The 57,671-nt window shown below is 66.4% G+C and carries 45 protein-coding genes and 1 tRNA gene (2 of these 46 running past the window's edge); 23 read left to right on the forward strand and 23 right to left on the reverse strand.

Annotation, left to right across the window (positions count from 1 at the left end; all coding sequences use genetic code 11):
• Both FA702_RS16560 and sthA read left to right on the forward strand, forming a co-directional pair.
• Positions 1 to 1,464, forward strand: partial view of a phosphoenolpyruvate carboxylase gene (locus tag FA702_RS16560; RefSeq protein WP_136956989.1) — the 3' portion only. The gene continues 1,320 nt to the left of window position 1, outside the view; the window shows 1,464 of its 2,784 coding nt (coding positions 1,321–2,784); its start codon lies beyond the left edge, outside the window; it ends in the stop codon at positions 1,462 to 1,464.
• 196 nt (positions 1,465 to 1,660) lie between these two features.
• Positions 1,661 to 3,061: a Si-specific NAD(P)(+) transhydrogenase gene (gene sthA / locus FA702_RS16565; protein WP_136956990.1), complete on the forward strand. Its 1,401-nt coding sequence runs from the start codon at positions 1,661 to 1,663 to the stop codon at positions 3,059 to 3,061.
• 2 nt (positions 3,062 to 3,063) lie between these two features.
• On the opposite strand, the gene FA702_RS16570 is transcribed toward sthA, so the two are convergent.
• From FA702_RS16570 to pdeM, 8 genes are all read right to left on the reverse strand, one after another.
• Entirely contained in the window at positions 3,064 to 4,182 is a 1,119-nt protein-coding gene (locus FA702_RS16570) for a TrkA family potassium uptake protein (RefSeq protein WP_136956991.1), read from the reverse strand.
• A gap of 79 nt (positions 4,183 to 4,261) precedes the next feature.
• The gene (locus tag FA702_RS16575) at positions 4,262 to 5,518 is read right to left on the reverse strand and encodes a HupE/UreJ family protein (protein ID WP_136956992.1); all 1,257 of its coding nucleotides are present in this window, start codon (positions 5,516 to 5,518) and stop codon (positions 4,262 to 4,264) included.
• Positions 5,511 to 6,872: a tetratricopeptide repeat protein gene (locus tag FA702_RS16580; protein WP_136956993.1), complete on the reverse strand. Its 1,362-nt coding sequence runs from the start codon at positions 6,870 to 6,872 to the stop codon at positions 5,511 to 5,513. Before FA702_RS16580 ends, FA702_RS16575 begins: the two co-directional genes overlap by 8 nt.
• Positions 6,873 to 6,900: 28 nt before the next feature.
• Positions 6,901 to 7,650: a DUF4331 domain-containing protein gene (locus FA702_RS16585; protein ID WP_255504624.1), complete on the reverse strand. Its 750-nt coding sequence runs from the start codon at positions 7,648 to 7,650 to the stop codon at positions 6,901 to 6,903.
• A complete protein-coding gene (locus FA702_RS16590) occupies positions 7,650 to 8,327 on the reverse strand; it encodes a DUF4331 domain-containing protein (RefSeq protein ID WP_136956994.1) in 678 nt (225 codons plus the stop codon). The genes FA702_RS16585 and FA702_RS16590 overlap by 1 nt, the downstream gene beginning before the upstream one ends.
• A gap of 291 nt (positions 8,328 to 8,618) precedes the next feature.
• Positions 8,619 to 9,140, reverse strand: a complete 522-nt coding sequence (infC, locus tag FA702_RS16595; protein WP_124808498.1) for a translation initiation factor IF-3 — start codon at positions 9,138 to 9,140, stop codon at positions 8,619 to 8,621.
• 156 nt (positions 9,141 to 9,296) lie between these two features.
• Positions 9,297 to 9,728, reverse strand: a complete 432-nt coding sequence (locus tag FA702_RS16600) for a hypothetical protein (protein ID WP_136956995.1) — start codon at positions 9,726 to 9,728, stop codon at positions 9,297 to 9,299.
• Positions 9,729 to 9,736: 8 nt separating this feature from the next.
• Positions 9,737 to 10,447, reverse strand: a complete 711-nt coding sequence (gene pdeM, locus FA702_RS16605; RefSeq protein ID WP_136956996.1) for a ligase-associated DNA damage response endonuclease PdeM — start codon at positions 10,445 to 10,447, stop codon at positions 9,737 to 9,739.
• Between the two features lie 44 nt (positions 10,448 to 10,491).
• On the opposite strand from pdeM, the gene hemF reads away from it, so the two are divergent.
• From hemF to FA702_RS16635, 6 genes are all read left to right on the forward strand, one after another.
• Complete coding sequence (hemF, locus tag FA702_RS16610; RefSeq protein ID WP_136956997.1) at positions 10,492 to 11,370, forward strand: oxygen-dependent coproporphyrinogen oxidase; 879 nt, start codon at positions 10,492 to 10,494, stop codon at positions 11,368 to 11,370.
• A 91-nt stretch (positions 11,371 to 11,461) separates the two neighbouring features.
• A complete protein-coding gene (locus FA702_RS16615; RefSeq protein ID WP_136957486.1) occupies positions 11,462 to 12,004 on the forward strand; it encodes an N-acetyltransferase in 543 nt (180 codons plus the stop codon).
• A gap of 76 nt (positions 12,005 to 12,080) precedes the next feature.
• On the forward strand, positions 12,081 to 14,174 hold the full coding sequence (locus FA702_RS16620) for a bifunctional (p)ppGpp synthetase/guanosine-3',5'-bis(diphosphate) 3'-pyrophosphohydrolase (protein WP_136956998.1): 2,094 nt from the start codon (positions 12,081 to 12,083) through the stop codon (positions 14,172 to 14,174).
• Between the two features lie 348 nt (positions 14,175 to 14,522).
• Positions 14,523 to 23,099, forward strand: coding sequence for an SdrD B-like domain-containing protein (locus FA702_RS16625; RefSeq protein ID WP_168196095.1), 8,577 nt, complete (start codon positions 14,523 to 14,525; stop codon positions 23,097 to 23,099).
• Positions 23,100 to 23,104: 5 nt separating this feature from the next.
• On the forward strand, positions 23,105 to 27,403 hold the full coding sequence (locus FA702_RS16630; RefSeq protein ID WP_136957000.1) for a hypothetical protein: 4,299 nt from the start codon (positions 23,105 to 23,107) through the stop codon (positions 27,401 to 27,403).
• A gap of 17 nt (positions 27,404 to 27,420) precedes the next feature.
• Entirely contained in the window at positions 27,421 to 27,993 is a 573-nt protein-coding gene (locus tag FA702_RS16635; protein WP_136957001.1) for a hypothetical protein, read from the forward strand.
• Here FA702_RS16635 and FA702_RS16640 read toward each other — a convergent pair whose 3' ends face one another.
• Together FA702_RS16640 and FA702_RS16645 are read right to left on the reverse strand one after the other, a co-directional pair.
• The gene (locus FA702_RS16640; protein ID WP_136957002.1) at positions 27,994 to 28,614 is read right to left on the reverse strand and encodes a DNA-3-methyladenine glycosylase I; all 621 of its coding nucleotides are present in this window, start codon (positions 28,612 to 28,614) and stop codon (positions 27,994 to 27,996) included.
• Between the two features lie 85 nt (positions 28,615 to 28,699).
• A tRNA-Arg gene (locus FA702_RS16645) sits at positions 28,700 to 28,776 on the reverse strand.
• Positions 28,777 to 28,835: 59 nt separating this feature from the next.
• Between FA702_RS16645 and FA702_RS16650 the strand changes: the two genes are divergently transcribed.
• A complete protein-coding gene (locus FA702_RS16650) occupies positions 28,836 to 29,648 on the forward strand; it encodes a queuosine precursor transporter (RefSeq protein ID WP_136957003.1) in 813 nt (270 codons plus the stop codon).
• A 143-nt stretch (positions 29,649 to 29,791) separates the two neighbouring features.
• Here FA702_RS16650 and FA702_RS16655 read toward each other — a convergent pair whose 3' ends face one another.
• Positions 29,792 to 30,031, reverse strand: a complete 240-nt coding sequence (locus FA702_RS16655) for a PspC domain-containing protein (RefSeq protein ID WP_136957004.1) — start codon at positions 30,029 to 30,031, stop codon at positions 29,792 to 29,794.
• Complete coding sequence (locus FA702_RS22825) at positions 30,028 to 30,171, reverse strand: hypothetical protein (protein ID WP_168196096.1); 144 nt, start codon at positions 30,169 to 30,171, stop codon at positions 30,028 to 30,030. Before FA702_RS22825 ends, FA702_RS16655 begins: the two co-directional genes overlap by 4 nt.
• A gap of 381 nt (positions 30,172 to 30,552) precedes the next feature.
• Between FA702_RS22825 and rimP the strand changes: the two genes are divergently transcribed.
• From rimP to infB, 4 genes are read left to right on the forward strand one after another with little or no spacing between them, the layout of a single operon-like run.
• Entirely contained in the window at positions 30,553 to 31,131 is a 579-nt protein-coding gene (gene rimP, locus FA702_RS16660; protein ID WP_136957005.1) for a ribosome maturation protein RimP, read from the forward strand.
• A 2-nt stretch (positions 31,132 to 31,133) separates the two neighbouring features.
• A complete protein-coding gene (gene nusA / locus FA702_RS16665) occupies positions 31,134 to 32,771 on the forward strand; it encodes a transcription termination factor NusA (RefSeq protein WP_136957006.1) in 1,638 nt (545 codons plus the stop codon).
• Complete coding sequence (locus FA702_RS16670) at positions 32,752 to 33,486, forward strand: DUF448 domain-containing protein (protein ID WP_125956448.1); 735 nt, start codon at positions 32,752 to 32,754, stop codon at positions 33,484 to 33,486. The genes nusA and FA702_RS16670 overlap by 20 nt, the downstream gene beginning before the upstream one ends.
• Before the next feature lie 5 nt (positions 33,487 to 33,491).
• Positions 33,492 to 36,041, forward strand: a complete 2,550-nt coding sequence (infB, locus tag FA702_RS16675) for a translation initiation factor IF-2 (RefSeq protein WP_210417656.1) — start codon at positions 33,492 to 33,494, stop codon at positions 36,039 to 36,041.
• A gap of 267 nt (positions 36,042 to 36,308) precedes the next feature.
• On the opposite strand, the gene pnp is transcribed toward infB, so the two are convergent.
• From pnp to FA702_RS16695, 4 genes are all read right to left on the reverse strand, one after another.
• Positions 36,309 to 38,606 (reverse strand): polyribonucleotide nucleotidyltransferase, encoded by a 2,298-nt coding sequence (gene pnp, locus FA702_RS16680; protein ID WP_136957008.1) that lies wholly within the window; start codon positions 38,604 to 38,606, stop codon positions 36,309 to 36,311.
• 161 nt (positions 38,607 to 38,767) lie between these two features.
• A complete protein-coding gene (rpsO, locus tag FA702_RS16685) occupies positions 38,768 to 39,037 on the reverse strand; it encodes a 30S ribosomal protein S15 (protein WP_124809182.1) in 270 nt (89 codons plus the stop codon).
• 21 nt (positions 39,038 to 39,058) lie between these two features.
• Positions 39,059 to 39,952 (reverse strand): tRNA pseudouridine(55) synthase TruB, encoded by an 894-nt coding sequence (gene truB, locus FA702_RS16690; RefSeq protein WP_136957009.1) that lies wholly within the window; start codon positions 39,950 to 39,952, stop codon positions 39,059 to 39,061.
• Positions 39,953 to 40,014: 62 nt separating this feature from the next.
• The gene (locus FA702_RS16695) at positions 40,015 to 40,404 is read right to left on the reverse strand and encodes a DUF6491 family protein (RefSeq protein WP_136957010.1); all 390 of its coding nucleotides are present in this window, start codon (positions 40,402 to 40,404) and stop codon (positions 40,015 to 40,017) included.
• A gap of 286 nt (positions 40,405 to 40,690) precedes the next feature.
• Between FA702_RS16695 and FA702_RS16700 the strand changes: the two genes are divergently transcribed.
• Together FA702_RS16700 and FA702_RS16705 are read left to right on the forward strand one after the other, a co-directional pair.
• A complete protein-coding gene (locus FA702_RS16700) occupies positions 40,691 to 42,781 on the forward strand; it encodes a catalase (RefSeq protein ID WP_136957011.1) in 2,091 nt (696 codons plus the stop codon).
• Positions 42,778 to 44,514 carry an FAD/NAD(P)-binding protein gene (locus FA702_RS16705; RefSeq protein WP_136957012.1) on the forward strand — a complete coding sequence of 579 codons (1,737 nt, stop codon included), beginning with the start codon at positions 42,778 to 42,780 and terminating at the stop codon, positions 44,512 to 44,514. Before FA702_RS16700 ends, FA702_RS16705 begins: the two co-directional genes overlap by 4 nt.
• Here FA702_RS16705 and FA702_RS16710 read toward each other — a convergent pair.
• Genes FA702_RS16710 through rbfA form a run of 3 tightly spaced genes read right to left on the reverse strand, consistent with a single transcriptional unit; the run spans position 44,511 to position 46,216 of the window.
• Entirely contained in the window at positions 44,511 to 45,212 is a 702-nt protein-coding gene (locus FA702_RS16710; protein WP_136957013.1) for a site-2 protease family protein, read from the reverse strand. The two genes, FA702_RS16705 and FA702_RS16710, sit on opposite strands and share 4 nt — an antisense overlap.
• A complete protein-coding gene (locus FA702_RS16715) occupies positions 45,209 to 45,787 on the reverse strand; it encodes a thymidine kinase (protein ID WP_136957014.1) in 579 nt (192 codons plus the stop codon). Before FA702_RS16715 ends, FA702_RS16710 begins: the two co-directional genes overlap by 4 nt.
• 12 nt (positions 45,788 to 45,799) lie before the next feature.
• Positions 45,800 to 46,216, reverse strand: coding sequence for a 30S ribosome-binding factor RbfA (gene rbfA, locus FA702_RS16720; protein ID WP_255504625.1), 417 nt, complete (start codon positions 46,214 to 46,216; stop codon positions 45,800 to 45,802).
• 319 nt (positions 46,217 to 46,535) lie between these two features.
• Here rbfA and FA702_RS16725 point away from each other — a divergent pair, with 319 nt between their 5' ends.
• Positions 46,536 to 46,895, forward strand: a complete 360-nt coding sequence (locus tag FA702_RS16725; RefSeq protein ID WP_136957016.1) for an RcnB family protein — start codon at positions 46,536 to 46,538, stop codon at positions 46,893 to 46,895.
• 301 nt (positions 46,896 to 47,196) lie between these two features.
• Positions 47,197 to 49,425: a catalase/peroxidase HPI gene (katG, locus tag FA702_RS16730; RefSeq protein ID WP_136957017.1), complete on the forward strand. Its 2,229-nt coding sequence runs from the start codon at positions 47,197 to 47,199 to the stop codon at positions 49,423 to 49,425.
• 59 nt (positions 49,426 to 49,484) lie between these two features.
• Here the strand turns inward: katG and FA702_RS16735 are convergent, their stop codons facing one another.
• From FA702_RS16735 to murI, 4 genes are all read right to left on the reverse strand, one after another.
• A complete protein-coding gene (locus FA702_RS16735; RefSeq protein WP_255504626.1) occupies positions 49,485 to 50,180 on the reverse strand; it encodes a nitroreductase in 696 nt (231 codons plus the stop codon).
• Positions 50,181 to 50,246: 66 nt separating this feature from the next.
• Complete coding sequence (gene hemA / locus FA702_RS16740; RefSeq protein ID WP_125956362.1) at positions 50,247 to 51,467, reverse strand: 5-aminolevulinate synthase; 1,221 nt, start codon at positions 51,465 to 51,467, stop codon at positions 50,247 to 50,249.
• The gene (locus tag FA702_RS16745; RefSeq protein ID WP_136957019.1) at positions 51,464 to 52,486 is read right to left on the reverse strand and encodes an MBL fold metallo-hydrolase; all 1,023 of its coding nucleotides are present in this window, start codon (positions 52,484 to 52,486) and stop codon (positions 51,464 to 51,466) included. Before FA702_RS16745 ends, hemA begins: the two co-directional genes overlap by 4 nt.
• 27 nt (positions 52,487 to 52,513) lie before the next feature.
• Positions 52,514 to 53,320, reverse strand: a complete 807-nt coding sequence (gene murI, locus FA702_RS16750; RefSeq protein ID WP_136957487.1) for a glutamate racemase — start codon at positions 53,318 to 53,320, stop codon at positions 52,514 to 52,516.
• A gap of 149 nt (positions 53,321 to 53,469) precedes the next feature.
• Between murI and plsY the strand changes: the two genes are divergently transcribed.
• From plsY to topA, 6 genes are all read left to right on the forward strand, one after another.
• On the forward strand, positions 53,470 to 54,063 hold the full coding sequence (gene plsY, locus FA702_RS16755) for a glycerol-3-phosphate 1-O-acyltransferase PlsY (protein ID WP_255504627.1): 594 nt from the start codon (positions 53,470 to 53,472) through the stop codon (positions 54,061 to 54,063).
• The gene (dprA, locus tag FA702_RS16760) at positions 54,060 to 55,205 is read left to right on the forward strand and encodes a DNA-processing protein DprA (protein WP_255504628.1); all 1,146 of its coding nucleotides are present in this window, start codon (positions 54,060 to 54,062) and stop codon (positions 55,203 to 55,205) included. Before plsY ends, dprA begins: the two co-directional genes overlap by 4 nt.
• 19 nt (positions 55,206 to 55,224) lie before the next feature.
• Positions 55,225 to 55,572: a hypothetical protein gene (locus tag FA702_RS16765; protein ID WP_136957021.1), complete on the forward strand. Its 348-nt coding sequence runs from the start codon at positions 55,225 to 55,227 to the stop codon at positions 55,570 to 55,572.
• Positions 55,573 to 55,685: 113 nt separating this feature from the next.
• On the forward strand, positions 55,686 to 56,690 hold the full coding sequence (locus FA702_RS16770) for a hypothetical protein (RefSeq protein ID WP_255504629.1): 1,005 nt from the start codon (positions 55,686 to 55,688) through the stop codon (positions 56,688 to 56,690).
• Positions 56,691 to 56,710: 20 nt separating this feature from the next.
• Positions 56,711 to 57,394: a glycerophosphoryl diester phosphodiesterase membrane domain-containing protein gene (locus tag FA702_RS16775; protein ID WP_136957022.1), complete on the forward strand. Its 684-nt coding sequence runs from the start codon at positions 56,711 to 56,713 to the stop codon at positions 57,392 to 57,394.
• A gap of 121 nt (positions 57,395 to 57,515) precedes the next feature.
• Positions 57,516 to 57,671, forward strand: partial view of a type I DNA topoisomerase gene (topA, locus tag FA702_RS16780; RefSeq protein WP_136957023.1) — the 5' end (the start) only. 2,436 nt of this gene lie beyond the right edge of the window; 156 of the gene's 2,592 nt are visible here — the first part of the coding sequence; it begins with the start codon at positions 57,516 to 57,518; its stop codon lies off the right edge, out of view.

Here is a 57,671-nt window from a genome sequence, read left to right on the forward strand (position 1 = left end):
CCCCTGTTCGAGACCGAGAGCGCGCTGGAACACGGCGGACGCTTCCTGGAAGCCTTGCTGGCCGAGGAATCCTACCGAGCCTATGCCCGCGTGCGCGGCCGGGTCTCGGTACAGACCGGCTTTTCGGACGCCGGGCGCTTCATCGGGCAGGTGCCGGCGGCGCTGGCGATCGAACGGCTGCAGGGCCGGCTGGCCGACGCGATGCGCAACAACGGCTTGACCGATGTTGCCGCGCTGATCTTCGACACGCACGGGGAATCGATGGGGCGCGGCGCGCATCCGTCGGGCTTTGCCGACCGCCTGACCTGGCCGCTCAGCCGCTGGGCGCGCGGACGGTTTGCGCGCGCGGGCATCGCCATCGAACCCGAAGCGAGCTTTCAGGGTGGCGACGGATACCTGTTCTTCCGCAACGACGAACTCGCGCTCGCCACGCTGACGCGGATCGCCGAGGCGGAAGCGTCGCTGGCGGCCGATGGCGAGAAGGACCCGTTCTATGACCGGACCGACCTCAGCCTCGATTTCTATCGTTCGATCCGGCGGGTCCAGCGCGATCACCTGAAGTCCGCGACTTATGCCCGCGCCGTCACCGCGTTCGGGCTGGGGATGCTGAAGGCTACCGGCAGCCGCGTTTCGCGCCGCCAGTCGGACATCGGCGCCGACCGTTCGATGAACTTGCGGCAGATCCGCGCGATCCCGCACAACGCCATCCTTCAGCAGATCGGCTATCCGGTGAACGTGGTGGCGGGCGCCGGCACGGCGGCGGGGGACGAGGCGGAATCGATCGCCGAACTGCTCGGCAGGTCGGAGCGTGGGCGGCAGCTGGTGCGTCTGCTGCGTGCGGCCAACGGGCTGGCCAGCATCAAAACGGTGGCGGCGCATGGCGAACTGTTCAATTCCGCCTACTGGGCCAGCCGCCCCTATCGCGGCACCGAGAACGCGCTGGAAAGCGCGTGCATGGCGCTGGCCGAACATCTGACCAAGGACGATCGCGCCGGGGTGTTCCGCCGTCTGACCTCGCGCTTGCGGGTGGACTGGATGAAGCTGCACCGGATGCTGGCGATGGTGCCGGGACAGGCCGAGGCGCGCGACCCGGGCACCGATGCGCAACGGCGCGAGATCGGGCTGCTCCAGGCGATCCGGTTGGCCCTGTTGATGCACATGTTCCTGCGCGCGGTACAGGTGCCGCCGTTCGCGCGCGCCAACGACGTCAGCCGCGAGGACGTGCTGGAAATGGTGCTGTCGCTGCGGGTGGACGACGCGCTGGCGCAAATGCGCCGAGCCTATCCGGTGATCGAGCCGGGCATAGCCGACTTCGCGGTGGACGAGCCGACCGATTATCCGGACCACCGGGGCGAGGACTACGGCGTGATCCGCGCGCGCTTCATCGATCCGATCGAACACGCCCACGCGCTCAACATCCGCATCGCCGTGGCTATCGCCAACTACTTCGGCGCGCACGGATAAGCGCGGAGGCGGCCGTTCACGCAATCTTTGCCGGAGCAGGCTATGTTCCGGGATTGCCAGAACGGTTCCGTAGGGCAAGGTTTGAAACCGTGACCGGACGCGAAGGGGGCGGCCGGCGCGGTTGGGGGAGACGGTTCCTGGCAAGGTGGGAGGCCCGCCGCCGCGTGCGTGCGGGTTATGTGCCTTGGGGGGAACCATGGAGGAATACGAACTCATCGTCATCGGCAGCGGCCCGGCGGGGCGGCGCGCTGCGGTGCAGGCGGCCAAGCTCGGCAAATCGGTGCTGGTGGTGGAAGGGCGGCGGCGCGTGGGCGGGGTTTCGGTCCACACCGGCACGATCCCGTCGAAGACCCTGCGTGAAACCGCGCTCAACCTGTCAGGCTGGCGCGAGCGCGGGTTCTATGGCCATTCCTATCGCGTGAAGCAGGAGATCGGCGGGGACGACCTCGGCGTCCGGCTGATGAAAACGCTGGAGCACGAGATCAACGTGCTGGAGCACCAGTTCCACCGCAACAAGATCCGCACCGTCAACGGCACCGCACGCTTCACCGGACCGAACGAGGTGGCGGTGCGCCGCGCCGATGGCAGCGATCTGGCGGTGCGGGGCGAGCGCATCCTGATTACCGTCGGCACGATCCCCTACCGGCCCGACAGCGTGCCGTTCGATGGCGACCATGTGGTCGATAGCGATGCTATCGTCGAATGCCCGCGCGTGCCGCGCAGCCTGACCGTGATCGGCGCGGGGGTGATCGGCATCGAATATGCCACAATCTTCAGCGCGATGGACGTGCCGGTCACGCTGATCGAGCCGCGCGAGACGTTCCTGGACTTCATCGACCGCGAGATCATCGACACCTTCACGCACGAATTGCGTGACCGAGGCATGGTGATCCGTACCGGCGCGGAAGTCCGCTCGATCGAAAAGGGCGCGGATGGCTGGGTGACGACCACGCTGGCCGACGGGCGCACGGTGCGCACCGAAATGCTGCTCTATGCCGCCGGCCGAACCGGTGCGACGGCTCCGCTCGACCTCGACAAGTGCGGGCTGACGGTGGACCACCGGGGGCGCATCACCGTCGATCCCAAGACCTTCCAGACGGAAGTGCCGCACATCTATGCGGCGGGCGACGTGATCGGCTTTCCCAGCCTTGCCTCCACCTCGATGGAGCAGGGCCGCATTGCCGCGTGCCACGCCTTCGGCCTGCCGCTGCCACCCGCGCCGCAATACTTCCCTTACGGCATCTATGCGGTGCCCGAGATTTCGACCGTGGGCATGAACGAGCAGGAAGTGCGGGCGCGCGGCATCAGCTATGAAGTGGGGATCGCGCGTTTCCGCGAAACCTCGCGCGGGCACATCATGGGGCTGAACTCCGGCATGATGAAGATGCTGTTCTCGCTCAAGACGCGCCGCCTGCTGGGCGTGCACATCTGCGGCGAAGGCGCGACCGAGCTGATCCACATCGGGCAGGCGGTGCTGAACCTGAAAGGCACGCTCGACTATTTCATCGAGAACACGTTCAACTATCCGACGCTGGCCGAAGCCTACAAGATCGCCGCGCTGGACGCATGGAACCGGATGCCAGCGCGGGAAGGTTGATCCTAGCGCCCCGGCGTGATGAACGAGCGGCCGTGGCGCACCGGGCGCGCGGGGGCGGAAAAGATCGCGCCCGCCGAAAGGCGGCTGCCGCGCACCACCAGCATCACGGAATCGCCCGGCTCGATCCGCACCTCGTCGCCCGGATGGGCGATCGACTGGCCGTTCGCGCGGTCGATCTGGACGATGAAGAACGCGCCGTTGCCCTGCCGCTCGGCATCGCGCACGTTCAGTCCGGTAAGCGCACCGTGCTTGATCGCGGTCACCACTTCCAGCTCGAGGCCGAGATCGTGGAGGCCGCGCTTCATGTCGGAGACCGCGCCATCGCTGCCCACGGCCTTGCCGGTGGCTGGATAGAGGATCAGCTCGGTAATGCGCTCCGCCCCGATGTGGGTGGGCAGGACGACCTTGTCCGCCCCGGCGTGAAACAGCTTGCTTTCGGTGCTGGGCGCTTCGCCACGCGCGATGATCTCGATCCCGGCGTTGAGGTTGCGCGCCGAAAGCGTGATGAACACGTTGGCCGCGTCATCGGGCAGGACCGAGGCGAGCACGCGCGCCTTGGCGATGCCGGCCTGGCGCAGCGTATCCTCGTGCGTGGCTTCGCCGACCAGGCTCAGGTGGCCGTGTGCGCGTGCCTCCTCGCATTTCGCCGGGCTGCGTTCGATGATGACGAACGGATGCCGTGCTTCAGCCAGCGCCATGGCGAGTTGCACGCCGATCCGGCCATAGCCGCAGATGACGACGTGATCTTCGAGCTTTTCGATTTCGGTTTGCATGCGGTCCAGCCCCAGCAGGCGGCGGAACTGGAACAGCGTGAAGACTTGCACGAGCGCGCCGGTCAGCACGATCATGCCGGTGCAGCCGAGCACGATCGTTACGGTGGTCCAGATCCGCAGGAACGTGGTGTCGATCGGGCGGACTTCGCCGTACCCGACCGAGAAGATAGTGAGCAGCACCATGTAGGCGGCATCGCCCAGAGGCCAGCCGGCCCGGACGTAGCCCATGGTGGAAATGCAGAACACGGTGGCCACGAACAGCAGTGTGCCCGCCAGCAGGCGCAGCGGCGAGCCGAGCACATTGTTGGCGCCCTGCGAAAAGGCAGAGCCGTGGCTGTCCGCGTCCATTGGTGCTTCCCGATCCCCGGAACGGACCTTGGCGCGGGGGCGAAGGCTTGTCCAGTGTTGCGGGTGCGGGACGGGAAGGTCAGGCGCGCCGGGCGCGGGGAAGAACAGCGCGCAGCAGCACCAGCGCGGAAAGCAGCAGGATCAGCACAAAGCTCCAAGGGATCGCCGTTTCGAACAGCGCGGCAGCGGGGATAACAAGGCCGGCGACGCGCTCCACCAGCCATATCGCCGCGGCGAGGCCGATCACCGTGGCGAGCGCGGTGCGGGCGGGGGCGCCGTGGCGCCAGCGCGCCAGCGCCAGCAGTGCCGGCAGGGCGCCCAGAACGACCAGAAGCTGCACGGCCTCGATGCCCAGGTTGAAACCGAGGATCGCGGTGACGCGCGTCGCCGCGCCCAGTCCGAAGTTCGCGATCAGCGTGGCGAAGGCGAGGCCGTGGACCAGCCCGAAGCCGAGCGCGACCAGCGGCTCGCGCCCCGGGAACAGTGGCCGCGCGGCGTGGATCGCCGAGATCAACACGGACAGCGCGATGCCGGCCTCGACCGGGGCCGCCGGCAGATGCGCGCCGAACAGCGCGGCGGCGATCAGCGTCAGGCTGTGCCCCACGGTGAACGCGGTGACGATCATCGCGAGATGGCGGAAGGTGGCGCGCGGTTCGCGCAAGGCGGACCAGCGGCCGCGAGAGGCGAGCAGCGGCGCGGGCAGCAGCAGGGCCAGCAGGAACATCAGGTGGTCATAGCCTTCGGCGATGTGCCGCGCGCCCAGGCGGAAGCTGTTGGCGAAAAGACCGGTCATGCCGGCATGTCCCCGATCGACGGTAAGGATGGGGCGCGCGGCGGTAAGCGCGCCGACGAGTTCGCGCTCGCCCCGCGTGCCGCCGGCAAGGTCTCCGCCGATCACCAGCAGCGCGAAATGGGTGGGAACCTCGCGCGTGATGACGCGCCAGTCGAAGCGGAAGTTGCGGTCGCCGGCGCCGGGCGGCGGCAGCAGCGTGGCCGTGACATGGAGATCGGGCGGGCCGATGATCGTTTCGAACGCGATCCGGTCGATCGTGACGCGCCAGTTCCGCCCGTCCGGCGCTACCACCGCGAAGTGGCCCAGCAGATAGGCGCGCGCGGCGGCAAGGCTTGCAGGCCGGTTGTCGGTGGCAAGGCCGGTGGCATAGCCGAACTCGCTTTGCGGCACGACGATATCGGCCCCGATCGCGCCGGGGGCGAGATCGAGGCGGATTTCCGAATTGGGCGTGAGATGCGCGGCGGCGGGCGCGGGCAGAGCGAGCAGAAGCATCAGGATGGCCAGCGCGGCGATGAACCGCGCCGGCAGACTGCGCTCAATCATGCCCGAACCAGACGAACCGCGCGGCGGGGTCGGCAGCTTTGGGATTGATCTTCAACGCGGCCTTGCGCGCATCCTCCGCGTCATCGCCCCGGCCCAGCGCGTCGAGCGCCTCGGCTTTCTGCATCAGCAGCAGGGCGGAGCACCAGCCGCCCTTTTCGGCGCGCTCGATGGTGGCGAGCGCGCCTGCAGGATCGCCGGTGAGCAGTTGCGCGCGGGCAAGCAGCGCCAGCGTGGCGCCATGCGGGCGGCGTGCCGCGTCCTGCCGGGCAAGAGCCAGCGCGCGGCGCGGATCGCCGACGGCCAGTTCGTGCTCGACGACATGCGCGGCGGCGGCCTCGGGCAGGGCTTGCAGCCTCTCGGCCCAGATCGCGCCGGCACGGTCCGCCCAGGCCCGGCTTTCCTGCCCCTTGCCCTGAAGGCGCAGGAGATGGGCCAGCGCGTCCATCACTTCGGGCGCGTTGGTGCGATTGGCGATGTCGGCATAGCGCCGTGCCGCTTCATCCGGCCGGCCTTCAACCGCCGCCTGTTGCGCGACGAACGCCTCGTTCAGCCAGTTGCCGGGAAAGAAGCCGTCGGCAAAGCGCGCCCAGCGGCCGGCAGTGGTCCAGTCACCCACGGCATAGGCCACGGTCGCGCGCTGGATGGCGGCCTGCGCCTTGGCGAGGCGTGTCAGCCGCTTACCGCGCAGCACGGCATTGACGCGCCGGCGCGCGAGTTCGGGATCGCCTGTGCGCAGCGAGAGCATCGATTGCCGCAGCGCCAGGCCCGCATTGTTCGCGGCGGCTTCCGCCTTGGCATAATCCTCGCGCGCGGTGGCATAGTCGCCGCGCTGCATCGCTATGTCTCCGCGCAGCGCAAGCGCGCTGGAGGCTTCCTCGCTGTGCGGGCTAGCCTTCTGCGCGTCGAACCGGGTGAGAGCCTTTGTGGCATCGTCCAGCCGGTGCAGCGTGACCGACAGCGCGGCGCGCGACAGGCTGGGGCCGGCGGGAAACTCGGCCATGCCTATCGCCCGATTCAGCACCTTGTCCGCTTCGGCCAGATCGGCGTAGCTGCCGGTCAGGCGGTATCGGCCGACCAGCGCGTCGCCCAGAATTTCCATGTGGAGCCAGTCGGACTTGCCGCTCTTTTCGCGCTCGCGCCCGCCATCGATCTGCACCGTTGCGGCGTTTACCGCTTCCGCCTGGTTGCGGGGGCCAAACCATGGCTTGACCTCGCTGGTCGCGGGATCGGGCGGGCCATGCCGGTGGTTCCAGCGCTGCCAGCCATAACTGGCCGCAAGCACGATGATCACGGCGGCAAGGAGCAGCCAGGGCCAGCGCAAGGCATTGCGCTGGCCTGCCGAAACGGTGTTCATGTCAAGTTTTCCCGCGACCCGCGCGCTGTTACGATGTGCGGGCGCAGATCTTCAGGCCCAGATTGGTGAGATCGTCGCCGATCAGGTCGAAGAACTTGTGCAACTCGTTCTTGTATTCGGCGAGGTACTTGTTGTTGGTGGCATCGTCCGCCGGTGTGGCGTCGTTGTAGCTGTTTTTGGTGGCGGAGCCCACCAGTGCGGTGGCGATCGCCGGGTTGCCCATGCGATCGACGCTGACATAGGCCGAATCCGCGTCCGTGCGGAAGTTGAAGCCCGATCCCGTGCCGCTCGCCACCGCCGGCGAGCCGTTGGGGTTAGCCAGGAACGGGAAGGTGAGGCTGAACGGCTTGTCGTTGGTTGGCGGATTTAGCGGGATGTTGGCGAACGTGTTCGGCCCCTGTCCGGTGACCGTCATGTCGAGGAACAGTTCCGCGAGCAGGATGTCGACCACCGGATCGGCAGGGTGCCGGCCGTTGGGGAAGCGGGTCGAGCGCGTGATGTCCAGCTTCAGCGTGTCCGGGATGATCTGCGATTGCAGCGTTGCCGTCACGCCGGTCTGTCCCTGGACGGTCTGCGTGAAGCAGTTATCGACGTTGTAGGATACGGCCGTGGCCGTCGGCGTGGGGGTGGCCGTGCCGGTTCCGCTCGGCAACGGGGCGGGGACGACCACCTGGCTGCCGGAGCCGCTGTCGCCGCAGGCGGCCAGAACGGCGGTCAGCGCCAGCGGCGTCGCGAAGAGCATCGCGGCGCGGCGCAGGGAAAACGGAGATGCTTGCATCACAGGTTCCCCCCGAAGCGAAGCGTCTGACCCCAGGCGTCCAGATTGCTGCCGATCGTGCCAAGGTTGGCATCCGGAATTTCCAGGACCAGCGCGGTATCGTTCTGGCCATCGAAGAAATTGCGATCATTGCGGATGCGGATGGTGCCGAACGAGCGCGTTTCGCGGAAGCCGATCAGGTCGAAGAAGAACGGCTCGTCATACAGGCCAACGCGCGCCTTGACGCCGTTGGCGGTAAGCGTCGTTTCCACCGGCCCTTCCAGCGTGCCGGTCACGCCGGGCAGGCCTTCGATGCGGACGCCCCAGTCGTTTGGCCCCTGTCCCTTGCCGAAGCGGAACTTGATCACGAATTCCGGCGAGGTTCCGGGGGCCTGCGTGGACACGTTGATCTTGTAGAGCACGTCGCGGTCGTAATAGGTCGGCGCGGTGGTGGCGACCGGACCGGCGAAAGTCATCGCGATCTTGGTCGTGCCGTTGGAATGCCACGCGAAGACGTCGGCGATATCGGCTGGAATATCCGGCGTGGTATCGAACCCGGCGTCGGTGCGGGTGGGCGGATCGAGGTGATCGGCGCTTTCGGCCACATCGGCGGGAAGGAGCAGAAGCCCCGACAGAGCGGCACAGGCGGCGCCAGCCGCCAGCCCCCTGGCTCCAACAGTCCTGAAAAAGCTGCGCACGGCGTATCTCCGACTCTGGGTAACGAATGACGGTGCGACCTTGATGTCGCCTCATTCTTCCCGAATCGCTGTGCCGGCCCTCACACATCCGCGTATTTATCGCGGCGCCTGAACAAAGGGCGGCTCCGATTCAATGCGGAGGCCGTTACCCGGGTTGTAACTCTAAAAAGACGCTGCCGTGAAGGGGGAAAGTGCCGGCATCGAATCCGGGGCGCGTGGCGCGGGGAATGGCGCGCACAAAAAACGGGGCGATGCACGCCCCGTTTTTCCGGTCCCGCGATGGAACGGCGCTTATTTCGGCGCCAGCACCATCAGCATCTGGCGGCCTTCCATGCGGGGAAAGGCTTCGATCTTGGCGATTTCCGCCACGTCGTCCTGCACGCGGCGCAGCAGGTTCATGCCGAGCTGCTGGTGCGACAGCTCGCGCCCGCGGAAGCGCAGCGTGACCTTCACCTTGTCCCCTTCCTCGATGAAGCGCTGCACGTTGCGCATCTTCACGTCATAGTCGTGATCATCGATGTTCGGACGCATTTTGATCTCCTTGATCTCCTGCGTCTTCTGGGTTTTGCGGGCAAGATTGGCCTTTTTCTGGGCCTCGTAGCGGAACTTGCCGACATCAAGGAACTTGCAGACCGGCGGATCGGCGTTGGGCGAAACCTCGACCAGGTCCAGTCCGACTTCGGCTGCCTGCTCGATCGCCTCGCGCGTGTACATGACGCCGAGATTTTCACCATTCTCATCGATCACGCGCACCTTTGGCACGTTGATGAGCTGGTTGTAGCGCGGCCCGCTCTTGACGGGGGGCGCCATCATGCGCCGGGGAGGGGGAGCTATAGTGCGTTCTCCTGCAGTTGCTCGAAACGTGATTTTGGCGCGCTCATATCACATTGCGGTCGCAGATAAAGGGCCAAGCGCCGAATGTGGGGCGTTCAGGACGCGATTCAAGGGCGGGGAGGTGGATTGGAGCCGTCAGCGGCGGCCCTCACGGGCGCGCCTGCGTTCGTAGAACAGCAGCGCCAGCGCGTAAAATACGACATCGGCCGCGATCTTGCCGGCGCCGACTCCCAGCGCTTCCCCCAGCAAGGAAACGGTGGACAACGTGATGCCCGGGCGGATGACCAGCGTATCGAGCGCTTCGGCTATGCCGAAATCGTGGAGCATGGCGAGCAGCACCGGGCGCAGCCGACGTTCACCGCCGGGCAGGGCGCGCCAGTCGCGCAGGAAGATGGTGCCGTAGTAACCGGCATTCTCGCCCAGCGCCGCACCGAACGCGGCGAGTTCCGGTCCGGCTCCGGCGGCGGAAAGTCCGAAGAAGCCGGCGTAGCTGCCGGCAAAGCCGCACGCCTCGGCCCAGCCGAAGCGCGCCAGCCAATGTCGCCAGCGCGGACCATGCGCGGTCATGACGTCCCTTACGCCGTCTGGCGCCAGAGTGGGAAGCGCGCGAGCCGGTCTGCCGCCGGCACGAGCGCCTCGATCTCGGTGGCGGGTTGCATCGCGGAAAGGATCGCGGGATCGGTCGCATCCATGCCACCGGTCAGCGCGCCGATCGCGGGCAGGATCATGCGGCCGCCGCGCCCGCTATTGCCGTCTTTGCCGATCACCACGCAAGGGCGCGAGATGTTGCGGCCGCGGACCGCGAGGCGCAGCTTGGGGTGGAAATGGCCGGACAGTTCGGGAGCAACTTCTCCCGCCTTCGCCTCGTGCCGTAGCACGATGCCGCTGACGGCAAGCTCCTCCATCCGCGTACCACCCGGATGATCGGCCACGTCCTCGTCATGGTTGCCGGTGATCCACACCCAGTCGGTCGCGCGGGTCAGCGCCGCTAGCATTCCAGCGGCGTGGGGTTCCAGTCTTTCCGCCCCGAAGCGATCGTGGAAACTGTCGCCCAGACAGAACACGCGTCGCGCGCCGGTTTCGCGGATGGCGCCCGCGATGCGCTCCAGCGTCTCGCGGCTGTCATAGGGCGGCAGCATTTGCCCGAAGCGGGCGTAGAAACTGGCCTTTTCAAGATGGAGGTCCGCCACCAGCAGGGCCTGCTCGTCCGGCCAGTAGAGCGCGCGACCATCGCCGATCCGCGGGCCGAGCCGAAATTCGCGATGGGCGAACGAAAAGGGAACCATGGGTTTCCCTTGCCGCAGGGGGCGTGATTTGGCAAGCGCCCGGCATGACCGACTGGACCGAACAGACCGCCCAAGCCCGCCACTGGTTCGAATCGCTGCGCGACCGCATCTGCGCTGCGTTCGAGGCGATCGAGCGCGAGGCCGGCAGCGACGCGGCTTTCGTCTATACGCCCTGGAGCCGCGAACAGGTGGGCGAACCGGCGGATAACGACGCCAATGCGAACCCCGGTGGTGGCGTGCGCGGCGTGATGAAGGGCAAGGTGTTCGAGAAGGTGGGCGTCAACGTCTCCACCGTGGGCGGCGCGTTCAGCCCGGAATTCGCCAAGACGATCAACGGTGCGGACCCCGAAAACCCGGTCTTTACCGCGACCGGCATCAGCCTGGTCGCACACATGGCCAATCCGCACGTTCCCGCCGTTCACATGAACACGCGCTTCCTCACCACCAGCAAGGCGTGGTTCGGCGGCGGCGGCGATCTCAACCCGCCGATTCCCTATGACGAGGACACCGCCGAGTTCCACGCCGCGTTCAAGGCGGCGTGCGACGCGCACGACGGGGAGTACTATCCGCGATTCAAGAAGTGGGCGGACGACTATTTCTACATTCCCCACCGCAAGGTGCACCGGGGCGTGGGCGGTATCTTCTACGATCACCTCGAATGCGCCGACCTCGATGGCTTCGCCGCCAACTTCGCCTTCACCCGCGATGTGGGCGAGGCATTCCTCGACGTGTTCCCCAGGCTGGTGCGCCGGCGCATGGGGATGGACTTCACGCCCGAGGACAAGCAGCGCCAGCTCGAATGGCGCGGCCGCTATGCCGAATTCAACCTGGTCTATGACCGGGGCACGCTGTTCGGCCTGAAGACCGGCGGGAACATCGATGCAATTCTGATGAGCCTGCCGCCCGAAGCGGTGTGGAGCTGACCGGTTGGACTACGACCACCCCCAACCGCTCGCCCCCGGCTACCATGCCGTCCGCCCCGGTGATCTCGCCTGCGTGGTGACCGCGCTGGAAATGCGCGAGAAGCCCGCGGCGTTGCGGCGGCTGGTGCCGGAAGGCGATGTGCCGGTGCAGCTTGTCCGCTGGGAAGCGCCGGCGATCGAGAAATACCGGATGCTCTACCGCCGCGTCGGCGCGCCGTGGCTGTGGTGGTCGCGGCTGGTGAAGGATGATGGCGAACTCGCCGCGATCGTCCACGATCCGCAGGTCCACGTTTTCGCGGTGGTCGACCGCGCCCGCGTGGAAGTGGGGATGCTTGAACTGGACTTCCGCGTGTCCGGCGAATGCGAGATCACGTTCTTTGGCCTGATTCCGGGCGCGACCAGGAAAGGGCTGGGCAAGTGGCTGATGCGCAAGGCCTTGCAGTTGGCCTGGCGCGAGGGCGTGGGCCGGGTATGGGTGCATACCTGCACGCTCGATGGCCCGCAGGCGCTGCCGTTCTATGTCTCGCAAGGCTTCGTGCCCTATGCGCGGGCGGTGGAAGTGTTCCCCGATCCGCGCCTTGGCGACGTGCTGCCGGAAGACGTGGCGCCCCATGCGGCGCTGCTGCGCGCCTAAGCGATTACACTGATCCGCATTTCCGCGACCTTTACCCCTTGCCCTGACCGCATGGTTCCGCCCATTTAGGCAGGACATGCTACGTCAGTACGAACTTGTCGAACGGGTCCTTGCTTATGATCCGGACGCGGATGAGGCGATCCTCAACCGCGCCTATGTCTATACCGTGCAGAAGCACGGCACCCAGAAGCGCGCGTCGGGCGATCCCTATTTCTCGCACCCGGTGGAAGTCGCCGGCCTGATGACCGAGCTGAAGCTCGATCAGGCGACGGTGGTGACGGCGCTGCTCCACGATACGGTGGAGGATACGCTGGCCACCGTGGACGAGATCGAGCGGCTGTTCGGCGGCGATGTGGCGCGGCTGGTCGATGGCGTGACCAAGCTCTCGAAAATCGAGACGATGAGCGACAACGAGCGCGCCGCCGAGAATCTGCGCAAGTTCCTGCTGGCGATGAGCGAGGACTTGCGCGTCCTGCTCGTCAAGCTGGCGGATCGCCTGCACAACATGCGCACGCTCCACTTCATCAAGAGCGAGGAAAAGCGTCGCCGCATCGCGCGCGAGACGATGGATATCTATGCCCCGCTGGCCGAGCGCGTGGGCATGTACGAATACATGCGCGAGATGCAGTTGCTGGCCTTCGAGCAGCTCGAACCCGAAGCCTATGCCACGATCAGCGGACGCCTTGCCGCGATCCGCAGCGAGGAAAACGGCCAGGTCGGGGCGATCGCGCTGGAGATCAAGCAGGCGCTGGCCGAAGCGGGTCTCAGGGTGGAAGTCTCGGGCCGCGAGAAGCACCCCTATTCGATCTGGAAGAAGATGGCCGAGCGCCATGTCAGCTTCGAGCAGATCACCGACATCATGGCCTTCCGCGTGCTGACGGAGAACGAGGACGATTGCTACAAGGCGCTGGGCATCCTGCACCGCACCTGGCAGATGATCCCCGGCCGCTTCAAGGACTACATCTCCACGCCGAAGATGAACGGCTACAAGAGCCTGCACACCTCGCTGATCTACAACAACGCCATGCGCGTGGAAGTGCAGATCAAGACGCGGGAGATGCACGAGACCAACGAGTTCGGTCTGGCCGCGCACTGGTCGTACAAGCAGGGCGGAGTCACGCCCGACGGGCAGGTGGGCTGGCTGCGCGATCTGCTGGAAATCCTCGAAGCCAGCAACGATCCCGAGGAGCTGCTCGAAAACACCAAGATGGCGATCTATCAGGATCGCATCTTCGCCTTCACGCCCAAGGGGGCGCTGTTCCAGCTGCCCAAGGGCGCGACGCCGATCGACTTCGCCTTTGCCGTTCACACCAATCTGGGCGCGCAGGCAGTAGGGGCGAAGATCAACGGGCGGCATGTGCCGCTGCGCACGCCGCTCAACAACGGCGATGTGGTGGAGATCATCAAGAGCCGGACCTCGGAGCCGCAGCTTTCGTGGCTGGCCTTCGCCGTCACGGGCAAGGCGCGGGCCTCGATCCGCCGTTTCGTGCGCCAGAAGGAACGCGCCGAAGTCGCCGCCATCGGGCGCAAGCTCTACGAGGAGATCGTCGAGCGCCTGCCCGGCACCGTGGGCAAGAAGGCGCTGGCCGATGCAATCAAGCGGCTGAAGATGGCGGGCGAGGAAGACCTGATGTTCGCCGTCGGTTCGGCCAAGGTCGATGACCGGCAGGTGATGGAAGCCTTGATGCCGGGCAGCGCGGCGAACCTGCCCGATCCCGATCACTGGCCCAAGCAGAAGCGCGCGATCGCTGTGCGCGGGCTGACGCCGGGCATGGCGTTCCAGCTGGCCGCGTGCTGCCATCCGGTGCCTGGCGACCGCATCGTCGGGTTGCGGCGGCCGGGCAAGGGCGTGGAAGTCCACGCGATCGACTGCCTCAACCTTGCCAACGGGATCGATGCCGACTGGATCGACCTTTCGTGGGATGCGCGGACCGACGGCGCGATCGGCCGCCTGCGTGCCGAACTTTACAATCGCCCCGGCACGCTGGCGGAGATGGCGGGCATCTTCGCCAAGAACCACGCCAACGTGGTCAATCTGGAAATGACCCAGCGCGAAAACCCGTTCCATACCTACGAGGTGGACCTGGAAGTGCGCGATCTGGCGCACCTGACGCGCATCATCAGCGCCCTGCGCGCCAGTGACGCGGTGGCGCAAGCCGAACGCATCTGATCCTGCGGCCCCGGGGCTGCGTTACCGTCTGATCTCGCGGTCCGGACCGGCTGATGCCCGTGGAACAGGTTTTCCAGTGTCCGGAACGGACTATATTTATGTTGCGGGATTTTTCGTTTGTTTTCTGGAATTTGACCTGCGCGTAAAAAATATCCAACTTAAAGTGGATATTTAATACGTTTTACAAACAGGTCAATAATTACCACGAATTAACCATTATTTACTTATCCGAACCACGTCTGTCGCGAAAAAATTTGCGCGGCGAAGGGTCGGATTATTATGAAATATCTAAAGTCAATCGCGGTTATACGCGTAATTGTCGGGCTGTATGTCTTCCTGCTTGGCGGGATGGCTTATGCCGCGGACTTGCAGATATCGCAGTATTCGGCCGATCCCGATCCAATAGGTGCAAGCGCGCAGGCGACTTTTACAGTCACCGTCGCGAACAACAGCGTTTCCGCGGTCAGCAACGCGGTGGTCACGATCGGCGTGCCGGGGCGCTTCAGCGTTAGCGGTGCGCCGGGCAGCATCCCGTCGTATTGCACGTTGTCCGGCGCGCCGGGCAGCCAGACGCTGACCTGCACGCTGGCGACCCTGCCCGGCGGCGGCGTGGCCAACGCCCGGACCTTCAGCTTCACCGCGACCGCGCAGACGCCGGGAGCCAGCAGTTCGACCGCGACGATCGCGGCGGCTGGCAACACCGATTCCAATCCGGGCAACGACAGCCTGACGATCACCCCCACGGTGCGGGCCGGTGCGGACATCGCGCTGGTGAAGGCTGGTTCGGCCTCCAGCGTGCCGGCGGGCGACATCCTGAGCTACACCCTGACTGCCACCAACAACGGTCCGAACACGACGGCGGCGATCAGGGTGGTCGACAACCTTCCCGCCGCCAGCGATTTCCAGTTCCAGTCCGCCACGGGTTCGGGATGGACCTGCAATCTTTCCGGCACGACGCTGACCTGCGACTACAGCGGCAGCGCGCCGGCGGTTGGCGGCAGCTTCCCGGTCATCACGATCAGCGGCAAGATCACCAAGAACACCGCCGGCACGATCAGCAACATCGCGGCGGTAAGCATCACCGATCCGCTGGTGCTCGATCCGGCGACGGGTAACAACATTTCGAACACCGTCGTGACCAATGTCGAGGCGGGCGCCGACCTGCAGGCGATCAAGTCGATGACCTCGACGATCACCGTGGGGCAGAGCGGCAGCATCGTGCTATCGATCCGCAACACCGGACCGCAGACAACGCCGGCGGGCACCAAGATCGCCGACACGATCGATGGTTCGCTGGCGATCGGAACGTTGCCGTCCGGGTGCGCGCGATCGGGCCAGACGGTGACCTGCACGGCGGCGTCGATCGCGGCCACGGGGCAGGTGGATTTCGTCATTCCGGTAACCGGCGCGTCGGCGACGTCAGGAGTCCTGACCAACACCGCGCATGTCACCCCGCCCAGCGGATTCACCGATCCGGATACGAGCAACAACGATGCGTCCGCGCCGTTCCAGGTGGTGCTGCCGAACGCGGACCTCGAACTCTATTCCAAGTCCAAAAGCCCCAGCCCGGTCGCGCCGGGCGCGGACATCACCAGCACTATCATCGTGCGCAATCTGGGGCCGTCGGTCGCAAGCTGGACTCCGTCCACGCCGATCCGCGTGACCGATACGCTGAGCGCCGACGAGACCTACGTCAGCGTTTCGGGTAACTGGTCCTGTTCGGTCTCGGGCGTGGTGGTCACGTGCCAGACGACGGATTCCGGCACGCTTCAGGTTGGCGATCTGCTGTATCTGACGCTCGTGACGAAAGCCGGGTCGGGCGTCGATACCGACGTGGTCAACACCGCCTGTACCGACCGCACGGCCGGTTCGGCCCACACGCCGTCGTCGCCCTCCAGCCCCACCGGCAACGATTGCCGGTCGGCGGGCGTGCGCTCCACCACCAAGGCGGCGGACATTTCCATCGCCAAGGACATGAGCCTGTCCCCCAGCGGCGGGTGGACGCACAACCTGACGGTCGCGAACACCGACAACAGCTATTACATACGCCTGCGCGTATCGAACGCCGCCGGCGGCGACCTGGCGCGCACGGTGTACGTGACCGACGCCATTCCCGACTTCATCACCAGCGGCAGCTATGTAACCGCCGTCAACCAGAACAGCATCAGTTCGGGTAGCATGAGCTACAACCAGTGGAACGGGCTGGTGAGCTGGTCGCTGTCCAACCTGGCGGCGGGCGCCACCGAAACACTGGTGATCCGCGTGGACCGGCCGTTCGAAAGCGGTTCCTACACCAACTTCGCCTCGGTGTTTTCGCCCGACACGACCGAAACCAACAACGCCAACAACAGCGATTCCGCAAACTTCAGCGTGGGCGCGGTGGCCGACATGACGGTCAATTCGAAGTCGGTAACGCCCGATCCGGTGCGCGTGGGCGTGCCTGCGACCTACATCATCAGCGTGCGCAACGATGGCGCCAACCCGGCGGACAACGTGCAGGTGGTCGACGTGATCGATCCGGCGCGGTTCCAGATCACTGGCACGCCGACCACGACCAAGCCGGGCGCAAGCTGCTCGGTCGTGCCGTCCACGGGCACCGTGACCTGCGCCATGGGCCAGTTCGCGCGCACCGAAGTGCGGCAGATCAGCATCGGCGTGCTGCCGAAGTATCCGTTCGGTTCCGAAACGGTGGCCACGCTGCCAGTCACGCAGGCGAACAAGGCCACCGTCACGACCTCGACGCTCGACGCCAACGGCGGCAGCGACCCCAACGCCGGCAACAACGCCTTCACGCTGAACCACACCGTGAACGGCCCGTCTTTCGATCTCGCCGTGACCAAGACCGAAAGCGATCCGGTGAACGACGATCCGGTGCGGTTCGACGAGACGCTGAACTACGACATCCGCGTTTCCAACTACGGCCCCTCGCGCGCGACCAACGTGATCGTGACCGACATTCCCTCGCCGCCGGCCGGGCTGACGACCACGCTCCAGTCCGTGACGGTGAACCCGGTTGCGGCCAACGGCGGCCTGTCGCTCCAGGCGGCACCGAACGCGGGCTGTGTGCCGTCGGGGGCAACCTATGTTTGCCGCATCGACGCCTCGAACACCGATGCCAACTACCTCGATCCTTCGCGCCAGGTGGTGTTCCGGCTGGTCTTCGCCATCGGCGGCACGCCGCCTTCGGCGCCCGTTACCTATAGCAACGCGGCGGAAGTGACCTCGGCCGAACAGCCGGTGTGGAATGGCGCTGGCGCGGATGCGCAGACGGTCAACAACCGCGCGGTCCAGACGACCACGATCCGGCCGTCCACCGATCTCCAGATCGTGAGCAAGACGCGCTCCGGAGCGCTGATGCGCAACGTCAACGAACCGGTCGAATTCACCATTCGGTTCCGCAACAACGGACCTTCCACCGCCACGCGGGTGCGCGTGACCGACGTGCTGCCGGCGGGCTTCGTCTATGCCGCATCCCCCGCCCCTTCGACCGCCATTCCCGGCGGCAGCGGCGCCAGCGTTTCGGGCCTGAACTGCTCGGGCACAACCACGATCACCTGCGACATCGACGGCAGCTTCCCCGTGGGCGCCGCGCATGCGGTGGACCTGAAAGTCCGCGCCAAGGCGCAAGGCCCTTACAGCGGCGCGCTTTCGCCCATGGACGCGACCGACACCGCGACGATCACGCCCGGCCTTGACGGCAGCGGCGATCCGCTGAGCGAGGACGCCGACAACACCAACAACAGCCAGTCGGCCGTCGTCCAGATCAAGCCTTCGTCGATCGCGGGCACGGTCTATGCCGACAACAACGACAACAACGTGTTCAACGGTGGTGAAGGCATCGCCGGCGTTACCCTCTCGCTGACCGGCACCGACATCTATGGCAACGCGGTTGCGGCCACGGCCATCACCAATGCGTCGGGAGCGTTCGCGTTCGACGTGCTGCCGCCTTCGGACGCGGCGGGCTACACGATCGTCGAGACGCAGCCGGCAAACTTCTACGATCTCAACGAAACCGCGGGCAGCGCTGGCGGCACCGTCAACAACGCGGTCCGTGGCAACACCCCGGCGGAGAACACCATCGGCGGCATCGTGCTGGCGGCTCAGACGGCGGCGACCGGCTATCTGTTCCAGGATCATGCCAATGCGGTGATCGTCGCAACCAACGACGACCCGCCCGCCGTCAACGGCGCAACCGGGCAGACGAACATCGTCAACGCCTTCGCCAACGATACCTTCAACAATGCCGCGATCGATCCGGCGAAGATTGTCGCCACGATCGTTACCCCGGCGACGAATGCTGGCGTCACCATGGATACCGCCACCGGCCTCGTCAGCGTGGCTCCGGGTACGCCGGCGGGCACCTACACCATCGACTATTGCATCTGCGACAAGGCCGATGCGGCGACCTGCGCCTCAGCGCGCGTCACCGTGGTCGTCACCGCGCCGCCGATCGTCGCCACCAACGACACGATCAGCGGGATCAACGGCGCGACCGGTGCGACCGACGTCCTGTCCGCCCTGACCGGGGATACGGTCAACGGCGCGGCCGCGACCACTGGCGCGGTGACCATTTCGGTCGCTGCCGGATCGACCGTGCCTTCGGTGCTGACGTTCGATCCCGCCACAGGCAAGGTTTCTGTCCATGCCGATACGCCAGCCGGTACCTACAGCTTCAACTACCAGATCTGCGAAGCGCTCAACCCGGCCAACTGCGCCATCGCCACCGAGACCGTCTCGGTCGTGGCCGGCTCGATCGCGGCAGTCAACGACAGCGCTGCCGGCATCAACGGTGCGGCGGGCGCGGCCAATGTGCTCAACGTGCTGACCGGCGATACGCGCAATGGCGCGGCGGCGACCACGGGGACCGTCACCATCGCGGTGGCGCCAGGGTCTGCCGTGCCGTCCGAACTGACCTTCGACACCGCGACGGGTGCGGTGTCGGTCAAGCCGGGCACGCCGGCGGGCACCTATCTGTTCAACTATCGCATCTGCGAAACGATCAACCCCACCAACTGCGCCACGGCCGAAGCGCGCGTGACGGTGGTGGCCGGTGTGATCGCGGCCGCGAACGACACGGTTGGCGGCGTCAACGGAACGCTGGGCGGCAGCAACGTGCTCAACGTTCTGGCGGGCGACACGCTCAACGGCGCGCCGGCCACGACCTCGACGGTGGCGATCACGCTTGCGCCGGGCGCCACGGTCCCGTCTGGCCTCGCGTTCGATCCGGCGACGGGCAACGTGTCGGTCGCGCCGAACACCCCGGCGGGCACCTATCACTTCGACTACCGGATTTGCGAGAAGCTGAATCCGACCAACTGCTCCATCGCGACCGCGACGGTTACTGTCGTCGCCGCGCCGATCACGGCGGACGACGATGCTTCCTCGCCCGTCACGGGGGCGACTGGCGCGGCCGACGTGGTCGACGCGCTGGAAGGCGACGCGCTCAACAACGCGCAGGCCAAGCTGGCCGACGTGACGATGACGGTCGTCACCCCCGCGACGGCGGTGGGCGGCAATCCGGTACCCGTGCTCGATACGGCGACCGGCAAGGCCAGCGTGCCGGCGGGAACGCCGTCCGGCACCTACACCATCGATTACCGGATCTGCGAAAAGCTGAACCCGGCCAACTGCGCCACCGCCAGGATCACCGTGCCGGTAACGGCGGCGGCGATCACCGCGGGCAATGACAGCGCGACCGGCATTAACGGCGCGGCGGGCGCGGCGGGCGTGCTCAACGTGCTGTCGGACGACCGGCTGAACGGGGTGGCGGTGACCACGGGGACGGTATCCATCGCCGTCGCCGCCGGATCGTCGGTGCCACCAGTGCTCACCTTCGACCCCGCCACCGGCGCGGTCTCGGTCAAGCCAGGGACGCCGGCCGGCCCCTATCACTTCGACTACACGATCTGCGAAAAGCTGAACCCCACGAATTGCGCAACGGCCACGGCCAGCGTGACCGTGGTGGCCGCGCCGATCGTCGCCACCCCTGACAGCGCGACCGGGATCAACGGTGCCTCGGGCGGCACGGGTGTGCTCAACGTGCTGGGTGGCGATACGCTGAATGGCGTGGCGGCCACCACGGGAACGGTGACGATCGCGGTGGCTTCGGGTTCCTCGGTGCCTGCGGCGCTGACCTTCGACCCCGCCACCGGCGCGGTCTCGGTCAAGCCGGGCACGCCGGCGGGCACTTACAGCTTTGACTACACGATCTGCGAAAAGCTGAACCCCACGAATTGCGCGACGGCCATGGCCAGCGTGACCGTGGTGGCTGCGCCCATCATCGCGACCAACGACACCGTTCCGACGGTCAATGGCGGCCAGGGTGGCGCGGGCGTGATCGACGTGCTGGGCAACGACACGCTGAACGGTGCGCCGGCCGACAAGGGCACGGTCACGATCTCGGTCGTCACGCCGGCCACGCCGATCAACGGTGGCGCCGTGCCGGTGCTCGATCCGGCCACGGGCCTGGTCAACGTGCCGGCGGATACCCCGGCGGGTACTTACACCATCGACTATCGCATCTGCGAGAAGCTGAATCCGACGAACTGTTCGACGGCGAAGGTGACCGTGCCGGTCAGCGCCGGCCCGATCACGGCGAAGGATGACAGCGCCACCGGCATCAACGGGGCATCGGGCGCGACGAACGTGGTCAACGTGCTGGGCGGCGATACCCGCAACGGCGCGGCCGCGACCCCAGCGACCGTCACCATCGGCCTTGCGCCGGGGGCGACGCTGCCGGCGGGGCTGGCGTTCGATACGGCCACGGGCGATGTCTCGGTCAAGCCGGGCACGCCGGCGGGCACCTACAGCTTCGACTACCAGATCTGCGAGAAGCTCAATCCCACCAACTGCGCGACCGCCAAGGTCAGCGTCACGGTCATTCCCGCGCCCATCGTGGCGGTGGACGACACGGTTGCCGGCATCAACGGCGGTTCGGGCGCGGTCAACGTGCTGAACGCGCTGGGCGGCGATACGCTGAATGGCCAGCCGGCAACGGTGGCCACGGTCACGCTGGCACTCGTCAACGCGCTGCCTGCCGGCTTCACGTTCGATCCGGCGACCGGCAACCTTAGTGTCGCGCCGGGCACGCGCGATGGTTCTTACGCCATCCCGTACCGGATCTGCGAGAAGCTGAACCCCACCAACTGCGCCAGTGCGACGATGACGGTTACCGTGATCCCGCCGCGCAGCACGGTTTCGGGCATCGTCTATCTCGACGGCAACCTCAGCCGCACGCACGAAAGCAGCGAGGCGCTGCTGGAAGGCTGGGCCGTGGAAGTGGTGCGCGGCGGCGCGGTGGTTGGCACCACGCACACCGACGCCAAGGGCTTCTACAGCATTCCCGACCTGCTGAGCGGCGATGGCTATTCCATTCGCTTCCGCCATGCGGCGAGCGGGGTGGTCTATGGCCGGATCGACAGCGCGGTGCTGCCGGTCAACGCCACGCTGGCCGACCAGAACATGCCGATCGATCCTTCGGGCGTGGTCTATGACTCGGTCACCCGCAGCCCGGTTCCCGGCGCGGTGGTGACGCTGGTGGACGATGGCGGCGTGCCGCTGGCGGATGCCTGCTTCATCGATCCGGGCCAGGCACGCCAGGTCACGAGCGCCGATGGCCTCTACCGCTTCGACATCGTGGCGGGCGCGGCGGCCCAGTGCCCGGCGGCACGCACCGGCTATCACCTGAAGATCACGCCGCCTTCCGGCTATTCCGGGCCGGAATCGACGGTGATCGCGGCGCAGCAGGGCCTGTTCAATCCGGCTGGCCGCGGCACCCCGGCCCCCGTGGTGGCCAATGCCGGCGCGCCGCAGGCTTCGGACCCGACGACCTACTACCTCGGCTTCCTGCTGGGGCAGGGCGACGGCAACGTGGTGAACAACCACATTCCGCTCGATCCCTTCCTGTCGCGCACGCCGCTGATCGTCACCAAGACCAGCGATAAGCGCACCGCGAACGTGGGTGATCTGGTGCCTTACACCATCACCGTGCGCAACACCGAGGCGCTGACCCGCGCCGGGGTGGCGGTGGTCGACATCCTTCCGCCGGGCTTCCGCTATGTCGCGGGATCGGCGCGGGTGGAAGGCCTGCCGCTGGAGCCGGTGGCGAGCGACCGCGAACTCCGCTGGAACGGCCAGGTCGTGCCCGGCAACACCACGCTGACCTATCGCATCATCGCGGTGATCGGCGCGGGCGTGACCGAGGGGGATCGCGTGAACACCGCCGTCGCCCGAAGTGGAGCCGGAGCGGGCGCGGGTGGCTCGGACATCTCGAACCGGGCGCAGGCCGTGGTCTCGATCGTGCCGAGCACGCTGTTCGACTGCGCCGAAGTGATCGGCAAGGTCTATGACGATCGCAACGGCAACGGTTACCAGGACGCAGGCGAACCGGGCATCCCGGCCGCGCGCCTCGCCACGGTGAACGGCCAGCTGGTGACGGCGGACGACCATGGCCGCTACCACATCACCTGTGCCGCCGTGCCCAACGCGCTGATCGGCTCCAACTACGTGCTCAAGCTCGACACGCGGACGGTGCCGGAAGGCTATGCGCCGACTACCGACAACCCGCAGTCGATCCGCCTGACGCGTGGCAAGATCAGCGAGTTGAACTTCGGCGTGCAGAAGGCGCGGGTGGTGGCGGTGGCCATCGACGCCAGGGCCTTCGCGGCCGGGAGCGCCGACCTGCTGCCCGCCTTCGCCGCGCGGCTGGAAACCCTGAAGACGATCAAGGCTGCAAGGCTGGCGATCCGGGCGACCTACACGGCCGCCGCCGGTGAACCCGCCGCAGTGATCGAGGCCCGCCTCGCCAACCTGCATGACCGGATCGGCGATGTGTTCCGCAACGGCTGGGACGGTCCGCCACCGGTGATCGAGATCGACATGATCGCCGCCGATGGCGCCCGCACCAGTGCTTCGGGACAGGAGTAAGACCAATGAACCGCAAGACCATCCTGGCCCCGCAGTCCGCGTTCAAGGCGCGCCACGCGGCCCTGCTCGCCAGCGTTTCGGCGCTGGCCGGGCTGGGGATCGCCAGTCCCGCCTTCGCCGCCGCGCATGCCAGCCCGATTGCGTCGCAGGCTGATTTCGCCCGCCTTTCCCGGTTGGCGATTGACGCCAGCCTGACCGACCAGCGGGTTCTGCCGGGGGTGTCGGCGCGCCTGGCAGAACTCTCGGCGGGCGTGCTCCCGATCGCGCCCATGCCGGTCCTTTCGGCAGGGCTGGTCGGCTCGGAAAGCACCGTGCGGCGCGGCGATGCGGCGCTGTTCCTAGGCTATAGCAACTATCCGGCCTTCATCGCCCGCGCCGAGCTGCGTGTTTTCGCGCCGGATGCGCCGCTCTCGGGGCCGCCGCACGCGGTGGTGGAAGCCGATCGCAACGGCCTGATCCGCTGGACGCCAAGCACTTATGCGGGCGATGCCATGCGCTTCGTCTATCGCGTCTATGACCGTGACGGAAGGTACGACGAGACCGCGCCGCAGCCGCTGACGGTGTTGTCGGCGGTGCACATGCTCCCCGCCGAGCCGGTGGCCCGTGCCGATTTCGGCCAGATTGACAGCGCCGCGATCCGCCAGCTTCCGCTCGATGGTGCGCAGGCGGTGGCGGTGGAAGGCCAGACGTCCGCGCCCGATCAACTCGTGCGCGTCGCCGGCCAGATCGCGCCGGCCGACGCCGCCGGGCGCTTCGCAGCCGTTCAACTGCACCCGGCCGGCTGTGGCGCGGTCGCGGTCAGCGTGACAGGTCCGTGCGGCGAAAGCACGATCCAGCACGTCGTGCCCGATCCGGCGCAGAGCTTGCCCGCAACCGCGATGGGGGCCGGCGATGGCCTGAGCATCGCCATGGCCGATCCACAGACGGATGCGGTCGCCACTGCGTCGATCGCGGCCGACAACCCTTACGCTATCCGCGTGCGGACCGATGCCGCGCGGGTCGATCCCGTGCTGGCGGCCGGGCTGGTCGAAAGCGAGCGGGCGGTGGTGCGCGGGAGGGACGCGACGTTCATCCGCTATACCAACTATCCCGCGATGGTGGCTCGTGGCGAGGTGCGGATTTTCCGCGCCGATGCCTCGCCCGATGGCACGCCGCTGGCGGTCGTGCCGGCCGACCGCGACGGCGTTGCGCGCTGGACGCCGGGCGCGGATGCCGAGGGCGATCTTTTCTATGTCTATCGCGTCTATGACCGCGACGGCCAGTTCGACGAGACCGCGCCGCAGGAACTGACCGTGGTGGATACCCCGTTCGAGGGCAGTCCGCCGCCGCGCCCGCTGTTCGGATCGCGCGACGAGGCGGCGGTGCGCAACATCCCGTTCGGACGCACCGCGACGGTGACGGTCACCGGCCACGCGGATGCAGAGGAAGTGGTGCGCGTAGGCGGGCAGATGATCCCGCTCCAGTCCGACGGGCGCTTCGTCAGCCAGCAGATCGTCGCGCGCGATGCGCGGCAGGTCTGGGTGACGGTGGGGCAAGGCGAACAGACCCGATTCACCGCGATGCGCGACATCGGTGTGAAGCAAAGCGACTGGTTCATCGTCGGCCAGGGCGATCTGACCTTCGTTTCCTCCAAGGGCAACGGCCCGGCGGTGGAAGTCAGCGGCGATCCGATCGCGGCGGGCGAGCACGTGACCGGCCGCGCGGCGTTCTACGCCAAGGGCACGTTCGCCAGCGGATGGAAGGTGACGAGTTCGCTCGACACCGGCGAAACGCTGCTCAAGGACCTGTTCAGCAACCTCGACCGCAAGGACCCGCGCCAGTTGCTGCGCCGGCTCAATTCCAACGAATACTACACGACCTATGGCGACGATTCCGCGCTGGTCGAGGATGCGCCGACGCAAGGGCGGTTCTACCTGAAAGTGCAGAAGGACCGCTCCAGCCTGCTGATCGGCAACTACGTCGCCGATATCCGCCAGGCGGAACTGGCGCAGCTCAATCGCGGCACGTTCGGCGCGATCGCGAGCCACCAGAGCGTGAAGACCACCAGCTTTGGCGAAAGCAGGCTGCAGGTCACAGCGTTCGCGTCCGATCCCGGCACGATCCCCGGCCGCGACGAGTTCCGGGGGACGGGCGGTTCGCTCTATTACCTCCAGCGCCGCGACGTGACCGTTGGGTCGGAACGGCTGGCGGTGGAAGTGCGCGACCGGATCACCGGCGTGGTGCTTTCGCGCCGCAGCCTGCAGGCGCAGGAAGACTACAGCATCGATTACTTCCAGGGGCGGCTCACGCTGCTCCAGCCGCTTTCGTCCTATGCCGCCGGCAGTGCGACGGTGCGCGATGGCACGGCTTCGGCGGGCGTGCCGGTGCTGGTCGCCAACTACGAATATACCCCGGCGGTGGGCGACGTGGGCGGCTATACCGTGGGTGGCCGCGCCGCCGCGTGGATCGGCGATACGGTGCGCCTGGGCGTGACCGGCCAGCGTGAGACCACCGGCACCGCGGATCAGACGCTGCTGGGCACGGACGCCACCGTGCGGCTGCACCCCGGCACCTATGTGAAGGCGGAAGTCGCGCAGACCGAAGGACCGGGTTTCGGTCAGTCGAACTCGGTCGATGGCGGCCTGACCTTCACCAATTATGGCGCGACCGGCAGCGCCAACGTGAAGGCCATGGCCTATCGCGCGGAAGTGGCGGTTAACTTTGCGGAACTGGCGGGCGGCAAGCCTGCGGATGCCGGCGCTGTGGCCGGAGCCGGCGTCGATAAGGGCAAGCTCTCCGCCTGGTTCGAGCATCTCGACGCAGGCTTCGGCGCCAACGCGCAACTGACGGCGAGCGCCACCGAGCGCTGGGGCGCGCAACTGGCGCTGCCGATCGGCACCCGCACCGCGCTGGCGGCCAAGGTCCAGCATCTGCGCACCGACGCCGCCGGCAGCCGCACGGTCGGTTCGGCGGACGTGACGCAGCGCCTGGGTGGCGGTTTCACGCTGGCCGGCGGGCTGCGCTATAGCCAGGAAGCGGTCGGGCTGGTCTATAACAGCACAGAAAGCGGCAAGCGTACCGATGCCGCGCTGCAACTGGGCTACAAGCCGGAGCAGGGCAAGTGGTCGGTCTATGGTTTCGGGCAGGCGACGCTGGACCGCGACGCCGGGCGGCGCGGCAACAACCGCGTCGGGCTGGGCGGCAAGGTGGAGCTTTCTGACCGGCAGTCGCTGGCGGCCGAAGTCTCCGAAGGCAACGGCGGGCTGGGCGCGAGCGCCACGCTCAACCATCGCTATGGCCGGGGCTCGGAAACCTATCTGGGCTATGCGCTGATCACCGACCGCGTCGATCAGGGGCTTGAGCCTTCCACTAGCTTTGCGCGCACCAATCGCGGCACGCTGACGCTGGGCGCGCGGCACCGGTTTTCCTCCGCGCTGTCGATCCACGGCGAAAACAAGCTGGGCCACGGCGGCACCGCGCCAAGCCTGACGCGCGGCTTCGGGCTGGACTGGACGCCCACGGAGCGCTGGTCGTTCTCCGGCTCGTTCGAGAACGGCCATATCGACGACGTGGCGACCGGCCGCTTCCGTCGCACCGCCGCCACGTTCGGCGTGGCCTATACCAGCAAGGGCGTGCAGTTCGGCACAAATGTCGAAGGTCGGTTCGAGCGCGGTGCGGGGCGCAGCCAGAACGTATGGCTGTTCCGCAATCACGCCTCGGTCATGATCAACCCGGACTGGCGCGCGCTGGCGCGGCTGAACTTCGCCATCGCGGACAACACCACGGCCGATGTCAACGCCGCCGACTATGTCGAAGGCACGATCGGCTTCGCCTATCGCCCGGTGGCGAACGACCGGCTCAACCTGCTGACGCGCTATACCTACCTCAAGGACATGGGGCCGGTGGGGCAGGTGACGCAGGGCGGGCAGATCGGCAGCCCCAAGCAGAAGAGCCAGATCTTCGCGATTGACGCGAACTACGATCTGACGCGCACGCTGACGCTGGGCGGCAAGTATGCCTTCCGCAAGGGCAGCGTCTCGCTCACGCGCGACAGCGATACCTATGTCACCAGCAACACCTGGCTGGGCGTGGCGCGGATCGACTGGCGGCTGGTGCGGCAATGGGACGTGCTGGTCGAAGGACACTACCTGTCCGCCGACCGCGCGGGCGATCACCGCTGGGGCGGTCTGGCGGCGGTCTATCGCCATCTGGGCAACAACGCGAAGGTCGGCGTGGGCTACAGCTTCTCCGACTTTTCCAGCGACCTTTCGAACCAGAGCTACACGAGCAAGGGCGTGTTCGTGAACCTGCTGGGCAAGTTCTGATGCGGGGGAGAGCGGGGATGAATACCATGCGTTCATGGATCGCGGCCGGCTTCGTGCTGGCGGGCTGCCAGATGGCGCCCATGCTCGCGGCGCCCGCGCAAGCCGCGCCGGTCGAGCAGTTGCGCTGCATCGACGACCGGCTGAACGAGCGCCAGCGCGCGGATATCGCCGGGCTGTTCGCGCAGCAGCCGGATGATCCCGCCGGTCATGTAAAGACCGCCCAGGGATCGGTCGCCGCATCGCGCGACATGACCCTGGCGCTGGCCAGTTGCGCCGCGCGGTTCGGCTGGAGCAGGGCGGCGCAGGACGCGGCGTCGCGCTATCTGGTGGACATTGCGCGCCTGGCGCGGATCGCGGTCGATCGGGGCGTGCCCTGGAGCGCGACGATGGAGCGGCATGCGCCGCTTGCCGTAAAGCGCCTGCCCGATGGGGCCGAGGTGGAAGGGCATCTGCGCGCGCAGATCGTCGCGGGCGCGGTCGCCAATGGCAACGGCGCGATCAGCGCGGCGCAGGGAGACGATGTGATCGCCTATCTGCGCGGCTGGCGCGAAGTGGAGCGTGCGCGCGGGGCCTTCGCCGGCGTGAAATGATCAGCGTGCCGTGGCGGGAGGGGCAGGGCGCACGAAACGCGCCCGCGCCGCTTCCGCCTCGGCATGGATCGCGCATTCCCTGGGGTGGTCGTTGATCAGGCCCATCGCCTGCATGAAGGCATGGACGGTCGTCGGGCCGACGAACTTCCAGCCCCGCTTCTTGAGATCCTTCGACATCGCGATCGACGCGGGCGAGGTGGAAGCGAGGTGAGGGACCGCTTCACCCCGTGGTTCGAAGCTCCAGACATAGGCGGCGAGCGAGCCCTTTTCGGCGATCAGGTCCAGCGCGCGGCGGGCGTTGTTGATCACCGCCTCGATCTTGCCGCGGTGGCGGACGATGCCGGCATCCTGCAGCAACCGCTCGACATCGCCTTCCTCGAACCCTGCGACGCGCGCGAAATCGAAGCCGTGGAACGCCGCGCGGAAATTGTCGCGCTTCATCAGGATGGTGCGCCAGCTCAGCCCTGACTGGAAGCCTTCGAGCGAGAGCTTTTCGAACAGCCGCCGATCGTCCTCCACCGGGAAGCCCCATTCGCGGTCATGATAGGCGATGTACTCCGCCGAGGCGGCGCACCAGCCGCACCGCAACCGCCCATCCTCACCCGTCGCTAGACTGACCATTACCCCGCATTCCCATCATTTCGAATCGCATCGACGTTCTTCATATGTTCCATCAATGTGAGGGTTGCAAATTATGTCTGCAAATTGGCGCGCCCGGCAGGATTCGAACCTGCGACCACCAGCTTAGAAGGCAGGTGCTCTATCCAGCTGAGCTACGGGCGCGCGCCAGCAGCCCCATAAGGCGGCTTTGCGCCGTGTGCAAATCGCGATAGCAGGGATTCATGAACGATCCCCATGCTTCATCGCCCGTTTCCCGGCCCCTTTCCCGCATCGCCGGCAGCGCGGGCGCGCGCCGGCATTTCCGCTATTTCGACTACATGATGGCGAGTTTCGTCGGCATCCTGCTGCTCTCGAACCTGATCGGTGCCGCCAAGCTGGCGACAGTGGGCGGCGTGACGTTCGGCGCGGGCATCCTGTTCTTCCCGGTGTCCTATGTGCTGGGGGACGTGCTGACGGAAGTCTATGGCTACGCCAATGCGCGGCGCTGCGTGTGGATGGGCTTCTTCGCGCTGCTGTTCATGGCGCTGATGAGCTTTGTGGTGGTGGCGATGCCGCCTTCGCCGGACTGGGGCTGTGCTTCCAGCGCGGACGCGCGGTTCGCGGACGTGGTGGCGCGCGAATCCGCCGGGGCGATCTGCCAGACCACCTATGAATCGGTGTTTGGCAGCACCTGGCGCATCGTGGCGGCCTCGGTCATCGCGTTCTGGGCCGGCGAGTTCGTCAACAGCTTCGTGATGGCGCGGATGAAGGTGTGGACGCAGGGCAAACACCTGTGGACGCGCACGATCGGATCGACCGTGTTCGGGCAGGCGGTGGATAGCGTGATCTTCTACCCGGTCGCCTTCCTGGGCATCTGGTCGCACCAGGCGGTGCTGACCGTGATGGTGACGAACTGGGCGATGAAAGTGGCGTGGGAAGTCGTGCTGACGCCGGCCACCTACGTCGTCGTTGGATGGCTCAAGGCCCGCGAAGGCGTGGACGTGTTCGACACCGATACGGATTTTTCGCCGTTCGCCAAGACCGACGCTGTCTGACCACGGACGTGGTCTTATTTGGGCAGTGAGGCTCCTCTCCGGGGGGGCAGGGAGAGGAGCCTCGGTTGACGCCGGCCGGTGTTCGGGGGGATGGCGGGCGTCAGGTCGCGGCGCTGTTGCGGCTTCGCGAACAGATTGGGCGATCAGGAATCCGCGATCAGGCCGATGGCGAGATAGATCAGGATCAGCGAGCCGAAACCGACCAGCGTGCCGACGACCCAGGCGATGCGCACCAGCGTGACATCGATGTCGAAATAGTCGGCGATGCCGGCCGAAACCCCCAGGAACTTGCCACGGGCCTTGTTAAGCCGGAACTTGCCCGAGCGGATCGAAGAGCCTGCGACGGGGCGGACGGCGGAATCTTCAAAGCGCAGATCGGTCATGCGACGTACTCCGAAACGGTGCTGGCGGCGACCGGCGACGAGGCCGGGGTGGAAACGGTGCCGCTGATCAGCGCCAGCGAAAGGGTGAGCGCGGCGAAAGCGGCGGCGATCTGGTTCGAGAACGAGCGAATGGCGGTCATGGGGCGGGTCCTTTTTGGGTTCGAATGGGGTGGCGAAGCAGGTGTTTCGCCGATGCAACCTCCATTGCAGAAGCCGTGCCAAATGCCGAAAAGCCCGGAAATCCGTCATTCTCTCAAAAAGTGCGGAGGATTTATCGGATGCTCATTCCTGAAAGTCGGGAAAAATTCCTAATCTATGGGATGCATTGAGCGGATGATCGCGGTTCGCGCTCCGTTCGCGTTTTGCCGTTCGGTTTGGGCTTGCAAAATTCCGCGCTCGCGCCTATCTGCGCTTCATCCCGACATTGTGAAGGCAAGGTCAGGGCTGGCGCCGGAAGGGGCCGGCGCGATCGGCCTTTGCTGTTTCCGGGGTTTGCCGCATCGGCGGCGCTTGGAGTTTGCATGGCGGATATCGCGCGGATTATCGAGATTATCGAACCCGAGGCCAAGGCCCTGGGTTTCGATCTCGTGCGCGTGCGCCTGTTCGGCAAGACCGAGGTGGGTGACGAGGAACATACGCTCCAGATCATGGCCGAGCGGCCCGAGACCGGTCAGCTCGTGATCGCGGATTGCGCGGCGCTTTCGCACCGTATCTCCGATCGCATCGACGCACTGGAAGAAGCGGGCGAAGTGCTGATCGAGGACGCCTATCGCCTGGAGGTCAGCTCGCCCGGCATCGATCGGCCGCTGACCCGGCTCAAGGATTTCGCCAACTGGACCGGGCACGAGGCCCGGATCGAGCTGGACGACCTGCTCGACGGGCGCAAGCGGTTCCGTGGCGAACTGCTGGGCCTGGAGGGCGAGACCATTTCGATTGCCGACGACGGTGTGACGTATGCCGTGCCGTTCGGCCTGATTGCCAATGCCAAGCTTGTCCTCACCGACAAGCTGATCGCAGCCTCCCGGCCGATCGACGCTTCCGGAGTTGATGAGGAAGAGTTCGACGGCGCGGACGACATTCTTGAGGAACAGGAAGACTGACCATGGCCAGTGCGATTTCCGCCAACCGCGCCGAGCTGCTCGCGATCGCCAACGCGGTTGCGACCGAGAAGATGATCGACAAGGCGATCGTCATCGAGGCGATGGAGGAAGCGATCCAGAAATCGGCGCGCAACCGTTACGGCGCCGAAAACGACATCCGCGCGAAGCTGGACCCGCGCACCGGCGACCTGCGCCTGTGGCGCGTGGTCGAAGTGGTCGACGTGGTCGAGGACTACTTCAAGCAGGTTGACCTCAAGCAGGCGGAAAAGCTGCAGCCGGGCGCCAAGGTGGGCGACTTCATCGTCGATCCGCTGCCGCCGGTGGACCTGGGTCGCATCGATGCGCAGTCGGCCAAGCAGGTGATCTTCCAGAAGGTCCGCGATGCCGAACGCGATCGCCAGTATGAAGAGTTCAAGGACCGCGCGGGCGAAGTCATCACCGGCGTGATCAAGTCGGTCGAATTCGGCCACGTCATCGTCAATCTCGGCCGCGCCGAGGGCGTGATCCGTCGCGACCAGCAGATTCCGCGCGAAGTGCCCCGCGTGGGCGAGCGCGTGCGCGCGCTGATCATGAAGGTCGAGCGCCAGAACCGCGGCCCGCAGATTTTCCTCAGCCGCGCGCATCCGGACTTCATGAAGAAGCTGTTCGCGCAGGAAGTGCCCGAAATCTACGACGGCATCATCGAGATCAAGGCCGCGGCCCGCGATCCGGGTAGCCGCGCGAAGATCGGCGTGATCAGCCGCGACAGCTCGATCGACCCGGTCGGCGCCTGCGTCGGCATGAAGGGCAGCCGCGTGCAGGCCGTCGTGCAGGAACTGCAGGGCGAAAAGATCGACATCATCCCCTGGAGCGAGGATACCGCGACGTTCGTGGTCAACGCGCTGCAGCCAGCCACCGTCAGCCGCGTGGTGATTGACGAGGAAGAGAGCCGCATCGAAGTGGTGGTGCCCGATGACCAGCTTTCGCTGGCGATCGGCCGCCGTGGCCAGAACGTGCGCCTCGCTTCGTCGTTGACCGGTTCGGCCATCGACATCCTGACCGAGGCCGAGGCTTCGGAGAAGCGCCAGAAGGAATTCGCCGAGCGCTCCAAGATGTTCGAGGAAGAACTCGACGTCGACGAAACGCTGTCGCAGCTGCTGGTCGCCGAAGGCTTCAGCGAGCTGGAGGAAGTGGCTTATATCGACGTGGCCGAACTGGCGACGATCGAGGGCTTCGACGAGGAACTGGCCGAGGAGCTGCAAAGCCGCGCGGTCGAGGCGTTGGAGCGCCGCGAGGACGGTTTCCGCCAGGAACGCCGTGCGCTGGGCGTCGAGGATGCGCTGGCCGAGCTGCCGCACCTGACCGAAGCGATGCTGGTCACGCTGGGCAAGGCCGGGATCAAGACGCTGGACGACCTGGCCGATCTGGCCACCGACGAACTGATCGCGCGCAAGCGGGCCGAGCAGCGCCGCCGCGACAACACCCGCCGCGACCGTTCGGAACGGTCGGAAGACAAGGGCGGCGTGCTGGGCGAATATGGCCTGAGCGAAGAGCAGGGCAACGAGATCATCATGGCTGCGCGCGCGCACTGGTTCGATGACGAGCCGGAAGCTGCCGCCCCCGCATTCGAGGAGGCCGCCGATGCGGAATCCTCACAATGAGCCGCTAGTCGCCGAAAGGCAGAAGACGCGCACGGCGGGGGAAGCCTCGCCGGAGCGGCGTTGCGTGCTCACCGGTCGTCACGATGACCGCGATGCGCTGATCCGGCTTGCGCTGTCGCCCATGGGCGATGTCGCGCCGGACCCTTTGGCACGCGCGCCGGGGCGGGGCGCCTGGATCGGCGTGAGCCGGGCCGAGCTGGCGCAGGCGCTGGCCAACGGCAAGCTCAAGGGCGCGCTGGCGCGGGCTTTCAAGGGCGCGCCGCTGACGATTCCGTCCGACCTTCCCGAACGGACCGAAGCCGCGCTGCTGCGCGCGCTGACGGATCGGCTGGGCATCGAACTGCGCGCTGGCAACATGCTGCTGGGTACCGAAAAGATCGCGCAGGGGTGCCGGGCTGGCGCGGTGACGTTCCTGGCGCACGCCAGCGATGCCGGCAGCGATGGACCAAACAAGCTGGCGCAGGCCTGGCGGGTGGGCGAGGAAGCCGAAGGCACGGGTCTGAAAGGCATCATCTTGCCGCTGGACCGGGCGGCGCTGTCTGTGGCATTGGGCCGCGACAACGTCGTTCATCTGGCGCTTACCGACGACGCGGCGGCCGCAAGGGTTGCCGCACCGCTTCAGCGGCTGCTGCATTTCATGGGGCGTGACGAAAAGTCCGCCGGTGATGTCGCTGCTTCGGTGGCGAATGACGATTTTGATACGAAGGGCGAATGAGTTCGATGAGCGATAGCGACAAGAAGCCGACACTGGGCCGCAGGCCGCTGGGCCTGAAGACCTCGGTCGAGGCGGGAGAGGTCAAGCAGACCTTCAGCCATGGTCGCACCAACAAGGTGGTGGTCGAGGTCAAGCGGCGCAAGCTGATGCCGCGTGCCGGCGGGCCTGAGGCCGCCCCGGCCGCCGCGCCCGCTCCGGAACCCGTTGTCGCGCGGCTGGCCCCTGCCGCGCCGCCGGCGCCGCCCCCGGCCGCGCCCGCCGCATCGCGCGAAACGCGCCAGGAATTGCAGGCACGTCTGCTGCGCGAGGCCGAGGAAGCCCGTCTCGCCGCGCTGGAGGCCGCCAACCGCCGCGAGCAGGAAGAACGCCAGCGTGCGGTGGACGAAGAGCGTCGCCGCGCCGAGGAAAACCGCAAGGCCGAGGAAGCGCCGGCTCCGGCCGCTACCGAACCGCAGCCTGAACCCGCGGCCGAGGCGGCTCCCCCGGTGGAAACGCCGGCTGCTCCCGCTTTTGTGGAAGAGCAACCCGCGCCGTCGGCGAACACGGGTAGTGCCACGCCCGCACCCGCGCCGCGCCGCTTTACCCCGGTTGCTCCGGTCAAGCGGCCCGAGCCGCCGAAGAAGCCGCAGCAGCGCGACAAGAACGCGGTCGATCGCCGTCAGGCGGGCAAGCTGACGGTCACGCGCGCGCTGAACGAGGACGAGGGCGCCCGCGCCCGTTCGCTCGCGGCGCTGAAGCGTGCGCGTGAAAAGGAACGCCGCGCGCACTATGCCGGTCAGCAGCACCAGCGCGAAAAGCAGGTGCGCGACGTGATCGTGCCTGAAGCGATCACGGTGCAGGAACTGGCGAACCGCATGGCCGAAAAGGCGGCGGACCTCGTCAAGGCGCTGTTCAAGATGGGCATGATGGTCACCATCAACCAGACCATCGACCAGGATACCGCCGAGCTGCTGGTCACCGAATTTGGCCACAACATCCAGCGCGTCAACGAAAGCGATGTCGATATCGATACCGCCGCTGACGTCGATGCGGATGAAACGCTGAAGACGCGTCCGCCCGTGGTGGCCATCATGGGCCACGTCGATCACGGCAAGACCTCGCTGCTCGATGCGCTGCGCGGCACCGACGTGGTGCGCGGCGAAGCCGGCGGCATCACGCAGCACATCGGCGCGTACCAGATCAAGACCAAGGGGGGCGACTATGTCACCTTCCTCGATACGCCGGGCCACGAAGCCTTCACCGAAATGCGGATGCGCGGCGCCAACGTCACCGATATCGTCATCCTCGTGGTGGCGGGCGACGACGGGCTGATGCCGCAGACGATCGAGGCGATCAACCACACCAAGGCGGCCGGCGTGCCGATGATCGTGGCGATCACCAAGAGCGACAAGCCGGAGTTCAACCCGCAGAAGATCCGCGAGCGCCTGCTCGAGCACGAAATCATCGTCGAGGAGATGTCGGGCGACGTGCAGGACGTGGAAGTCTCCGCCAAGACCGGCGCCGGGCTGGACGAGCTGATCGAGAAGATCCTGCTTCAGGCGGAACTGATGGAGCTGAAGGCCAACCCCGATCGCGCGGCGGAAGCCACCGTGATCGAGGCCAAGCTCGACAAGGGCAAGGGGCCGCTGGCCACCGTGCTGATCAACCGCGGCACGCTGCGGGTTGGCGACATCCTCGTCGTCGGCACCCAGTCCGGCCGCGTGCGTGCCATGCTGGACGACAAGGGCCGGCAGGTGAAGGCCGCGCCGCCCGCGCTGCCGGTGGAAGTGCTGGGCATCGGCGGCGTGCCGATGGCCGGCGATACGCTGACCGTGGTCGAGAACGAGGCCCGCGCTCGCGAAGTGGCCGCCTACCGTCAGGAAAAGGCGACCGCCAAGCGCACGACGACCGCCCCGTCCAGCATCGAGAACATGTTCTCCGCGCTCGCTGCCAAGAACACCGTGATCGAATACCCGCTGGTGGTGAAGGCGGACGTGCAGGGGTCCACCGAAGCGATCGTCAACGCGCTCAACCGTATCTCGACCGATGAGATCAAGGTGCGCATCCTCAATTCGGGCGTCGGTGCGATCACCGAAAGCGATGTCATGCTGGCGCAGGCCAGCGGGGCACCGATCGTCGGCTTCAACGTCCGTCCGAACGCCAAGGCGCGCGAACTGATCGAACGCAACAAGGTGCGGCTGAAGTATCACGACGTGATCTATCAGCTGACCGACGACATCCGTTCGGAAATGGCCGGCGAGCTTGGTCCCGAACGGATCGAAACCGTGGTCGGCCGCGCCGAGATCAAGGAAGTGTTCCCGGCTGGCAAGAAGGACAAGGCGGCTGGTCTGCTGGTTCTGGAAGGCTACATCCGCAAGGGCATCAACGCCCGCCTTACGCGCAACGATGTCATCGTCAGCAAGACGGTCATCGCATCGCTGCGCCGCTTCAAGGACGACGTGCCGGAAGTGCGCGCGGGGCTGGAATGCGGCGTGGTGCTGCAGGACACCAACGACATCAAGCCGGGCGACATGCTCGAAGTGTTCGAGGTGGAAGAGCGCGAACGCACGCTCTGATCTTCATCCGATCGGCAAACGAAACGCCGGGGCAGCCGAAGGGCCGCTCCGGCGTTTTTTTGTGATCAATTGTTTGCAAGCGTTGGGCATTTCCCACCCCCGACCCCTCCCGCAAGCGGGAGGGGAGCGAGACTTGCGCCGCCTTAGGCGGCGTTAGTCGCAGCGGGGTGGGCTCTCCTTGCGCCGGGCTTGCAACGGATACGACCGTTCAAAAGAAAAGAGGCCCGCGTTGCCGCGAGCCTCTGTTTCTTTTCCGGTGAAGGCCGATCAGTCGTCGGACTTCAGAAACGCCGGCATGTGATCGGGGGCCGGGCCGTCGTCGCGGTCGCGGCGGGGGCCACGGTCGCCATCGCGACGGGGGCCGCGATCCCCGCGACCGCCGCGATCGCCACGCGGGCCACGGCGGTCACCACGGTCACCGCGATCACCACGCGGTTCGCGCGGTTCACGGGGCGGGCGGGTATCTTCGAGTTCCGCGCCGGTTTCCTGATCGACCACGCGCATCGACAGGCGGACCTTGCCGCGCTGGTCGATTTCGAGAACCTTGACGAAGACGTCCTGGCCTTCCTTGACGACATCGGTCGGCTTCTCGACGCGCTCGTTCTTCATTTCGGAGACGTGGACGAGACCGTCCTTGCCGCCCATGAAGTTCACGAAAGCGCCGAAGTCGACGATGTTGACGACCTTGCCCTTATAGACCTTGCCCACTTCGGCCTCGGCCACGATGCCGATGATCCAGTTCTTGGCGGCTTCGATCTGCGACAGGTCGGACGAGCTGATCTTGATCAGGCCTTCGTCGTCGATGTCGACCTTGGCGCCGGTGGTGGCCACGATCTCGCGGATCACCTTGCCGCCGGTGCCGATCACGTCACGGATCTTCGACTTGTCGATCGAGATCGTTTCGATGCGCGGAGCGTGCGCCGAAAGCTCGGTGCGGACTTCGCCCAGGGCCTTGGTCATTTCACCCAGGATGTGCGCGCGGCCTTCCTTGGCCTGCGCCAGCGCGGTCGCAAAGATTTCCTTCGTGATGCCGGCCACCTTGATGTCCATCTGCATCGTGGTGATGCCTTCGCTGGTGCCGGCCACCTTGAAGTCCATGTCGCCAAGGTGGTCCTCGTCGCCCAGGATGTCCGAAAGGACCGCGAACTTGTCGCCTTCCAGGATCAGGCCCATCGCGATGCCCGAAACCGGGCGCAGGATCGGAACGCCCGCGTCCATCATCGAAAGGCAGCCGCCGCACACGGTCGCCATCGAGGACGAACCGTTCGATTCCGTGACGTCCGACAGGACGCGGATCGTGTAGGGGAAGTCTTCCTTCAACGGCAGCACCGGGTGCAGGGCCCGCCAAGCCAGCTTGCCGTGGCCCACTTCGCGGCGGCCCGGCGCGCCGAAGCGGCCCACTTCGCCGACCGAATAGGGCGGGAAGTTGTAGTGCAACATGAAGCTTTCGTAGCGCAGGCCATCCAGGCCGTCGATCATCTGCTCGGCGTCCTTGGTGCCCAGCGTGGTGGTGCAGATCGTCTGCGTTTCACCGCGCGTGAACAGCGCCGAACCGTGCGTGCGCGGCAGGAAGCCGACGATGCTTTCGATCGGGCGGACCTGCGTGACCGTGCGTCCGTCGATGCGCTGGCCGTCCTTGAGGATGGCGGTGCGCACGATGTCGGCCTCGACCTTCTTCAGGGTCTTGATCGCGACCATCTGGGTCTGCGGGGTCTCGTCGGAGAAGGCTTCCTTCGCCTTGGCGCGGGCTGCGTTGAGCGCGTCCGAGCGGGCCGACTTGTTGGTCAGCTTGTAGGCGGCGGCGATGTCCTTGCCGACCAGGCTCTTGAGCTTCTTCTTGATGTCCGCGGTGTTGTCGGTGAGATCGATTTCCCACGGATCCTTCGCGGCCTTTTCGGCCAGTTCGATGATCGCGGCTACGACCTTGCGGCTTTCGTCATGGGCGAACATGACCGCGCCGAGCATTTCGTCCTCGGTCAGTTCCTTGGCTTCCGATTCCACCATCATCACGGCGGTGTCGGTGGCGGCGACGACCAGGTCGAGGCGGCCTTCGGCGACTTCGGCCGACGACGGGTTGAGCTGGTATTCGCCGTCCTTGAAACCGACGCGCGCGGCGCCGATCGGCCCCATGAAGGGCACGCCCGAGATCGTCAGCGCGGCCGAAGCGGCGATCATCGCGACGATATCGGGTTCGGTCTCGCCGTCATAGCTCAGCACCTGGGCGATGACGTTGATTTCGTTGTAGAAGCCTTCGGGGAACAGCGGACGGACCGGGCGGTCGATCAGGCGGGAAACCAGCGTTTCCTTTTCCGTGGCGCCGCGTTCGCGCTTGAAGAAGCCACCGGGGATGCGGCCGGCGGCGGAATACTTTTCCTGGTAGTGGACGGTCAGCGGGAAGAAGTCCTGGCCTTCCTTCACCGACTTGGCGGCCGTGACCGCGCAGAGCACGACCGTTTCGCCATAGGTGGCGAGGACCGCGCCGTCAGCCTGACGGGCAATGCGGCCGGTTTCGAGGGTGAGGGTCTTTCCGCCCCACTCCAGCGATACGGTTTTGACGTCGAACATTTCGTTTCCTTCAGCCCGCAGGCCCTATTGCCGGCGGGGTTTTGCTGCCGGGGATTCCGTCCCGGTCCGGTGCGGGGCACGTTCGGCCCCAAGGCGGCTTCGCCGGATTGCGAAGCATGCCCGGATGCGAAAAGCGGCCCGCTAGGGGCCGCTTCGCTTGGTTACTTGCGCAGACCGAGCTTCTGGATCAGCGCGTTGTAGCGCTCGACATCCTTCTTCTTCAGGTAGTCGAGCAGGCTGCGACGCTTGTTGACCATCTGCAGCAGGCCACGGCGGGAATGGTTGTCCTTGTGGTGGCTCTTGAAGTGTTCGGTCAGCGTCTGGATACGGCTGGTGAGGATCGCCACCTGGACTTCCGGAGAACCGGTGTCGTTCGCCGCGCGGGCGTTGCTCTGGATGACTTCCTGCTTCTTTTCAGCGGTAATCGACATATTCTTACTCCGCGACATCCTTCAAAGGTTGAAACCCCGCGCCACGATCAGGCTTCCGCCCGAAAGCTCCACCAGCGCGACCGGCACTCTGCCGTGGCGCGCCCAGTATAGCCCGTCGTGAAAGGGCAACCCGGCCAGAACGCGGCCCTGACGGACCGCTCTTGCCTGTTCCGGGTCAAGGTCAAGAGCCGGGATGTCGACCAGCCCTGCCTCCAGCGGCAAGATCACGTTCTCAAGTGGCGCGCCTTTACCCACATCGTTCAATTTGTCCAGCGAAATCGCGTGATCCAGCCCGAATGGGCCGGCGCGCAGCCGGCGCAGCATGGTGACATGCCCGACCGTGCCCAGCGCCCGCGCTATATCTCGCGCGAGACTGCGGACATAGGTGCCCTTCGAGACGTGCGCGACGAGGGTAGCCTCCTCGAGCAACTCCCCTTCGTGGGTGTGGACGTCCAGTGCATGGACCGCCACCGCGCGCGCCTTCAGCTCCACCGTTTCGCCCGCGCGGGCGCGGTCGTAGGCGCGCTGGCCATCGACCATCAGCGCCGAATAGGCGGGCGGCACCTGCTCGATCGGGCCGGTGAAGCGCGGCAGGATGGCATGAAGCGCGGCGAGGGCAGGGCGCTCCGCGCTTTCGGCGATCACGCTGCCTTCCAGGTCCAGCGTGTCGGTTTCGCTGCCGAAACGGATGGTGAAGGCATATTCCTTGCTGGCATCCAGCATGCGCCCGCACAGCTTGGTCGCTTCGCCCACCGCGATGGGCAGGATGCCCGAGGCGAGCGGATCGAGCGTGCCGCCGTGGCCGACCTTCGCCTTGCCGAGCCCCGCCTGCCGCAGGTTGCGTTTTACCGCAGCCACGGCCTGGGTCGAGCCCAGGCCGATCGGCTTGTCGAGGATGATCCACCCGTTCGTCATGGCCCGGCGCCATAGAGCGACTGGACGGCGATGTCAGCCGCGATAGTTCCCGCGCGGAGCGATCAGGACTTGTGCGCAGCGTTCGCCGACTTCACCGGCGGGGCATCGACTTTGACGAAGCTCTGGATCGGATAGTGCTGGCCGCGCACCACGACATCGGCCCAGCGATCCAGCCGGTCGGTGCCGCTGTTCTGGATGCCGACCGCTTCCACGAAAGGCAGGTCGAACGCCGGCGTCATCAGCGTGGCGCGATACCATTGCCGGCCGCTGTCCTGAAAATAGATCACCCGGTCGCCATCCGCGCGCCAATCCCGGATCGCACCGTGGTTGATGAAGGGAACGGATGCCTCCTCGCTCTGCGCGGGCCGGGCCATCGCCGCCGAAGCGGAAACCGGCGAGGCGACCATGGCCAGCACAGCCAGCGGGGCGAGGAACAGTGCATTGTTCTTCATAGCTTTTGCTCCATCGAAGTTCATGCCCCCGACATGGCGCGGCTTCGCACCGGTTCAAGCTGCCGATACACTAGATTACACAACGTGACCTTTGCATGAATGCCGCGACCAGCCGGCTGTCCCATCCGGCGTGGCCAGCTTCGTCTTTCCTGCTGTATGTGAAGATCATGCGGACCGGCACCATTGCCATCCTCGCGAGTTGTGATCGCGGGGCGCGATTTGTGCGCCACCCCACCATGACCGGATCGTCGCCGCCTGGCGTCGCCTTAGAAGGGAAGGCATCACCATGGCCAAATCACCTCGCAGCCAAGCCGGCCGCAGACCATCTGCCGGCGGAGAGACGCATCAGGGCGCGGAGGATCTCGATACCGCCGTTCTGACCACCAACCATGGCGTTCCCGTTTCCGACAACCAGAATTCGCTGAAGAGCGGATCGCGCGGGCCGACGCTGCTCGAAGACTTCGTGCTGCGCGAAAAGATCTTCCACTTCGATCACGAACGCATTCCCGAGCGCATCGTCCATGCGCGTGGCAGCGGCGCCCATGGCGTGTTCGAGGCGACCGACGACATTTCCGACCTGACAAAGGCCGCGGTCTTTACCAAGGGCGAAAAGACCGAGGTATTCGTGCGCTTTTCCACTGTCGCCGGCGGCGCTGGATCGGTCGATACGCCGCGCGATGTGCGCGGCTTCGCGGTCAAATTCTACACCCGGGAGGGCAACTGGGATCTGGTGGGCAACAACATTCCGGTGTTCTTCATCCAAGATGCGCTCAAGTTTCCCGATCTTGTCCATGCCGTGAAAATGGAGGCCGATCGCGGCTATCCGCAGGCGGGCAGCGCCCACGATACGTTCTGGGACTGGGCCTCGCTGATGCCCGAGACCACCCACATGCTGATGTGGGCCATGTCGGACCGGACCCTGCCGCGCGCGTTCCGGACCATGGAGGGCTTTGGCGTCCACACCTTCAAACTCGTCAACGCGAAGGGAGAGGCGAGCTTCGTCAAGTTCCACTGGAAGCCACGGCTCGGCCTGCAATCCACGATCTGGGACGAGGCGCTCAAGCTGCAGGCGGCGGACAACGACTACCAGCGCCGCGACTTGTTCGAAGCGATCGACTCCGGCAACTTTCCGCAGTGGGACCTGGGCATACAGGTGTTCGACAAGGCCTTCGCCGAGGCGCAGCCCTATGACGTGCTGGATGCAACCAAGCTCATCCCGGAAGAGGACGTGCCCGTCCGCATCGTCGGCACGCTGACGCTCAACCGCAGCGTCGACAATTTCTTTGCCGAGACGGAGCAGGTGGCCTTCCTGCCGTCGAACGTTCCGCCGGGCATCGACTTCTCGAACGACCCGTTGTTGCAGGGGCGGCTGTTCTCCTATCTCGACACGCAGAACTCGCGCTTGGGCACGACCAACTTCCACCAGATCCCCGTCAACGCGCCGCGCTGCCCGTTCGGCAATTTCCAGCGCGACGGCAAGATGCAGACCATGGTGCCCAAGGGCCGCGCCAACTACGAGCCCAACAGCCTTGCCGCGCATGGCGAGGAAGGCGGCCCGCGCGAAAGCGCCTTGGCCGGGTTTGTCACGACGGACGCCGCGACGGGTGGGGAGGAGAACGGCGAAAAGCTGCGGGTCCGTCCGGAAACGTTCGCCGATCACTACAGCCAGGCGCGCCTGTTCTACCGATCACAGACGCCCAGCGAGCAGGCCCATATCGCCTCGGCCTTCGTGTTCGAACTGTCGAAGGTCGGCCTGCTCGATCAGGTGCCGCCGCGCATGGTGGCGAACCTGCGCAATGTCGACGAGGACCTTGCCCGGCGCGTTGCCAACGGGCTTGGCATCCCGCTCCCGCCCAAGGCGCCGGCGGCGAAGGAGCCGATCGACATGCCGCCGTCCGATGCGCTGTCGATCCACAAGAATATGAAGGAGACGCTCGAAGGCCGCGCGGTTGGCATTCTCATCGCCGACGGTACCGATGCCGCCGAACTGGACGCGGTGATCGCCGCAGTCCGAAAGGCCAAGGGCAAGGCCGTAATCGTCGCTCCCAAGGTCGGCGGGGCCAAGCTGGGCGATGGGTCGATGCGCAAGGCGGACGGCCAGCTTGCCGGATCGCCCACCCAGATATTCGACGCGGTCGCGATCGTCTTGTCGGACGATGGCTGTGCCGCCCTCCTGAAGGAAGCGGCGGCCTTGCAGTTCGTGATGGACGCGTTCGGGCATTTGAAGGCGATCGGCCACAGCGAAGCGGCAAAGCCGTTGCTCGAGAAGGCCGGCGTCGAACCGGATGACGGCGTCACGGGGCTTGGCAAGCCGTTCGTCGCGGCGGCCGCGCGCCGGTACTACGACCGCGAGCCGAGCCTGCGCACCCTGGCATGAAACTGCCGGCACCGCAGGACAGGGATGGCATCGTGGAGAACGGTTTGGCGTCGATCGCGCTGATCGGCGCCGGGCCGACCTCGATCTATACGCTCCAGGCCCTGCTGGCGCGGGCGGGTGGCCTTCTTGCGATCACGATCTTCGAGGAGCAGGCGCGGGCCGGGCTGGGGACGCCGTATCGTCCCGGCTGGAACGACCCCGCGATGCTCGCCAACATCGCCAGCATCGAGCTTCCCCCCCTGGGCATCACGCTGGTCGAGTGGCTGGCGCAGCAGACGCCCGCGCGGCTCGCGGGGTACAACATCGAGCCGGACGGCATCGACGAACGGACCTTCTACCCCCGCGTCGTGCTGGGTCATTACCTGCGAGACCGTTTCGCGGCGCTGGTCGCCGACGGACGCGCGGCCGGTCATGCGATCGACGTTCGCGCCAACGCGCGCGTGACGGACATTGCCGCGGAAGGGAATGGCCTGTGCCTTTCAGTTCAGCCGCGCGGCGGCCCGGCCTACCAGATGCGGTTTTCGCAGATTGTGATCGCGACAGGCCATGAATGGCCCGAGGAACCGGAGGTTCGGCCGGGCTACTTCTCCAGCCCGTGGCCGGCCAGCGCGCTCAAACGTATCCCGGCGGGGCCGGTCGGCATTCGCGGAACATCGCTCAGCGCAATCGACGCGGCGGTCGCGTTGGCGGTTCACCACGGCGCGTTCGTGATCGCCGCTGGCGAGGACTTAGGCGAGCCGGCGCCGGGTGAAAGCGCTCCGGCGGAGGACCAGGCGCTTCGCTGGAAGCCCCAGGCCGGCGCAGCGGCGCTGCACATCACGATGATGTCGCGCAAGGGCTTGATGCCGGAGGCGGATTTCTTTTGCCCGATCCCGCATGAACCGCTGACCATTTTCACCGAGCAAGCGGTGCAGGTCCTGATCGAAGCGGGCGGAACCGGCCTGCTCGATCGCACCTTTGGTCTGTTCAAGGAACAATTGCGGCTTGTCGATCCCGGCTATGCCGACGAGATCGGATGGGATGCCTCTGTCGAGACGTTCGGCGAGCGCTATTTCGCCGAACGCCTTGCCGTCGATCCCTTCGCGTGGGCGCAGGCGAATCTCGACGAAGCGCGAAAGAATTTCGAAACCGGGACCACCGTTCCATGGCGTTATGCCATCCTGCGGGCGCATGAGGTGTTCGCGCGGATCGTGCCGCATCTCGACGAAGAGGATCACGCACGCTTTTCAGGGCATCTCCAGCCGATCTTCACGGACAATTACGCGACCGTCCCCCACGCATCGATCGAGCGCCTTCTGGCGCTGCATCGCGCGGGTGCGCTGACCATCCTCGCGGTGGGTGACCAGGCCAGGCTTGATACGCATTCGGAAGCGTCGGGGGCGACCATGTGGTTCGACGGCCAAGCGCATCATTTCCCCGTATTCATCGACGCGACCGGCCAGCGGCCGCTGGAAGCGGAAGCCTTCCCGTTTCAGACCCTGCTCAATCAGGGCGTTGTGCAGGACGCGGGCGAAACCGGGGCCGGATACCGCGGGATCGTGATCGACGAAGATTTTCGACCGGTCTCGGACCAGCCCGCTTCCCGGCGCATCCATCTGCTGAGCCTGCCGTTCATTCTGGGGCGGCATCCCTTCATCCAGGGCCTGACCAGCTGCCACGACATGGGGGAGGCCGTCGGTGCGCAGTTGGCTGACCGGGCGGCCTGCGCGACCGGGGCCGCTACGCGGTCCTAGTTCATTTCCGGCCCGGCCACAGCCTGCGCGACCATCTCGTACCAGCTTCCGAGCCATTGCACCGGGGGCAGGATCAGGCGATCGACAATGTGCAGGTTCGGCGCGATCTGGGGCAGCACGAACAGCAGCAGGAGCATGATGGGCAGTCCGTAGGGCCGTACCCGCGCATAGGCCATGGCGGCGCGTTCGGGCAGTAGCCCTTCGACGATGTGCGACCCGTCGAACGGGGGCACCGGCAGCAGGTTAAACACCGCCAGGAAGATGTTCAGCGCGATGAAGTTCTGGAGATTGGCGGCGAGGAACAGCAAGGCCGTTCCCGGTTGCGTCGCATCCGTGGTGAAACGGGCGAGCAGGCCAAGGCCGATAGCTCCCAGCAAGGCGAGCACGAGATTGGTGCCGGGGCCTGCCGCCGCCACGATCATCATGTCACGGCGCGGATCACGCAGCCGGCGGGCGTCGACCGGCACCGGCTTGGCCCAGCCGAACACGGGCGCTTTGATCAGCGCCAGGAAGCCCGGAAGGATCACCGTGCCCATGGGATCGACATGGCGCAGGGGATTGAGGCTCAGCCGGCGTTGTTCGCGCGCGGTCGGGTCGCCCAGCAGACCGGCGACCCAGCCGTGCGCCACTTCGTGAAACACGATCGCCAGCACCAGCGGCACGATCAGTGTCGCCGCTTGCCACATCGTATCGCTCATGGATGCAAAGCCTCGCTGAAATGGCGCCGGCAGAGCGCGACATAGCGGTCGTTCCCGCCGATCTCGGTTTGCGCGCCGGCCCTGACCGCCGCACCGTCGCTGTCGACGCGCAGGTTCATCGTGGCCTTGCGACCGCAATGACAGACCGCCTTCAGTTCGACCAGCGAGTCGGCGATGCCCAGCAACGCGGCCGAACCGGGGAACAGTTCGCCCCGGAAATCGGTGCGCAGGCCATAGCACAAGACGGGGATGTTCGCCTCGTCCGCCAGGCGCGCCAGTTGCCACACCTGTGCCCCGGAAAGGAACTGCGCTTCGTCGATCAGCACGCAGGACAGCGGCTGCACCGCATGGGCGGCGGTCACGCGTGCCCACAGGTCGGTGGTTTCGTCGAACAGGTGCGCGTCCGCCGCCAGCCCGATGCGGCTGGCGATCGGTTTGCCCTCCCAACGATCATCGACCGCCGCGGTCCACAGCATGGTGGCCATGCCGCGCTCGCGATAGTTGAAATCGGCCTGCAGCAGCGTGGTCGATTTCCCCGCGTTCATGCTGGCATAGTAGAAATAGAGCTTGGCCATGCGTGGCGGCGATCAGCCCGCGTCGTCTTCGGGATCGCCGTCCAGATCGCGCGTGACGCGCGGATCGGCCAGCAGCGCGTCGATCCGGCTTGCCTCGTCGAAGCTTTCGTCGGGCAGGAACTTGATCTTTGCCGCGTACTTGAGCTTCAACCGGCTCGCCACTTCCTTCTGGAAGAAGGCCGTATTGGTACGCAGCGCCTTGATGACGTCCGCCTCGTCCGTTCCGAGCAGCGATTTCACGAAGACCGTGGCGTGGCGCAGGTCGGGCGACATGCGGACTTCGGTGACCGACACGGTATGCGCGCTCAGCACGTCGTCATGCACCTGCTGGCGGGTGAGCAGTTCGGACAGGATGTGCCGGACCTGTTCGCCTACCTTGAGAAGCCGGACGCTGCGGGTTTCGGGCGTGGAAGTGTTCAAGCGTGCCAAGGTCGTGTCTGTCTTTCCATCCATCTTCGCCGGGAGGCGGGCCGGTGAGCGCGCGTTGCGTGCTGTTCTCCGGCATCCCGGCCGTTTTCCGTGTAGGCGCTGACGAACGGGCCGCCCGCCATGCCATCGACGGTTCCGATATAGAGAGGCCGGCCGCCCATTGCGAGGCCCTTCGGCGCGCCGTGTCACAGGCTCCCGTTTCCACGGGGCCGGGGCTTGTAACAAGCGGAGAAATTTCTGCGACATTTTCGGACGGTTGGTGACGGACCTTGTCGCAGGGGCTGAGCGTTTCTTCCGCAACCACGCAGGAGACCGCATCATGAAGAAGATTGTTTCCACCGCCATCGCACTGGCCATGGTCCTTCCGGCCGCGACGCCCGCCCTGGCCAATCCGCCCCGGCATGAAAATGGCCGGCACAACAACGATCGGCGCGATTTCCGCCATGATGACCGCCGCGCGGGACCGGGCTATTCGCGCTATCAGCCCAATCCGTTCCGCAAGGGGCAGCGTTTCGAGCAGCGCCGAGCGCCGAACTACCGCGTGATCGATTATCGCCGCTACCACCGCCTGCACGCGCCGCCGCGCGGCTATCGCTGGGTCCAGTCGGGCGGGGATGCTCTGCTGGTCGGCATCGCGACCGGCGTGATCGCCTCGGTGGTGGCAGGTACGTTCAACTGACGATTGCCGCTCGTCACGTTTCGGGAATGGGTAGCTTTGATCGCTTTTTGCGATGAAAGTTACCCAATAATTCAATTTTGCGATTTTGGCGTTCCGCGAGACAGTCTCCCCAGGCACGCTACAGGGGAACTGGATCGCGCGGGGCCACGGCTTCTGCCGGACGCCTGAAAGAAAGCAGGGCTATCATCGGCATCGACGCACGGGGGTGTTCCCGCGCGGCAGATATCCTGTGCCTTGCTTGGGCGTTCTCCACCTCCTGTCCGCCGTGCCTCTCGGGTTGCATGAGAGAGGAGACGAGGACATGCGACGTACTTCGATTTCGATGATCGCCATGCTGGCGGTGGCCGTCACGCCGATGGCCGGGGTGGCCCATGCCGAAGATGCGGCGGTGGTGAACAAACCGACCACCAACAAGGATTGGTGGCCCCAGCTTCTCGATCTGCGGCCGCTGCGCCAGCATGCCGATGCGGCGAACCCCTATGGCGCGGATTTCGACTATGCGAAGGAATTCGCCACGCTCGATATCGCCGCCGTGAAGAAGGATATCGACAAGGCGCTGACCACGTCGCAACCGTGGTGGCCGGCCGACTACGGCAATTACGGGCCGTTCTTCATCCGCATGGCCTGGCACAGTGCCGGCACCTATCGCACGATCGACGGTCGTGGCGGCGGCGGGGGCGGAGAACAGCGGTTCGAACCGCTCAACTCCTGGCCCGACAACGTCAGCCTCGATAAGGCGCGCCGCCTGCTGTGGCCGATCAAGCAGAAGTACGGCCGCAAGATATCGTGGGGCGACCTCATGGTTCTGGCGGGCAACGTCGCGCTGGAGAACATGGGCTTCAAGACGATCGGCTTCGGCGGCGGACGCGTGGATTCGTGGGAGCCGGACCTAGTGTACTGGGGATCGGAAAAGAAGTGGCTCGGCAGTTCCGAACGCTTTTCAGGCGGCCGCAAGCTCAACGGGCCGCTTGCCGCGACACAGATGGGTCTCATCTACGTGAATCCGGAAGGGCCGAACGGTAATCCGGACCCGATCGCCGCCGCCGCCGACATCCGCGAGGCATTCGGCCGGATGGCGATGAATGACGAGGAAATCGTCGCGCTGATTGCCGGCGGCCACACCTTCGGCAAGGCTCACGGGGCACATGCTCCTGACAAGTGCGTCGGCGCCGATCCGTCCGCCGCGCCGATCGAGCAGCAGGGGCTGGGCTGGGCCAACACGTGCGGCAAGGGTAATGCGGAGGATACCGTCTCCAGCGGCCTGGAGGGCGCGTGGTCGGCCAATCCGATTGCGTTCACCACGCAGTACCTCGACAACCTGTTCGCGTTCGACTGGGTGCAGACCAAGAGCCCGGCCGGCGCGACCCAGTGGATACCCAGCGACAAGAACGCCGCGAATCTTGTGCCCGACGCGCATCTTCCCGATGTGCGCCACGCGCCCATCATGTTCACGACCGACCTTTCGCTGAAACAGGACCCGGCGTTCCGCGCCATCGCGCTGCGCTTCCAGAAGAACCCGCAGGAGTTCGCGGACGCTTTCGCCCGCGCCTGGTTCAAGCTGACGCACCGCGATATGGGGCCGCGCGCCCGCTATCTGGGCAACGACGTGCCGAAACAGGCCTTCACCTGGCAGGACCCGCTGCCTGTGGCGGACTATGCGATGATCAATGCGCAGGATGAAGCGCAGCTCAAGTCCAGGATCCTCGCGTCCGGCCTGACCGGACCCGAACTGATCCGCACGGCCTGGGCTTCGGCCGCGACGTTCCGGGGAACGGACATGCGCGGGGGTGCCAACGGCGCGCGCATCCGTCTTGCCCCGCAGAAGGACTGGGCCGCGAACAACCCGGCCGAACTGGCGAAGGTGCTGGCGGCGCTGGGCAAGGTGCAGGCCGATTTCAACAAGGCGGCGCCGGGCGGCCGCAAGGTGTCGCTGGCCGATCTGATCGTGCTGGGCGGCAGCGCGGCGGTGGAGCAGGCGGCCGGGAAGGCGGGATATGCCGTTGCCGTGCCGTTCAGGGCCGGACGGGTCGACGCCACGCAGGCGCAGACCGATGCGGCCTCGTTCGCGGTGCTGGAGCCGAAGGCCGACGCGTTCCGCAATTACTACGATCGGGCGGCTTATCTGGCGCCGGCAGAAGCGCTGGTGGACAAGGCCAACACGCTGGGCCTGACCGTGCCGGAAATGGCGGTGCTGCTGGGCGGCCTGCGGGTGCTGGATGCCAATGCCGCGGGATCGCGCAATGGCGTGTTCACCACCCGTCCCGGCCAGTTGACCAACGACTTCTTCGTGAACCTGCTCGATATGGGCACGGTCTGGTCGAAGTCGGCCACCGATGCGGGCCTCTATGAAGGCAAGGACCGCACGAGCGGGCAGGTGAAGTGGAAGGCGACGCCGGTGGACCTGATCTTCGGGTCCAATTCGGAACTGCGGGCGGTGTCCGAGGCCTATGCTTCCGATGACGCGCGCGAACAGTTCGTCAAGGACTTCGCCGCCGCGTGGGCCAAGGTGATGAACGCCGACCGGTTCTGACGGCAAGCGCGATCACATGCGGAAAGGCCGCGCTTCCGGTGCGAAGCGCGGCCTTTCTGTCATTCGTCGAACCCCACGAAAGTTGCCGCCTCGGCCACCGACTTGCGCTTCGAGACCACGGCGTTGGCGGGGAAGCTCTCGTCGGGCCAGCCCATCGCCACGCAGATCATGATGACCTGATCGTCGGCGATCCTCGCGTGTTCGCGCACGACCGGGCTTTGCATGATGCCCTGGCTGTTGATCACGCAGCCCAGCCCGCGTGACCAGGCCGCGTTGACCAGCGCCGTCGTTACCGCGCCGCAATCGAACGGGGCGATATCCCCGCCGAACAGTGCGCGGTCATACGTGACGACGATGGACACTGGCGCGTCGAACTGGCGGAAGCCGCGCAGCACCCAGTCCAGCCGTTTTTCCTTGTCCTCGCGCGCGATACCCATGGCGCCGAACAGCTGCTTGGCGATTTCCACCTGCCGTTCGCGGTGCGCGCCTTCATAAACCTCGAACTTGCGGAACTCCCGGCTTTCGGGAACGCCTTCCAGGTTGCGGCGGGTGTTTTCCGCGCGGATGCGGTCGAGCGGGGCGCCGGTCACCACCGTGAAATTCCACGGTTGCGTGTTGAGCGAGGAGGGCGCGCGGATCGCCAGCGCCAGGATTTCCTCGATCAGTTCGCGCGGAACCGGCTTCTTCAGAAAGCCGCGAATGCTGCGGCGGCCATAGACGACCTCGTCGTAGCCAGGCCCGTTGCGTGTTGTCACTGTCCTCTCCCACCGACCGTTTAACCGCATGATTAAACGGTCGGTGGCGGAGAGCAAGAGAGAGGATCAGGCGGCCTTGCGCTTTTCGAGGTCGAGGCGGCCCCAGATTTCAACCAGCGCGGCCGTCAGGTCTTGCATCATCGCTTCGGTGTGCGCCGGCCCGGGGGTGAAGCGCAGGCGTTCGGTGCCGCGCGGCACGGTCGGGAAATTTATCGGCTGCACATAGACGCCGTATTCGGCGAGCAGGATGTCGCTGACCTTCTTCGCGCGCACCGGATCGCCGACCATCAGCGGAACGATGTGCGTGGAGGACGGCATGACCGGAAGACCGGCTTCGGCGAACAGGCGCTTGAGCGTGGCGGCCGACGCCTGCTGCGCCTCGCGCTCGACGCTCGACGCCTTGAGATGCCGCACCGCCGCCAGCACGCCGGCGACCAGCACCGGGGAGAGCGAGGTGGTGAAGATGAAGCCCGGCGCGTAGGAACGGATCACGTCGATGATCCGCGTATCGGCCGCGATATAGCCACCCATCACGCCGAAGGCCTTGCCCAGTGTGCCCTCGATGATGTCGATCCGGCTGGCCGCCTCGTCCCGCTCCGAAATGCCGCCGCCGCGTGCGCCATACATGCCCACGGCGTGGACTTCGTCGATGTAGGTGAGGGCGTTGTACTTTTCGGCAAGGTCGCAGATCGCGTGGATCGGCGCGATGTCGGCGTCCATCGAATAGACGCTTTCGAACGCGATCAGCTTGGGCAGCGCCGGATCGGTTTCGGCGAGCAGTTCTTCAAGGTGCTCGACGTCATTGTGCCGGAACACCTTCTTCTCGCAGCCCGAATTGCGGATGCCCGCGATCATGCTGGCGTGGTTCAGCTCGTCCGAGAAGATCACGCAGCCCGGCAAGATCTTGGCGAGCGTGGACAGCGTGGCATCGTTCGAGACATAGCCCGAGGTGAACAGCAGCGCGCCGTCCTTGCCGTGCAGGTCGGCCAGTTCGCGCTCCAGCTCGATGTGGTAGTGCGTGTTGCCGCCGATGTTGCGCGTGCCGCCGGAACCGGCGCCCACGTCATGCAGCGCTTCTTCCATCGCCGCGATCACCTTGGGATGCTGGCCCATGGCGAGATAATCGTTGGAACACCACACCGTGATCGGCTTCGGGCCGTTGTGGCCGGCAAAGCAGCGGGCGTTGGGGTAAGCGCCCTTGTTGCGGAGGATGTCGATGAAAACCCGGTAGCGGCCTTCGGAATGCAGACGGTCGATCGCCTGGTCGAAAACTTGATCGTAATTCACCCCGCCGCTCCTTGTGTCAGGCTCGAAAATGCCGGGCCATCGGCGAATGGCGCGGCTTGTACGCTTGTTGTTTGTGCTTGGCCAGCCGGTTTTCGCGCCTGCACCCGTGCGGGATCGCCGAAGCCGATATGGAAGGCACCGTCATTGCGCTGGCGCAAAAGCCAGTCGCGATCATGCTGAAAAGCGATGGTCAGGCCCGGCGTGCGCGCCTGCAGCGTGCGCAGGCCCTTGATCCAGCCGATCACCGTGCTGCGATCCTCCGGCGCAAGCCAATCCGCGATCAGCCGCGAACGACCCCGTGTTTCGGACAGGTTCCGCTCCATTGAGGTCACGTCGCCGGGGAACAGATATTCGCGCCCGCTGGCCAGCACCACATAGATCAGTTGCGATCCCGGCGTGTGGCCCGGCATCGGCATGACCGCGACGCCGGGCGCCAGCGCCGTCGCGCCCCGCGGGTCGATCGGCGCGGGCAGGGCTTTCGCCGTCTCGCCCGCGCGGCCAAGCTCTGCCACCAGCGCGGAATACTGCGCACGCGGCAGGAACAGTTTCGCGGCGTTACGGGCCATTTCGGATGACGCCGCGAAGCCGCCGATGTGATCGTAGTGTTCGTGCGTGAAGACGATGCGGTTCGCCGCGTCCATCGCGGCTTCGACGCGGCGCTGCGCGGCGGCGTCGTAGTCGGTCATGTCGAGCCTGCTGGCCTGTTCGCGCGTCAGCCCGCTGTCGATCAGCACCGTTCCGCCGGGGCCGCGCACGCGAAACGCGGCCGCCGCGATCCCCACCTTGCCGAAACCGCCGCCCGCGACCAGCAGCGTGGCCGGTGATGTTCCCTGCGCCACGATTTCCACATCGATCGCATCGGGGCGCGGCCCCGGCATCGCGGCGGCGGCGCGGCGTAGCGCGGCAATGTCGATCGGGCGTTCGGCGATCTGCCCGGTGCGGTTGTCGATCAGCAGCCAGTACGCCGCGCCCGCCACGGCGAGCAACAGGACAGCGGCGATCTTCCATCCCTTGCGCAAGAACCGTTCCCCCCTTGCGGCGCGCGCCTAAAGTATCGCGACGCGATCCAGGCCATAGGCGGCCAGCGCGGGCCTCAGGCGCTCCACATCCTGCCCGCCGCGCGTGAACAGCGCAACGTCGTCCTGCCTCCGGCTCCAGGCCTGGCCTTCGGTCAGAGCGGCGATCCGCCGGGCGATGCCGTCCGATCCATCGATGAACCGCACGTCTCCGCCGAAAGCGCGCGCCAGTTCCGGCTGCACCAGCGGGAAATGCGTGCAGGCCAGCACCACCGTATCGATCCGGTCGCCGCCCGCCATGGCGCGCAGCGCGGCGGCGGCGCGGGCATAGACCGCCGGATCGACCGGTTCGCCGCGCAACTGCGCTTCGGCGGCCTGCACCAGTTCCGGCGCGCCGTGGCGCAGCAGGGTCTTGCCCGCCGCGAATTCGGCTTCCAGCCGGTCGACGTAGACCTGCCGGATCGTGGCTTCGGTGCCGAGCAGGCCGATCACCCCGGTCCGCGTCATTGCCGCCGCCGGCTTGATCGCCGGCACGGTGCCCACGATCGGCACTTCCAGCACCTCGCGCACCGAAGCGAGCGCGATGGTGGAGGCGGTGTTGCAGGCGATGCAGACAAGGCGCGGGCGAAAGCGTTCGGTCATGCGGCCCAGCAGGCCGGAAACGCGCGCGGCGATCTGCGCCTCGGTCTTGGTGCCATAGGGCAGGCCGGCGTTGTCGGCGGCGTAGATCACCGGCGCATCGGGCAGAAGCGCGCGGACCTTGTGCAGCACCGAAAGCCCGCCGACGCCGGAATCGAACACCAGCAACGGCGCCACGGCGTCGACTTCGGGCGGCATGGCCGGCTGCCCGGCCTGTATTGTCGTGGCTGTTGCTGTCACGCCTGTCCGGTTTCCTTTGCTGGCCTTTCTGCCTTCTATCGGTTTCCGAACCGAAAAGAAAAGACGCCCCTTTCCGAACCCGCGCGATGAATTGTAAGAGTGCCATCGTGGATGCCCTGTTCGCCTCGCTCGCCGCCTATGCGCTCGGTTCAATTCCGTTCGGGCTGATTCTCACGCGCTTGGCCGGTGCGGGGGATCTGCGCAGCATCGGTTCGGGCAACATCGGCGCCACCAACGTGCTGCGCACGGGAAACAAGGGGCTGGCGGCGGGCACGCTGCTGCTCGATCTGGCCAAGGGCGCGCTGGCGGTGCTTCTGGCGCGGCACGTCTGGCCCGGCACGGAAGCGCTGGCGGCGTTCTTCGCGGTGATCGGGCACTGCTTCCCGGTGTGGCTGCGGTTCAAGGGTGGCAAGGGCGTGGCCACGATGATGGGCATCTCGCTCGCGCTCGCCTGGCCGATCGGCCTTGCCTATGCGCTGGTGTGGCTGGGCGTGCTGTTCGCCTCGCGCATTTCCTCGCTGGGCGGCATGTGCGCCGCGCTGGCAGCCCCGCTGGCGGCGTTCGTGGCGGGCTATGGACAATATGCCCCAGTGCTCGCGGTGCTGGCTGGGATCGTCCTGTGGCTGCACCGCGCCAATATCGCGCGGCTGCGCGCGGGCACCGAACCCAGGGTCGGTTCGGGGAGCGGCAGCGCCAAGTGAGCGCGCGCGGCGTGCCCGATCCGTCGCGGCCCGCCGATGCCCCGTTCAACCTTGTGCGCGAGGAGGCGTTCGCCCGCATCCGCCTGCTGCGCACGCCGCACATCGGGCCTGCCAGCTACTTCCATTTGCTGCGGCGCTACGGCAGCGCAACCGCCGCGCTGGAGGCCTTGCCCGAACTGGCGGCGCGCGGCGGTGGACGCGTCACTCCCGCCCCCGAAGCGCGAGTCAGCGCCGAGATCGCTCGCGTTCGCGCGTTGTGTGCTCGCTATCTCTTTCACGATTCCCCCGCCTATCCCGCTTTGCTGGCCGCGCTGGACAGCCCGCCGCCGATCCTGACCGTGCGCGGGGACGACGCGCTGTTGCGGCGCCCGTCGGTCGCCATCGTCGGCGCGCGCAATGCCTCGGCCGGTGCGGTCAAGCTGGCGCGCGATTTTGGCGCTGCGCTGGCGGGCGCTGGCTGCGCCGTGATTTCCGGCCTTGCGCGCGGGATCGATGCCGCGGCGCACCGGGGTGCGCTCGCCGCCATGGCCGACGGCGGCGGCACCGTGGGCGTCATCGCCAGCGGGATCGACATCGCCTATCCGCCCGAAAACGCCGCCTTGCAGGACGAGGTGGCGGAACAGGGCCTGCTGATCGCGGAGATGCCGCCCGGCACCGAGCCGCTCGCGCGCCATTTTCCGCACCGCAACCGCATCATAGCGGGCCTCGCGACAGGCACGCTGGTGGTGGAGGCAGCGCCGAAGTCCGGCTCGCTGATCACCGCGCGGCTGGCGGGGGAGGCGGGGCGCGAGGTCATGGCCATTCCCGGCTCGCCGCTCGACAGCCGCTCGCACGGCTGCAACCAGCTGATCCGCGATGGCGCGGTGCTGGTGCAGTCGCCCGAGGACGTACTGGAATTGCTGCGCGACTTCGGCGGCGCGCCGCGACCGCTGCTGCGCGAACCGGAAGCCCTTGCGCCGTCTTTCGCGGAGGAGGAAACTCCCGCCGATATCGAGGCGTTGCTGGGCGCGGCGCCCGTCGCGATCGACGAACTCGTCCGCCAGAGCGGCGCATCGCCGGGTGCGGTGCAGATGGCGCTGATCGAGCTGGAAATCGCCGGACGGCTCGTGCGTCATGCGGCTGGCCGCGTTTCGCTGGTCTAGGATCGGGAGGAGAGACGTCATGCAGGATCACCGTTTCGCGCGCCGCATGTTCCGCTGGGCGGCGATCTACGGGATCGTGGTGCTGGCACCGCTCTATCTCGCGCCCTTGCCCGAACGCGGGGCCGAAGTTTCGCTGGGTTTCATCGGGCTGGCGCTGGTGTTTCAGGCGGTGTTCTGGATCATCGGCGGCGATCCGGCGCGCTATCGCGCGCTGATGCCGTGCGCGGTGGGCGAAAAGCTGGTGTTCGGACTGCCCGCGCTGGCGCTGTTCGCGCAGGGGCGGGCCGCGCCGGCGGTGGCCGTGTTCGCGGCGATCGACGTGCTGCTTGGGCTTGGGTTCCTGCTGGCCTGGCGCAGGACGGCCTGATTCCCCGACCGACGCGGCTGGTTTCCGTTGAATCCGCTTGCGTGTGCCCCGTCTCGCCGTAATGTTCCGCAACAAAAGCGGGTCGCGGAAACGTTTCGGGATGGGGGACTATCATGAATTTCCGCAGCACGTTTGTGCTTGCCGCTGCGGCGGCAGGCTTCCTGATGACCGCGCCTACCGTTGCCTGGGCGGGCGATGACGCACCGGTCAAGGTGCAGGGCAAAGACGCAGTAAAAGGCGCTTCGCAAGTCGCCATAGCGGCGTTCAATGTGGGCTTCATTTTCGAATCGACCGATCAGACCAAGGCCACCGGCGGGCTGATGGGTGCTTTCGGTGGGGCGACCAAGGCCAAGAGTTCGCTCGTGGGCGTCACCCCGGCGATGATGCAGTCGATCGCCGACGCGGCTTATGCCGATTTTGTCGCCAAGCTGAATGCCGCCGGCCTGACGGTGCAGGACCCGACGGCCGTCTTCGCCGCGCCGGCCCTGGCCAACCCCCACGGACAGCAGCCGCCGGTCGAGATCGGCATCCAGCTTGAAAAGGGCAGCAAAGGCAAGGCCACCTACATGAAGCCCGCGGTGCTGCCGACGCTGATCCTGCTGCCGGGCGATTTCACGGGGAGCGGCATGTCCAGCATCGGCCTGAACATGTCCGCCGGGCAGGCCAGCAGCGCGCTGTCGAACTACGCCAAGGCGGCGGGCGTGCCCGTGCTGGACGTGACCTACCTGATCGACTTTTCCGACCAGAAGCGGCCAGGCGCGTTCAGCTTCGGTGGGCTGGAGGTCAACGCCAACCTCTCCGTCACGCCCGGCTATTCCCGGATGACCGCGCTGGGGCCGAACGGCAAGACCGTGACGGTCACGCTCAACCGGGGCGTGTCGGTGGATGGAGATTTCGTTGACAAGCAGGATGCATCCAGCAACCTCGACAAGACCACGCAGGCGGCGGCCAACGTCGGCGGCGGGGTGATGGCGGCGATGGGCTTCGGCGGAATGCGCTTCGGCAAGACGCGCAAGTTCGAATTCACTGCCAAGCCCGGCAATTACGAACAAGGGGCGACCAAGGCGGCGGCGCTCGCCAACGATCAGATGGTGGGGCAGATCGTCTCGCTGCGCTAGGAACGGAAGGACAGGGGTGCATGGCGGACGGAGAACGGAAAGTCGGCGTCAGCGAGATCTTTTCCGAGTTCGGCGGCACCCTGTCCCGCCACGCGCGCCTGTCGTCGTTGGCGGGGCTTGGCATCGTGGCGGTCACCTCGATCGTCGATGTCCTGCTCGGGGATAGCGGCGGGCAATTCGGGGGCACGATCGCCTCGTTCCTGATCCAGTATCACCTTATGGAGCAGATGCTGGTGGCGGACGGGCTGCTGTCGCCTTCCGTCAAGGGCAGGCGCTATCTCTCCGTCGTCGGAGCCAGCATTCTCACCACGCTGGGCATCATGCTGGGCTTCGTCCTGTTCATCGTTCCGGGCCTGCTGCTGCTGGCGCGCTGGTCGCTGACCTGGCCCTACATCATCGGCCAGGGCATGCGCGCGACCGAAGCGATGGGCGCAAGCTGGCGGCACACCCGCGCCTCTATGGTGTCGATCACGCTGGTCTATGTGCTCTGCATGGTTCTGCTGGTGATGCCGCTGGCGGGTGTCGGCCTCGCCGAAGGGCTGGCGTCCGCGCTATCCGGTCCATTGATCACGGGAGGAGTCGGTGGCACCATTCTCGGCAACGCGGTGGCCGCGCTGATGGCGGTGGGCGGAACCGCGCTCACGCTCGCGCTCTACCGGCTGCTGGGTTATTCGGGCGAGCGGCTGGCCGAGGTTTTCGGCTGACGGTTTCTGTCGCGGTGATCAAGGCAATGGGATGATTGTCGCAAGGCAAGGCTTGACGATCGGCGTGCGGCATCGCCACCCTCGCGCGTACACATACGCGTAAGGTCACGATATACCCGTCATGCAGCTTGTCATTGTTGAATCGCCGGCCAAGGCCAAGACCATCGAGAAGTACCTTGGCCCCGGCTACAAGGTCCTCGCCTCCTACGGCCACGTCCGCGACCTGCCCGTGAAGGATGGCTCCGTCCGCCCGGATGAGGACTTCGCGATGGACTGG

The organism is Novosphingobium sp. EMRT-2, from assembly GCF_005145025.1.
Taxonomy (GTDB): Bacteria; Pseudomonadota; Alphaproteobacteria; order Sphingomonadales; family Sphingomonadaceae; genus Novosphingobium.

Coding starts and splice junctions, on each gene's coding strand:
- FA702_RS16670 (WP_125956448.1), top strand. CDS start 32,752: ATGCGGAATCCTCACAATGAGCCGCTAGTCGCCGAAAGGCAGAAGACG.
- pdeM (WP_136956996.1), bottom strand. CDS start 10,447: ATGGTTCCCTTTTCGTTCGCCCATCGCGAATTTCGGCTCGGCCCGCGG.
- FA702_RS16575 (WP_136956992.1), bottom strand. CDS start 5,518: ATGATTGAGCGCAGTCTGCCGGCGCGGTTCATCGCCGCGCTGGCCATC.
- FA702_RS16600 (WP_136956995.1), bottom strand. CDS start 9,728: ATGACCGCGCATGGTCCGCGCTGGCGACATTGGCTGGCGCGCTTCGGC.
- FA702_RS16710 (WP_136957013.1), bottom strand. CDS start 45,212: ATGAGCGATACGATGTGGCAAGCGGCGACACTGATCGTGCCGCTGGTG.
- hemF (WP_136956997.1), top strand. CDS start 10,492: ATGACCGACTGGACCGAACAGACCGCCCAAGCCCGCCACTGGTTCGAA.
- FA702_RS16580 (WP_136956993.1), bottom strand. CDS start 6,872: ATGAACACCGTTTCGGCAGGCCAGCGCAATGCCTTGCGCTGGCCCTGG.
- FA702_RS16765 (WP_136957021.1), top strand. CDS start 55,225: ATGCAGGATCACCGTTTCGCGCGCCGCATGTTCCGCTGGGCGGCGATC.
- FA702_RS16620 (WP_136956998.1), top strand. CDS start 12,081: ATGCTACGTCAGTACGAACTTGTCGAACGGGTCCTTGCTTATGATCCG.
- nusA (WP_136957006.1), top strand. CDS start 31,134: ATGGCCAGTGCGATTTCCGCCAACCGCGCCGAGCTGCTCGCGATCGCC.
- rpsO (WP_124809182.1), bottom strand. CDS start 39,037: ATGTCGATTACCGCTGAAAAGAAGCAGGAAGTCATCCAGAGCAACGCC.
- FA702_RS16655 (WP_136957004.1), bottom strand. CDS start 30,031: ATGACCGATCTGCGCTTTGAAGATTCCGCCGTCCGCCCCGTCGCAGGC.
- truB (WP_136957009.1), bottom strand. CDS start 39,952: ATGACGAACGGGTGGATCATCCTCGACAAGCCGATCGGCCTGGGCTCG.
- FA702_RS16615 (WP_136957486.1), top strand. CDS start 11,462: ATGCGCGAGAAGCCCGCGGCGTTGCGGCGGCTGGTGCCGGAAGGCGAT.
- FA702_RS16725 (WP_136957016.1), top strand. CDS start 46,536: ATGAAGAAGATTGTTTCCACCGCCATCGCACTGGCCATGGTCCTTCCG.
- rimP (WP_136957005.1), top strand. CDS start 30,553: ATGGCGGATATCGCGCGGATTATCGAGATTATCGAACCCGAGGCCAAG.
- FA702_RS22825 (WP_168196096.1), bottom strand. CDS start 30,171: ATGACCGCCATTCGCTCGTTCTCGAACCAGATCGCCGCCGCTTTCGCC.
- pnp (WP_136957008.1), bottom strand. CDS start 38,606: ATGTTCGACGTCAAAACCGTATCGCTGGAGTGGGGCGGAAAGACCCTC.
- FA702_RS16640 (WP_136957002.1), bottom strand. CDS start 28,614: ATGGTCAGTCTAGCGACGGGTGAGGATGGGCGGTTGCGGTGCGGCTGG.
- FA702_RS16570 (WP_136956991.1), bottom strand. CDS start 4,182: ATGGACGCGGACAGCCACGGCTCTGCCTTTTCGCAGGGCGCCAACAAT.
- FA702_RS16635 (WP_136957001.1), top strand. CDS start 27,421: ATGAATACCATGCGTTCATGGATCGCGGCCGGCTTCGTGCTGGCGGGC.
- infC (WP_124808498.1), bottom strand. CDS start 9,140: ATGATGGCGCCCCCCGTCAAGAGCGGGCCGCGCTACAACCAGCTCATC.
- FA702_RS16585 (WP_255504624.1), bottom strand. CDS start 7,650: ATGCAAGCATCTCCGTTTTCCCTGCGCCGCGCCGCGATGCTCTTCGCG.
- sthA (WP_136956990.1), top strand. CDS start 1,661: ATGGAGGAATACGAACTCATCGTCATCGGCAGCGGCCCGGCGGGGCGG.
- FA702_RS16625 (WP_168196095.1), top strand. CDS start 14,523: ATGGCTTATGCCGCGGACTTGCAGATATCGCAGTATTCGGCCGATCCC.
- FA702_RS16715 (WP_136957014.1), bottom strand. CDS start 45,787: ATGGCCAAGCTCTATTTCTACTATGCCAGCATGAACGCGGGGAAATCG.
- FA702_RS16650 (WP_136957003.1), top strand. CDS start 28,836: ATGAACGATCCCCATGCTTCATCGCCCGTTTCCCGGCCCCTTTCCCGC.
- katG (WP_136957017.1), top strand. CDS start 47,197: ATGCGACGTACTTCGATTTCGATGATCGCCATGCTGGCGGTGGCCGTC.
- FA702_RS16705 (WP_136957012.1), top strand. CDS start 42,778: ATGAAACTGCCGGCACCGCAGGACAGGGATGGCATCGTGGAGAACGGT.
- FA702_RS16770 (WP_255504629.1), top strand. CDS start 55,686: ATGAATTTCCGCAGCACGTTTGTGCTTGCCGCTGCGGCGGCAGGCTTC.
- FA702_RS16695 (WP_136957010.1), bottom strand. CDS start 40,404: ATGAAGAACAATGCACTGTTCCTCGCCCCGCTGGCTGTGCTGGCCATG.
- FA702_RS16700 (WP_136957011.1), top strand. CDS start 40,691: ATGGCCAAATCACCTCGCAGCCAAGCCGGCCGCAGACCATCTGCCGGC.
- infB (WP_210417656.1), top strand. CDS start 33,492: ATGAGCGATAGCGACAAGAAGCCGACACTGGGCCGCAGGCCGCTGGGC.
- murI (WP_136957487.1), bottom strand. CDS start 53,320: ATGCCGCCCGAAGTCGACGCCGTGGCGCCGTTGCTGGTGTTCGATTCC.
- FA702_RS16775 (WP_136957022.1), top strand. CDS start 56,711: ATGGCGGACGGAGAACGGAAAGTCGGCGTCAGCGAGATCTTTTCCGAG.
- FA702_RS16630 (WP_136957000.1), top strand. CDS start 23,105: ATGAACCGCAAGACCATCCTGGCCCCGCAGTCCGCGTTCAAGGCGCGC.